The following is a 57,671-nucleotide window of genomic DNA, read 5'->3' as shown; positions in this document are numbered from 1 at the left end:
ATATGAATATGACTATCTCTACTTTTATAATGGAATATTGGATTCTATTTCTACATTTTAAGTGGTCAATATGACCACTTTTTTTTATTTAAAATATGTATTTCATAAAAAGTACGAATTAGAACTCTCGGAAAATAGTGGAACTTATGACCTACAAGTGATACTATAGACTCATCTGTCTATATTAAATTGGAGGTTAAAAGTATGAAGAAACGTACAGTAATAATTTCTACAATTGTACTTTCATCAACAATGTTTGTAACGGGAGCGCTAGCAGCTTCAAATGGCTTTTCAATATTCATTAACGGTTCCAAACTAAGTACTGAAGCAAAAATTATAAACGGAACAACATATGTGCCTTTGAGAGCTATTTCTGAGTCATTAGGAGCACAGGTGGACGTAAATAATTCTCAAAAGAATATTTATATCACAACCAAAACACAAGTTCCCGCCAACACTAACACTGTGAATCAAGGAACAAACAACACCCCAGCACCATCGAATAGTTCACAACTCGCTACTAGAACGAATCCTGCGAATGTTGGAATAGTTGTCCCATTTGAAGGCAAGACATCCTCTAATCTTGTAAAAGGAAACATTTCTATCAGCGAAGTTATCCGTGGTGATGCTGCATGGAAAATTATCTATGACACAAATAGCTTCAATAGACTTCCCAATGATGGGCATGAGTACATATTGACTAAGATTAAATACGAGCTTAAATCTAGTGCAAATAGCGAAGTGGCTGAAGAAGTTAGTGATTATGACTTCACTTTGGTTTCTGGAAGTGGTGTAGATTATCAAAGAGCCTCTGTAGTGCTACCTGATCCACAATTTAGAACGAAAATCTACGCAGGTGGTTCTTATGAAGGATGGGCTGCTTTTGTGGTCAAAACTGATGACCCTAGTCCATTGTTGGCTTATAACAGAAAACGGGATGGTTCAAGTGGGATTTGGTTTAAACTGAATTAATTAAATCAGGTCGTACCTTTTAAGGGGGGCGACCTTTTTTTTATGAAACACGCTTTTTACTTACTCACCAGAATACCTATTCACCGTTATCGGATAATGATATATCTCAATATCTTCACTAATAAATCCTCGACGCTGAGCTGCTAGTAATGTCTCATACATATTCTGTCGTCCTACGGGGTTGTCTGTGTGTATGTATATCTTGTCTGCCCTTAATCCATGTTCACAGAAGTACTTCACCAATTCATATCCATTGGGTAGCTCTTTACCATCTACATCTTCGCCCAGATCGTGGTCTAATGTAAGAATAGCCACCTTTCTAGTCTCAAGTATATGTATGGCTTCATAATATGTACGAGCGACCACGAAGCCTTCTGGACAGTCTCTGAGGTCGTCAACGTATAGGTTAATCTTATCTGTCATGGTCACACATCCTTCCTTCTTTCCTCGTGAAACACATCTTTTACTTTGGGATCTCTATTTCAAAATCGTTAAATAATGAAAGAGTGTCTGTGCACGATACAAGACTATCTTCAAAGGTACTCAGATTGATCACTAGCGGTTCTTCAATTGCAGTATTATAAAGTGCAATTCTAAATTCTCTCTGATGTTCAAAAAATAAATCTTTTGTAAAAATGGATGTAATATTTCGATTTTGGTAATTCAGCATTCTTTCTTCTAGATTGAGATTGAAATCGGAGTACTCTACCAATTGTGCATAAAAGTCAATTTGCTTATCATCAAAATGTTTTTGAACTGACTTTATAAAACAAAAGGGATTAATAATTACGGCTTTACTTCCAAATGTCGACAACATTAATTCTTTTACATCTTCAGATATATCAAGTTTGGCAATATAGGAGTCTGAAGTTTCATCAACAACAGCAAAATCATTGCCTTTAAAAGCAGTCATACAATAAACAGGAATTTTACTAATAGCGTAGTCTCTTTGAATTACTTCAGGAGAAATCCCTTCTAAAACCACTTCTTTTGTTTCACTATCGATTAATTTAAATTTGGTATGCCTAATGACATTCGCCCCATCAAATTTATCTCCTTGGCCTTTTACTTTTGTTTTATTTTCAAGCTCGACAAAATAATCTATGTTATTCATGTACAGCTGCCCATTTGCGATGCTATCCATAAATTCAGGTTGAGTAAACTTCACTAGCATTAATGTGAAGTTTTTCATACCCATCAATTTCTGATACCTTCATTTTATCGACCTTCAAACTTCTTTTTTAGACGAAGATACTCAGACCATTCTGGATCATAATCTCTTCCCCAAAAACTATGAGCTTTATTCAGCTCTGAAATATAAAATGCATCCTTTTGTTCTCTATTAATTAGTGAGCCATCGTATAGCCCTAAGTCTTTAGCTAATTTAAAAAATCCATCACCAGGTATTTTGGTTTCTTTGTTAACCACGACAACTGATAATAGAGGGTTCTCTTGTTTATTTTCTTCAACAGAAATATCTCCGAGAAGACCTGCTAGCGATATTGACATGGGTTCCTCTTCAAGATCGAATTGTAATTTTAGGTAACGAGAAATATCAGAATATGTACATACTTCCCCCTTCGATGCTACATGTAGAGTTAAATGAGATGCTAAACTTAAGCGAACTATCGAGTGTTCCTCTTCATCCAAGAATCCTACCTTCTCATATTTCAATCTCCATACCATTTGCCGTCACCTCAAAATAGTTATCTTAAGTTATTTAAATTGTCTTCTTCCAACATTAAATTAAGATAGTATTGAAAAAATTGGATAATCACCTCAGTTTTCTCTCAAATTGTACGATGGGAAAGTCACCTTACACCTCTTACAGATAACCAGATCAATTACATCTACAATATCTCCGTTCTGTTCTTGCAGCACTTCATAACCTGCATACTCCACTTCATTCGACTCACAATCTGGACATTCTAACAACAAAATATTACCTCCTCAATTCATACCAAAAAACTTCACCTATTCTCATAACGAATTAGCTTTTCAATCACATCAGCGAGCATTATTTTGAACTCCAAAGAGCTGTTTTTAGCCACTGAGAACTGCGCGTCCAGTTTCTTGTTATAAATCAGCTCATTTATTTCCTTGATCAATAAAGCATCCTTTTTCTTATCACCAAATAATGGGTTTTCTTTCAAAAGTGCAGGGACTCTGCATATCTGTTCCAATGAAAGTGCATCAAATAAATCCAATAATTCAATGCTTCCATCTCTCTTCACCTTTATCGATAAGTTTGTGGTCAAACCTACACCCCATTTCTAGAAACTTCATAGTGCCTTATCAAATACATCTATTACTCCAATACTATAAAGTTGAGCTACATCATAATTATCATATCCTTGCTGGGAATCAATTTGCTCATAAAACATATCAGCAACAAGATCTGAGAGTTGATCAATATTTAATAGCGTTTTATGAGGTATTCCTACTTTCTTAACTAAGTAATCTTCATTTCCATTCTTTATGGTGTAAACAACATACTCAACGTTATGTATATATCTCTCTTTATACATTTTAAGTGCTTGAGGAGTCTTACTGAAAGTAACTATTTCTTTCCCTTCTTCATCAACATTCCTTAATAAGTATACCTGAGCTTCCATACCATACCCCTTCAATGATGTAAAATGTTATGATTTATCAACTTCGACGTTTTAAATAATAGGCTTTACTTAGGGCATCTGGATACATTAATCCAATTTGCTCTTCTTCTCTTCTATTTATGTAATCTAATATCTCATTGTGAACAAAACCTAGGGTAAGCGGGCTTATCTCCTCTCCCTCTATCTTCCACTCGTGAGATATTAAATCATTGATTTGTTCTTTAAAAAAGTATCATGATTATATGGATTTATTTTTTTACATTTTTTTCCTTTGCCGTTATCTCCGTGAAAGGCTAATTTCATCGTCTTAATAGTGTACCATCATTCAATTTCCCCCTGAAAATTTCAATAGTTCTATTGCAACTGTTATGTACAGTAGTCAGCCTTTTAGCGCAATCGTTAAACAGCTCGGGTCTATCTCTATGACAGGACTCGCAATCCGCAATTTTAGACGTTCGTCCAGGTCTTTTTTCTGTTGGATTCGGAATTTCTATCATCTTTCCATAGTAACATTCATGATCGTAGTCTATATGATGTTTTGAAACCCGTGTAGAGGATATGTTCTGTTACACCATGCGCATCGATTATCTTCCCTTATTCTTAAAAATTCCTTTAAGAATGGATTTTTAGTTGTTCTGCTCCTAAATGCTCTCCATGCTTCTTTGTTTTCATGTTCTGCAGCCGCTTCCGCACTTCCAAGCATTGGTATGATATTATAGTTCATAACAAAGATTATCTCTTCTGAATGAAAGACTCATTTTATTATCCCAAAATCCAATAGCATCTCCAGTACAAAAATTAAGAAATACACCCCAAAACCCAAGCAGATACAAGTAACCAAAAACGATATAGGAATTGCTATCATAGCCGGGTAACTTTCTCCATAATGATGTCCACATTTAGGACAATGCTTTGCTTCATAAGATATTCGGCTTCCACAAGAGGAACAGTTAAACATCTTATGTTTTTGTCGTTTTAGTCCGCCTAAGATCAAGCGAATAAATCCAACTAGTGCATAGACTCCAGAAATGAGTAGTAAAAACGTAAAACCAATTGCCATGATTAAGGCAAACCAATCTAGAAATGAATCTTTCCACTCGTTAATATTGCTTGTATTCATTATATATCCTCTTTTCATAGAGCTAATTCCATAAAGGAATTGTTTTACCCAATTCTTTTATATTGCCGTTCAATTTCAGTTACTAATTCGTTAAACATTTGAGATAAATCATCGAGCCATTCATCGGGGGTAGCGTATAATTCTTTTTTTTGTGAAACAAAATCGAGTCCTCTGACCTTTTCGATAATAAGATAAGGTAAATAGTGCAAACTTCGAAATAGTATAGGGCGAACTTTGATTTTATATTGTTCAAGATTAAAGAAAAACAATCCAGTATAGTCTTCTTCAACATATTGTATTTCACCAATGGCTTTTAGAAACTCATTATAAATATGAAATTCTTTTTCTTCTTTCTGTTTCCTTTCTACTTTTGTTGCCTCAGTGACACTCCAATCCCTAGCTTCTTGATTTTTTATTTGGTCATCTTTAGATTTAAGTATATTTGTAATTAGAGTACCACTTATAGTTAAGGCAGAAGCCCCTAATGCACTTATAACAGCTATCCAAGCAGAATCCATAGCCCTCTTTCCCCTTCTATGTAAAAGTATTATTTCACTAAGAATAACTTCGCAATTTAAATTGAATTATCAGTAGATAATACGCTGGTCCCTATCAATACAGTTACTTCGCTACCACAATTATACAACAACAAGTGTCCATTCACCTATGTATTATGAAGCAAAATATCACCTTATATATAAATAGAAAGAGACTCATCCACCTGGACAAGTCTATCAACTTACTACTTACTCTCAATCAACCTTATCTCTTTCTCTACCTCTTCCAATAGTGGTTTAGCTGCGGCAATGATGTATTGGACGGATTCATCAATTATAGGCTCTATTTCCTCATTTACAAACTCGTCTGATAGTTTTTTATATTTAGCCATGTTGTGTAATCCAATCATATTTTTACTCAAGTCTAAAATTGCTGTTTGAATTGGTGCGAACTGCATAGGGATCGTGTCAATAGCTGTGTTTAATGATTCATATCCTCTTAAATATTTCCATAATCCATTCAACATAGCTTTATGTTCGTTCACGTTAAACAGTGGACTGTTAACAATCAACTTTCCTGTTAACGATTCTTTGGTGTAATACTTATTCTTTGCATTATAATGTGTAATTACAGTTTTCAATTCGTGTCTTAGCATATGTAACAACTTGATACGCTGATTTCGTTCATCTTCTAGCTCCTTTTCTTTCGCCTTCTTCATCGTTACCCTAACACTCAACAATACGGCAAAAATAGGTACAGCAACGCCTGTAAACAATGTCATTGGTACTCCGCTATCCCATACAGACTTTATCCATTCTGCCATCCTTTCACTCCTTAAGCATGATAGGAATATAATACCACCTAACATGCTCAAAAGGAGTATTTGAGTATTGGATATCGAGATTTACGATACCCAAATTGAGATGTAACAAATCGGGACTTCCGAAAACTCAAAATGGTAAGTCACCTGTGAGATAATAATTGACTCGCATTTCATGAGTGAGTTTTCGGTTTCGGTTAAGAATCTAAATAAACATATAGGATCACATGTCGGAGAAATTGTATATGATCGTTGTCGCCCATATCGACCATCAAGGTTACCGTGTCAATTCAGATTCAACCTGAACCCGACCTTTTTTTAACTTTGAAGTTAGAAAGTGATTATTTCCGTTCTCAGATTAACGATGTGGCTTCAACCCAAACGTCTTATACAATCCTCGTTGGACAAAATTTTCGCGCGAGAAAAATGTTCTTTCTTAGTGAAGGTAAGTTATTCGTTTCAAAAGAAATAGTACCGTAGCCCTTCAGAGGAGATTGTTGACTCTAGGACAGACTGTTCTAGAGCCCATTCCGAGGAATATCTCGTTATGTTTTACGCAATATTAAACAATTGTTATAGGATCTGTGACTCACGCTGTTCCATTGCTGGATACGCTCTTCATGAGCAGGGACAATGCTATGTTTAAAATATTGTCGTAATGCTTGAATTGGATTTAACAAGTACATATCAAGAAACGACTCATCTGACATTGGATTAAGACAAAGTTGCTCTTTTCTCATTTCGTTTAGAAGATCGAAAACTTGGTGCCCATTGGGATCAAATGGAACACGCATCATGAAATCATAGCGCAACTCTTCAGTAACAGATTCTAGCTTCCCAATTCCAATGCACAGATCGTACAAACAGCGACAGAGAAAAAAGCTTAACAAAAAGGTCACTACCATGACCAAACTTGAATTTAGCCTGCTAAAGTTCTCAGTTTCAGTGAAAGTATTTATTATTATTGAGTTACATTGATTATGTATGATGTGAGAGTAAGATGAGGCTGAGGCCGAAGAAAGTAGCTGAGTGACGCCAACCGTCGGTTGCGTCTAGTAACTTATTAAAACGTCGTAACCGAGGGTTTACCTTTTCATATACTAAAGAATAGGTTTAACAACGCTCAATCATAAAGTAACTAGACGTCTTGCTTTGGTACGCAAGTCTATTTCAATGGGTAGAATAGACTGCAATAAGATATCATCGAGTCCCTTCCCCAATTGTGGATCCCAGCACCAAATGACAACTTCAATGCCCTCATCTTCTAAGGCTTGCTTTGCAAACTCTGTCAGATGTTCAAATACGTACTTATTCTTTCCTGCTTCTTTCGTTTCGTCTAAGAGAGCATCCATATCCATAGCAATCACTAACTTCTTGGTTCTCCATTCACGAAGGAGGGGGAACACATCCCTGTAAATACCCACGCCAGGTATACCGATTAATAGTTTCTGAAGTATATTACTAGATATGTAGGATTTATGTTCACCTTCGCTACAAATAACAACATCTGACGCAAGATATTCAGTGATTTCTACTCCTATCTCCCAGGCTTGAAGGATTGAAGAAGGTGCAATGATGTTTATTGGTGCTCCAGAGGATGCACCTGCCTTTCTCATTTCATTTACATCATCAACATATTCAATGTTAGGAGCGGAAGAAAACCACATGTATTTTTTATCCTCTCTTCCGGTTGATACACGCAATCTGATCACTTGCCCTATTGCATTTCGCAAAGGAATAAAGTATTTACCCGATGCAGAGATAGTCCAAAACCAATCTCCCTCATGAATGGGATCTCCTCCTTTCCGAAGTCTCTTTGTAAACCCTGGAACACGATCTAAAAAGAATCCTTCACTTAATAATGTACGAATAATTATGTTCAATTCTTTGTAACTCTTAGGTACTGATCTCAGTCCTATCGCTACAATTTCTTGATCTGAGTATTTTCTTTTAGATCTCCATTCATGGACATGTTCTTCATACATCGGGCACAAGGAAAGGAATCTGCGGTACACTCGATCACATATTTCATCAGATTGCGGTTCAACCTGTTTAATGATAGGTCGTGGCTGATATTTGGGAGTTTTATCTTCATCGGAACGCTTGGATTGACTATCTTCATACACAACATTAATTTCCATGATCTCTGCAATTCCTAAGATACAATCAAAAAAATGTTTTCTGTCCCATTCTCCGAATTGACTCCAACAATAAAAGGTTATTGCATCTGCCCCTTTACAACCACATCCCCCTCCATCAAAGCATTTGAAAATACCTTTATATTTGGAGATATATGTTTTCGGTCTTTTTTCTGAGCCGTGATTCGGGTTGGGACAATACGTGACCCAAGAAGTGCCTGAACTTTTTACGTTGTAACCCATTTGTACAGCTAATTCATACGCTGTAACATTTTTGACTTCATCAATCGTTTCTTCACTTATAAATCTAGTCATCAGAGTTCCTCCTCTTCCATAAGTTCGTAGAACGACAAAAAAACACTAACCCTTTCCAATGACCAATACATTCCTAAAAAAGGCATAGGTATCTCAGCATGAGATAGTTGGTCACTCGAAAGAGAAGTGCATTGAAATAGAATTGTCCTTTTGCGTAAGCTAGGACTTATAGGCATTAAAAGCTGTTGGTATAACTGTATTTTACCATAGCTAATCCTTTTGATAAAGCAAATAACATGAAGTGAAGACTGTAGAAGAAACTACTTCTAAATGATCTACTTAATAAAAGATCGATATAGAAACGAGTACATACTTGTCCCATATACGTGTAAAGACTTATCAACAGATAAATACAGAACTACGGTAATACGAATCCGATAAATACAGGAATAACTAAAAATCAGTCATATGATTACAGAAAATATTGGAGAAGAAAATACTTATGAATATAACTGACTTATGACACTTGGCAATTGTCCACAATACAGAATTCAATCAACTAATTAATTCTGTATTTATATGAAAATAATATTATAGTGAGACATCTAATCAAACTATCTACAGTATCTTTCTGTATTTGTACGAGGCAAATTATTTCTTTCTGATAAAATCCCACTTTTTATTCTGTATTTATATGAATAATATCAAAAAAAAACAACGGTTCGTATTGAACCGTTGTTTAGCCTCTTCTCTACCTTAACAATTACGATATAGTCTGTTTCGCAAGAATTCACAGACATAACTATTTCATCAAAACGAATAACCCTCTTTTTTTACTGCTTAAAGAAGGCTAGGCCGAGTGCTCTTTAGTTAGAATATGATGTTCAAGTTTGAAGTCGAGAGGAACATCGGGAATTGTAGTCCAAGATGGCAAAATCTCTATTTTTTTGATCATCCACTCTCGCACTTCTCGTGGTTCATATTCATTTTCCAAGCGTAAGAGCGCTTGAATTTCAAGCTCTTTATATTTATTCGGACATTTTCTTAATGAGAAAGCATGATTTCTCATGGTTACCGCATCCAGATAATATTTCAGCTCTGTAGATTGAGCATAGTCATGATGGCTAAATGCCGGTGGTCTTGTATAGCTAGCTTCTAAGGACCTGACAGAAGTCAGACAAAGTTTAGTAAACTCACGTTGACTGAAACTACTTGCTACAGCTGCGAACTCATATAACCTATTCTCATCTAGTTTACGAGGACAAATAAACTTGTATACCCCCGTTTGCTTCGCGATTTCTAGATAGGTCACCATACCTTTATGACGCATCTCATCTCGTATGAATTCCATAATATCGATTGGGAACATCCGGTTCTTTTCATATAGTTCCCTGATTTTCTCGATCACATAAGCCATGTACTTATAACTTTTGCCACGCAGCAAACGAACTAATTGATAGAAGTCACTTCCATCATTAAGAAACTCAAACTCTCCAATCAAATTTTCTGAAAGGAGATTCTTGAGATGTCTAATAACCCTTCTATATGTCTTTTTGCCTTGCAAGACCTCTCTATACTGGGTTCCAGGAATATATTTGCTTGTATAAGCTTCGTTGACGATTACCGTCAATTTCGGTGATGTGGTTCCTCTTCTAGCCTCAATGTTCCAAGATTTTATGAGAGGCTCTTGATGGTGTATCGTTGTCATTGAAAGAAGATGGAGTATATTCTTCAACTCGTACACATGCTTCTTATGGAGCTGTTTCAAGATCCCCTTTTCTTTATTGAGCCAGTAAAAAACCTCTTTCTCTTTCTCGTTACCTTGTTTTCGTAGCAAATCAAAGACAAACTTTTGCGCAGAAATAGGAAGATCCGTAAAACCTTTAGAAAATACAAAAGGGTCTACAATCACAAGACGACCAATCTTATTCGTATCAGGATTAATAAAGTTCGTAAGAGAAAACTCACTTGTTACGCCAGACAGTTTTTCTTGAATGAGGCCCAAACGTACAAACTTCTCAAAAGCTATGTAAAATTGATCATCGCAACAAGGATCTTCATAAAGCTCATAAAGCTTTTTATAGATTTGGTGTTTCGATACGTTTTCAAGCTTACCTTCTGAATTAAAACACACATGTAGTGTGACCATGAGCATAATATCTGCTTCTGTCACATGCCACACTAACCGGCCAACTCCATTAGATCGTGTTCTGAACTTTTCACTAGTGTGTATCTTTTCGGAAATTGAAAAAAGCGCATCAATAAAACCATCGGTTAGTGCAATGTCTTTTAATCCATCTTCTTTACCTTTAGGTTGGGTAAATTCAAATACAATATCAGTCACGTTGGGCCTCCTTTCTCTCTTTATATGAACCCCCAATGTTATGTAGGTGATAGACTGTATAAATACATTACTAGAATTCATTGGATACAAATTAAAAACAGCCTTTAAAAACACTTGTCTTGTGTATAATTTGATGGTCTGGTTAACTATGAAGTCTGACTCGCAAGGGTACTAGGACAAAATTGTCCACAAGAAGAATCCCCTAAAATAGAGTCCTAAATTTTATCCACAACTTTGAGGTATGATTTACCTTTTTACCTATTTCGACAGTATCATTAACGGTGTTTGTTGGTCAATCGGAGGAAAATGTATGATAAACTACGGAGTAGAATGTATAGTTCCTTCAAAAATACATTCCACTCCCTTAACTATACATTCTACTCCCTACTAAATACCTTTTACTCCCCATAACATACATTCCACTCCGTTCTTAAACATACATTCTACTCCGTGACTTTTTCGAACTTTATTTTTTTTCGACGGAATTATCCACAGTTTTAAATTTACATTTTGATATTAGTATGTTCCCATTCGTCAGAGTAAAATTAGAAATAAGAAAATAAACCATCACGGAGTAAAATGTATGGTTTTTTAGGGAGTAAAATGTATGTTGTTTTAAGGAGTAGAATGTATGTTAAAAAATCGTACTTAGAGAGCCCGCGCAAATAGCTCTCAAAGCATTTTTTGTGATGAATCAAGTTCGACTGTTCCTGTTTTGCCTCGATGACCCTGAAGCCACTCGCTTGGTGTAAACTCAATGTGGGTAAACTTACGTTTGCTCTTGCACATTTTGAAATCAGAGATGATATCAGCGTCCAATAGATGCGCAAAAGATGTTTCGATGGTCCGTATGGTCCTCGCGCGATTAAAATTCGCATCATTTCCATCTTTCAAAATAATATGATCAATGAGCTGATCTAAGGAGAATGACGTAGTTCCATTCTCAATAGCATCCAAAATATTTAAATAAATCATTCTTGCATAAGAAGTTGGCAACTCATTGTAAATCACCATATTAATAAAAAGATAATTTCCAGCCAGTAATGATTCATGAAGTACTTCATGAAAGGTTATTACTGCAGCACGTTCCTTTCCTTCCTCTTCTTGAGTCCGCGCAATCCAGGCTAAACTCTTAATCGGTCTATGTTGAATCGTAGCAGAGTAATATTCAGAGATAGCAGGGTCAAAGTATTCCTTATACTCAATCCACGTCGCTGCGATATTTTTCAAACTCTTATGGATTAGTTTGTACTCTCCCCCAGAAGGTTTTGTAATCATAGCCTCGGCTAGGTCCTTAAATTCAAACTTGATCTGTTTATTTTTCCCTTGATTTAACCACAATTTAAACAGCCCTATTAATACTCTTGTATCATAAGTATTCAATAAAGCCCCATTATCATTCTTGTATATCATAGGACGGAAACCACGTCGTTCTAACTCCAGGATGTCCCCTCCAGTAAGTTTGTTCATCCCATGAGGTGTTCCACTAAGAAAAAGTCCACCTTTGATTAGATTCTTCTCTAAAATATGAGAATGGGAATTATATTGCTTTCTATATTCCCGTTTCATCTGCATTGCCAGTTCAATCGATTTGATAATTAGATCATGATGGACTTGTTCTAAGAGATCTTCGTCCGTGATTTTTTGACCAGAGCTCTGTATCGTTAAATACCTTTTTAATAGCTCCCTCTCTTTATCTCTATATTTCTCCAATATGGGTTTTAGCTCATGCAGATTACTATTCATAAAACTTTTCGCAATCGTCTGCAAGTCACCCTGAGTAAGACTCTCAATTTTCCCAGCATCCATTCCAACTTTTTGCATGGCGACCGTTTTCTGAGCTAAGGAAGAAATCTCATTGGATATTAGGTCTTTAAACTTAGACATATCTTTACTCACCTTCATTCCGCAGATTTCTCCTTTGTATTGTAATAGCTCGGCAGCCTTAAGTCTATTATCCGCTTTGAATCTTTCGTAGCTTCAATCATAAGATCCTTGCTGGGCTAGTCTGCTAGATTGAGCAGAATTGGAACACGATGTATGGCAAATCTATTTTGTAATTACATTCAGCGTTTTCTGATCGATGTGGTGTTACTATCACTAGTAGGAATCGGCCTAGACCGTTAAGGAAATATCGACGATTCATGGTACAAAATATTAATCTTATGAAAAAACCTGGCTGAATGCCAGGAGAGTGGGGACACTTCTATTAGTTCAATACATCTTTATGATATGTAAGAAGATGGTCATTTGCTCGTTTCCATTCCAAATCATCGACAATATCATGTAGCTCAGACGATGCCCCTTCAGTTTCCACTACTTTAAATAGGTTATATGAAGTATCACTTGTGCTTGCTGCAACGTAACCCTGTTGCTCAATATAAAACATTTTCAAATACTTAAGCTTCGTTCTAGTGTCCAATTTATCGCTAATAATAATTAAATCAACCGGAAAGTTCTCATAATTCCCACTCATCTTCTTCAGTCCCCGTTCTAGTATATTTATATATTTGAGCTTTTATCTACATTAGTAAACGTCATAATAATCAAAACATATCAATTATATTCACACTCTAAATAAATGAATATAAGTTGTCAACTAAAATTCCCATGAAATATCATAATATGACAAAAGCAATAACTTGTTTTTAAAGGTGCCTTATCTCACTCATTTAAATATCGTCATCATCTTCGATGTCTGGTTGCAAATTAGCATAATACTCCGATGCAGTCATCCCCTTGTACCCCGCTTTTAAATAAGGTATGGAGACACCGATTAAAGCTTCTTTTTCCATATGGTAATTGATAAAAGTCTCTGGTCCAATGCCAGATAGCAGACGTTCATCCGTAGTGTATCGAACCTCGACACTTGGCATATACTTCCGTTGCAACTCAGAAAGAAACTTAACCCGGCTATCCCCATCCACAATCATAATAACCCTCGTAGGTCTTTGATGTTCTGGTAAGGAAGTGAACGCGAGTTCCGTACGCTGGAATCTCGTAATGACTTTGTTGATCCAATCTCGAGATGGACGAAATACTTCTATCCAGAACAATTTAAAATCATTGCTATCCTTAATCACTCTAAAGGAGGCATAGGGATAATGATTGGACTGAGCATTAGGAATTTTGATAGGTGGACGTCGGGTCCACTCAACCATGCGATCAATTCGTACCAATTCGCTATACAATTCATTCGCCGCTAAATCCAGAAAGAAAATATCCATCGATGGAGAACGCCCAGGTGGGAAAACAATCGGTTGGAGCCAAAACTTGTCTGGAAGTCTCTTCTGGAAAATAAGTTCGGCTGCTTGTGCGCCTGCTTTGGTTAAAGCATAGACTTGAGGCTTTTTACGCTGCTGAGCACCTATTAACGGTGAAACCCATGAAAAGGCACATATAACCCCATTCTTTCTGCACTTTTTAATAAAATCAACCGTACTCCTATCATCTTCTTGACCCGGATTCAAGGATCTGTGAATCTGACTTCTTGTTGCTATTCTAATAGTAGAAAGTAGATCGAGTAGTTTAACTTCTTTTTCTGTGAAATGACCATCGGATAGCTTTGTATCTAACCAATACTGGCCGTTTCGTATCCCTTCATTTGCTTTAATGAAGACTTGCTGTGCATACGGATCACTAAATAACCCAAACTCAGATCCGTCTGGCAGTAACATTTCTTCAATGTCTCCTGGAGAATCCTGGCCATAAGGATTCAGTTCTGGAGGCACAGTCTGGAATACTGAAGAAGGAGGTTGATTTGTCTGCAGATCGTGTCCAGTTTGTTCAAATTGAAGAACGCTTGAATTTGTAACCATTAGTGTATCACACGAACGCCGCGTCTACTTCCAGCGTTAATTGATCTTTGAGGAAGGATAGTAATGGCCTTAATACGTCTATCCCGGTGATTGATCTCGAGAATTTTAACGGTTACCTTTTTACCTTTTTTCAAGACATCAGGATTCGCGTTTGGTGGGAAGTTTGTTCGCACAATCAAACCAGACGAACCAAGAAGTTCTAAGAATACACCGTGCTCCGGGTGAATTTTAGTAATAACCGCTGTATAGGATCCTCCCTCTTTGTAATCGGCAATTTGTCCCCATGGATCTCTCGACAGAACTTTGGCATTAACTTCAAGAAGTCCATTCAGGTTCTCCTCATTTGGAGCTTCGAGTTTCGTGATCTTTATATCGAGAGTATCCCCTATCTCAAATTCACTTCGCATATCGTCAATGTAAGAGTAACTGACTTCCTCTCTGCTCATAACAGCAGGAACACCCTCAACAAGTAAATACAGGCGAGACATATCCATTCCACGAATAAATCCAACCATGACTTGTCCTACTTTAGCGGACTTCCAAAAACGGCGTGCAGAAACCTCAAGAGCTTGAACCCGATCAGCTAAAAACCAATGACCATCAATGTCCACTGTTTCTACAACAAATTCGAATTCTTTTCCCAGAAAGTGATGAAGTCCTTTGAATTCGTAATTATCGATCCGGGACTTAGGAAGGTAGCCAAAAACTCCTTTGTAATTAAGTTTCAACATTTCTTCCTTTTTGTCACCCAGGGTTAATGTTTCTAATCCAATAGCTTCAGCATAAAGAACTTGTTTCACACGCTGCGATTCTTTTATATCAGCCCATCCTAGTTGTTCATCCCCAACATTATCATAGCGTTGTTCAACTTGGCGCATATTTACCCCTCATCTTTCCTACTCAATTTGGAATATACATGTTTGTCCGGAAAACAAAAAAAGAAGCACCTCGTACAAATGTCAATAACATTTGTGCGAGGTGCTTCCCCGATCCGAACTATTCAATTACTTATTATAGTAATAATAATCTCCAATATTGTCAACTATCAATCGTCATCTATGACTGTGCTGTCCAATTTGGTTATTCGCGAATGTGCTATTTCCTTTTGCCTGGTTCTTGCACCCCTATCCGTAGCTACTAAGTCGCTAAGCTCCGGATCAATGAAGTTGCTAGGCGCTTGATCCGGTTGACCTTGCATAGTGGGTAACTGGTATTCACTGTAATCATTGGTTTGATCAGTTACGTCTAGTTCAGACACTTGTTGTTCTATTTCGATATCCTCAATCCCCCAGCCCTCATCTGAATCTGTTAATTCTGGTTCTCTAGGTGTATCCTCCGGATCCATATTCTTCTGACCTAATCTTACTAGTAATTCATTCAAAGAACTTTCAACACCCGCAGGTAGTGACAAACTCCTGTCTGTGAATGTTTGCTCCTCCTTTGAATTAGCTTCTTCAGAAACAATCTCCTTTACGATTGGAGACATTTTAATTTCGGGTAGAGTCTCTGAATAAAAGCGATACTCTTCCTCCTCTTCAGGTGATAAATTGATCGATGTCGGTGATGTAGCACTGAGGTTCGTTAGGTTGAACGTCTCTTCTTCATCCACGGGAATCAGTGTAGGTTTAGACTCTGTCTCTAGAGGACCATGTGAAGTCTGACCGCGATCTTTTAAGAAATCATCGATGGCTACCAGGTTAGCTACTGATGAATCTAGTATAGCTAAGGGCTGTTCCCCTTCAAGATAATCATGTGTCATCGTGGATGGTGAAGTCGGTAACAATTCCACCATATCTTGTTCTTTCTGTTGAGTAGGCTCTGAGATATCTGTAGACTCACGTTCACCTGTATCTTCTGTTGCTTTATCGCCGAACAATGGCTTTAATAAGTGGATATGAGCCAGTTTGTGAGCGGCAACAGCCAAAGGTTTATGGTCTTTTGTCTCGAATTCAATTTTACCTATATTCACGAACTTCGAAAGGTATTTGGTTTCGTTAATAAATTTACCATAAGCACGGGTAGGGGCTTTAACGCTGCCATCCGCATCCACGAAATCAACAATGAAGTGTTTGAATTCTTGCTCTTTTATATCCGTTGGAGTGAACCGCGCAGCAAGAGTTCTTTGCATGTTATATCGCATTCCCCAGGACTGGTTAGGCATACTGACTGGGGTCGTTGACTCATTCGACGATTCTTCGACCTGCACTTCTTCACCAAAGTTATTGGAGAAGCGCTCATTATCCTCATATTCCCCTCCCCCAAAAACAGTTTTATTCCGTGCGGAATTAAGTACAGTGTTGTCATACCCCTGCACAACAGCTTTCAGTTGACCTAGTGACTGGATTGCAATGAGCGTTCCGACTTTGAATGAACGACCAAGCGTTAGCAAACGAACAAACGCTTCGTTAATGTATAGTGGAAATTCATCGATATTGAGGAAGATAGGACAACGTTTGTAGCCATTCTCTTCTGGTGGACGTCGAAATACAGAGGATTGAAATTGACGAATAAAGAACTGTCCAAAAGAAAGACTTAGTTCTTCTAATTCACCCAATGCAGTATTAACGAGAAGCACGCCTCCGTCTTGAAGAAATTCATCTATATTTAAAGCCTCTTCCCCTTCATTGGCCACCATCAGTTGGGATAACATTTCATTCATTACGATATCATTTAGATATTTTTTACCTCCAGCCACATACTTGTCTTTCTTGTTCTCAATGATTTGCTGGCCTTCGTATTTGTGTCCTGATGGATAAGTCACCAAATGAACGTTTTGTTCTTTGTCCCTGAACGTTTTATAATCGAGGACCTCAGTCTCGAAATAGGATACGATTCTGTCGTAACGCTGGAGAACCGCTTTTTTGTTTGGATCCAGCTCAGGATCATCTTGTTCGCTATCAATGGCTTTACGAACTTCCTCGGTGATGTTAGCAAGATACCGCGGATCCGTGTACATCTGCTGCATTTGTACAATCGAAAACAAATCTCCATATCGGATTTTTCCTAACATCGTATACAAACTTGCAGTTTCACTTTGCTGGCCTTTGAAAAATTCATCTTGGTCCCCTGCCAGAGCATCTAATACGCCCCTAAACGTTTCAGCAGCTGACTCTAGGGGGCCAACAAAAGGGTTAAACTTTATAGATCTTACTAGATCCGTCGGATCGACAATTTTAATTTTATGATCAGGTATCCCTAGTTCTCTGCAAAGTTTTTGTACATCACGGATTAAGTCACCTTTCGGCTCAAGAACAACAACGCCTAATTTTCTACCTCTAGCGATCCGAATTAAGTCTTGAACGATACGTATTAGAATGGACGTGGAGGTTTTACCCGTACCTGTAGCACCAACAATTAATTCGTGTAAATATCGTGATCCTTCAGTCAAAACAATAGGTTTGTTAGTATCCTTTTCCCACCCGACAATGACGTCAGATGATTTACCCCGAAGCGTGAAGGACTGGCTTGCAATTAAAGAAAACTCCCACTTGTAAAACAGTAACTGGAGGTCTTCATTTCGATAGAATTCTTTTGCAACTAAGTACACTGCGAAGAGGGAGATGAAGACCGGAATACACATGAGAACAAACCCGAAACTCTCCATGGATGTAACGACCAAATAGTCTTTGTCCGACTGTACAGTCACAAAGAAGTCAAAGAGGTAATTTCGCACGTACCAAGAAAAAATGGCTGTGAATGAACATAGGAAAGGTATTCCGGACAGCATTGCTGCAGCTACTCTTCCTCGTTTAGAGGTCCAGCTAATCACAGTCTTATATCCTCGCATAATGGGCTGAGTTACCGTGGAATAAAGCCAAGTTACAATAGGGAGATTTAACACAATCAGTATCCACATTGTCTGATAATGATGGAGTGGTACATAAGTGAGATCAACTAACAAGACTAACAGCCTAGGAGGTTCCTCAAAAAAGACGTTTAAAAAACCCATAGTGCCCGAATCTACATTAAACCATTGTGCAAAGAAAATAAGGAACGATGAAAATCCAAGCCACAGATTGATGACTATCATCATTGTAACTACAATCGTATGGAAATAAATACGATACCACTCATCCATTCGCTCTCTATGATCGACCCACCACTTCTTAACGAATGATTTTAATTGAGGAGGCATATTTTCATTTTTATTGTTGTTGACAACCTTTTCCATAGGGCATCCTCCTTCTACCGTATTATTTTGTTGTGAAATTGAAACCTTGAAAACCTCTTATAGACAAAAAAAGAAGCACCAGCTACAGCGAAGGCTCGCTATAACTGGTGCTTCCAGTTTCCACATATTCAATTTCTATTTTCATTATATCCCCTTGTTATTTGATAGACAAGAGTGTGTAACACAATGTTTTGACAATTGAATAGACAATGGGTTAGTTTATACTTTAGGAACGTATTTAGAAAGGCGGTCCAGTGATGTCTGAAAGTAATATGGATAACAACAACACTAGGAAAATTGTAATATTGAACGAATTAACCGAAATTTTAAAAGTACGTGAGCCTATGGATTATAGTGAAATCAATCCTGCTCTAAATCCAAATGTAGGGGTTGAATACATAGCTAGCTTGGATGAGAAGAAAGAAGTTGAAGTCAAAGCACTCCAACAAGCTTGGGAACAACTTGAAGAACTACTATTTAATGATTTACAAATTACATTGCAGGAAAAGAATCAATTAGTTACGTATCTTGGACAAAAACTAAAAGAGGAAAAACAGAAACAAAAAAGTCGTGCTAGATCACGTACACAAGTTTGGCGACCTAATGAATGATAGTAGAAGCACCTTAGAGGTTATCCTTCAAGGTGCTTCTACTTATTTTGTGTATGGGTTTGGGTTCTTAAACACACCTATAAAACGAGATCATTGGTCATCAGTTCTACAAAACCAATGGATTTTCTCAATATCGCAGATTAGGAAGAATAGAAAAATCAGTCTGACTGAAATAAGCTTGTTCAAGAAGATTATCGTTAAAAATGCTTAGAGCCTCTTCATATATATCCCTACTGTCAGGACCGTTTAACTTCCCGAGTTGAAATAAAATATTGGCTTTTTGAGGTGAGCGATCCGACTCTTCAAAAAAGCTGAGTGCCTTTTCAAGAGCAACACGTTCTTCCATTGAATTATTGCTAACCTCTCTGATTAACAATGCTTCAAGTACAAATGCTCGGTATCCTTCAGCAAACGAATAATCCTTGATATAATCCTTACACACAGCTAGTATACTCTGTGCAATAAGATATTCTTTTTTTTCGATTTCGAACTCTATTAACATGAAAAGACATCGTACTTTTTGAGATACAATGTTTTCGGGAACTTTAACTGTAGTGAATTCTCTTAAATATTCAAACATGTCTTCAATAATAAGATGAGGTTTAACACGATACATTACAAAAATGAATTCAAGTGAATTAAACAGACTTGCTAAATCGCGTTGTCTCTGAAACCAATTCATTGAACGGAACAGTAAATTTCTTGCATTTTCATATTCTTCTTTCATCCAATACGTTATAGCTAATAAGTAGAGTGCATGATAATAAGCCTGTTCACTTTTTCCTTCAATAGTTTCGATACAGGTTTGTATGTGGTATTCAGCAAGATCCATATAACCGATGTGTATATAAATAAGAGTTAAGTTATAGTGCACGTTCGAAATATCTAAACTAAGAACCCTGTCTTCTTTTTCAATGAAGTTTAAAGCCTTTTTAAGTGTGGTAATCGCATCCTTTATATGTCGTTCCTGTAACTGAAGCGACGCAAGAGCATTATAGGTTCGTATCTTTGCTTCGACGGTTTCATTATCATAGACTTCAGCCTTAATAACCTCATTATAATATTCCAAGGCCATGTCATAATCGAACAATTCTCTATAATATTCTCCCCAAAGGAAGTTAATGTGTATGATCATATTTTTTAAAGATAGCTTTTCTATATTATCTTGAAGTTCATCTAGAGAATCTTTTAATCCGCTTAATAAGCCTGTGCTGAGACGGTGTTTCACTAAGCTTATTTTTTGTCTTATATTCTCTTGTTCCGTTATAAATTGATCAGATTCATCAATAATAAATAACTCAACCGGTTCATTTAATGCACTAGCAATATCAACTAATTCCTCAAAGGGAAATTTAGCTCTTTTACCTTTTTCGATGTTGCTCAGCTTACCTGTAGCATAACCTAGTTTATTGGCAAGATCGATAAGTGTATATTCCTTTTTTTTTCTAATTTCACGGATTTTTCTCCCTACCGATTCGGGATCAAGAGTTTTCTCTCGTTCCAGCATTATAATTCATCCTCCAACAACCAGATCACTATTTTTATCATTATAGCGCTTAGCTCTTTTTCTGTAACTGTCCTGTTCTAATGCTCGTATCTTTAGAAATTCTAAACTGGCTTCAAGGGGTCCTTTTAAATGAGTTAATGAAATTCTGCCGGAATCATCATTATTTTAGAGGAACGAGAATTTATGCCATTAGTAATTACTTTACCTCAAAATGATGGAATGTCCTAAGGTAGTAAAGCTATATGGTTAATTTCTTTCATAGTCTTTCATAACCCCTTATATCATCAGACGATATTATTCTTGAAATAGTCAGATATACAACTTGGAAGCATGTTGAGGGATCATAGGTTCATCATTTATTAACGTTTGAATTCTATTTTGGATATTTTGGATTTCTAAATACAGTTGGTCCTCATCTTCTCTTTGATTGCATGAGGTACGATCATCTGAATAGTATGAAGCAAAATAGTTCAATTCTGATTCTAGAAGACTAAGTACTAAACGGAGAAACTCAATTTCGCTAAGTTCTTCCGTATGGTTTACTGGGATCTTATGTAAGGTCAAAGAATTACCTCCTAACTCAATAGGTGGACCACCTTGTAATTGAAAAACAATTTTTTCAAGGTGATCCTTGTTCTTAACCTAATGAATTTTCATTTTACCACCTTCATACTTTTGGTGCATCAGGAAATGTTACCCTTCCTATTATCACTACTTGTTACTCTCCAAATCCTTATGGACCACTTCCATCAGTCTGAAAATTAACGCTGCTGCTTCTGAACGGGTGAGATCTTTCAACGGTCGAAATGAACCATCTTGATATCCGTTAACTAACCCTAACTCAGATAGGTAGCTTACCTTTTCAGCCGCCCAACCAGAAATTTTTGTCTCATCCACAAATTTCTGCTGTTCACTTGTTCCTGAAGCGTTCATTCCTTGTAACACATTTGCTAAAATCACTGATGCCTGCTCTCTTGTTATAAGCTCATGAGGAGCGAACACTTGCTTACCCATACCGGTTATAACCTTATTTTCAAACCCGGCTGCAATGTATTCTGCAAACCAATCTTCTGGGCTTACGTCTTTAAATGTTCCTTTGTATTCTACCGATTTAAGTCCCATTAAACGGACGATTAATGCAGTGAACTCTGCTCTTGTGATCGCACGTTGCGGTTCGAATTTGGTTTCGCTAATTCCTGAGATTACTCCTTGTTGAGCCAAGAACATGATCTGTTCCTTATTAAAAGTATTATCTATGTCTTCAAAAAGTACTTGTTTTACAGGCGGAGTTGGTACCACCTCAAGTTCAGCAGGTACATCTTTACTTGGATCTGTAGGTTTTGGAGCTGGTTCTGAGCTGAAGTTCCCTCCGGAAGGTGCAAGGAAGCCAAGCGTACGGGCTGTAACCTCTTTGACTTTACTGCGGTCAGAACTTTCGTTCTCCGTCCAAGCCTGCATCAGATACACAGTTCCCCCGTTAAGGTTTTTCAAGGTGAAATGTTGATCCTTTCCTCTATATACTTCTGTCCCATGAGATGCAAGTACGAAAATTTCATTGGAGGATGGGAGCGTCCAGTTAAACTCAACTTCAGAAGTGCTTTTACCTACTGTTTTCACCTCGAATTCGCCACTTGGTAGCGTCTCAAAGATCGGCACATCGATCCCCTTACCCTCACCTACTTCATTAAAGGGTACAATTCGGTATGTTCCATATTTCGTTGAGCTCGAAAGTCCTGTTAGTGCTAATGACGTTTTCTCCAAGGAAGTAAGGAATACATCACGATTAAATAGCTTGTATCCTGTTGCACCTAAGATAGGTTCCCAAGAAATATTTACTCCATCGACACCTCTACTATCAATAGCAGGAGAAATGGTCATATCAGCGGGGAGTGTAGTTGCGTCTAATGCAAAACCTTCCTCGCTTACACCCGTGTCATTCAGTGTTCTAATGAAGTAGTGATATGTCTTTCCTGGCTCAAGATTTTCATCTTCATAAACAGACTCCGTCACTGAAACTTGACCGATTTCCTCTCCGTCTCGTTGAACAATGTAAGCTGTAGCACCTTTTACCTTACTTGAAGCAAAATCCAGAGATACTCCATTCGAAGTAGATGTGTAACTCACAGTTGGAGGTGCTGAAGGTAGTGTAAGCAGAGAATGAATAAATTCTTCAGATCGATCTCCCTGGCTGTTCTCCGTTATAAATGTAATCGCTTCTTCCGTTCCAGGTCTTAATTCTGTTAAAGTGAAGTTACTTTCCTGTCCTCGGTAAACTTCCTCCCCTTGATACTCAATGACCATAATTTCATTTTTCAATGGAAGAGACCATGTAAGCTCAGCTTCCCTTGTTTTAGGTTTAGAAGTCACCAACAACCCTTTAATCACAGGGAGCGTTGTGAATTCTGTAACAGCGAATCCTATAGCGTCACCTGCATTGTTAAATGGAACTACACGAATATTGTTGTACGTTTGTGCACTAATTAAATTATCTACTGATGCACTAAGTTCGGTCGTTACTGTAATTAACTCAGAGTCAAAGTATACTTTGTAACCCTCTGCTCCCTTAATTTTATCCCACGAGATCAATACACTATTATCTGATACAGACTTTACCTCGGCCAGTTTTGAAGATGTAGCTGGGACAGTCCTCCCTTTTAGTGTAAACCCTGTTGCACTTTCACCCGATGTATTTGAAGTTTTAATAACGTAGGTGTACTCTTCTCCTGCTTCTAATCCATCTTCTTTAAATGAAGTTTCATTTGAGGAGGTTCGTCCAACTTCTTTACCTTCTCGTTCAATGATATACTCTTCAGCCCCTTGAACAGCACTCATGGATAAATCAATAGTTATTGACGTGTCTGTTATTCCACCAATTGTGGCTGTTGATGGTGCTGTCGGTTTAGTTAAGCTTGTAAATGTGATAGGTTCTGATTCAATTCCTTCTATATTAAAGGAGGTGATGGTAAACGAATAAATTGAACCAGCAATTAAGTTGGGAATGATGCTCTCCACATCCGAAGTTGAATACTTTTCTCCCGTTTCAATATTCAAAATTTGATAAGAAACAGCTCCCTTGACTGGAGACCAAGACACATTAACTTGGTTCGTTTCAGGATGTACTCCAATGGTGTTCTCATTTACGGCCTCTGTCTTTGTCGTAACTTGAACAGTCTTTGCTTCCCCGTCTCCGCTAATGTTTTCCCCGTGGATCGAATAAATGTATTTTGTACCGGGGCGCAGTCCTTCATCTGTGTACTTTTTTGCTGATGATGGAATGGTCGCAATAATTACTCCATTACGTTTAATCACATAATTGTCTGCTCCGATTACGTGTGTATCACTGAGATCTAGCGTTAGAGACTCCTTCTCAATATTGCCCGTACTTACGTTAACGGGTTTTCGTGGGAGCGTTTTGAATCCAAATTTAGAATTCTGGGAACTGACTCCAAACTCATTGACAGCATGAATAACATATTCATAATCCGTTCCATCCGAAAGTCCGGTTAATTCGAGAGCAGTATCTGTCCCTTGATACAATACGTTGCCATCATGTTCAACAATATATTCGATAGCACCAGCTACTGTTTCCCACTTTACCTCTGCTCTATATGTTGCCGGGGATGACTGAACATTTGTTACTAATGCAGGTTTAGTCATCCACACATAAGCTGTCTTCTGACTTTCACCTGTTTGATTTACAGCTTGAATAGTAAACGTATGCTTCGATCCTGGAATAAGATCGTTCACTTGGAACTCTGCTGAGGTCGGAGTTCCGACAATTTGCCCATCCATAGAGACAATGTAAGAATTTGCGGTTGCCACTGTCTCCCAACGAAGGCTTATATTCGTTTCTGTCGTCTCTGTCACCTCAACATGATTGGGCGAGTATGGGTTTGTTAAGAAATCACCTTCAACAGAATCACTGTAACCAGAGCTGTTACCCGCTTCCACAGTGTAACTATACACATTACTGCCTGAAAGCCCAGTGAGCTCTAGATGAGTCCCCGCAACTTCAAAAGAACGATCCCCAATTTTAAGTCGATATCTATCTGCTCCAGGTACTGGAAGCCATGAAACGGTAGCACTAGTTTCACTTATGGAGTCTGACTTTAATTCTTGTACTTGATCAGGTACAGTGATGGAGCTTGCCGAGATAGATGAACCTTTTCCACTTTCATTCACTGCGAAAACTTCAAAGGAATACGGCGTTCCTGAAGCGAGATCTTGGACAACAGCTGTGGTTTGTCCACCAGGTACGGTTAAGTATTCTCTGCCCTCATGAAGAATGACATAGTGATCCGCTCCTCGAACTGCTTGCCATGTTAAGTTCAACGTATGTTGGGTCGGGTTCACAATCTGCAATCCTTCTATTTTACCAGGCAGCGTAATCAGCCCGTTAAGTGTAGCTGTCTCTCCCGTTCCTGTTTCATTCGAAGCACTTAACTCATATTGATAAACCGTCCCTGATTCAAGATCAGAATCTGTAAAGGTAAGTTCAGTTCCTTCAAACAGTGATTCACCGTCTCTATTCAATGAATAGTAAGTAGCCGAAGTCACCGTGTCCCAGCCAAGAGTAATCTTAGTTTCCTCTATCTGCACACTCGCAAAATGACCAGGTGCCGATGGTAAAGATAAGAAACCAGCATTTCGACTAGAACCTTCTCCGGATTCATTTAGTGCACTTACACTTACGGAATAGACCGTTCCCGCTGAAAGTCCATTTATCAATTGTGCATTTGCATCATGTACAATCTGGTCAAAAATAATTTTATTGTTTCCATCTTTGGCCATAACTCTATAGGATGACGCGCTCCTGACGGGATCAAAGGTAACCCTTGCCTGACTATAATCTGTTCCAACCTTTTGAATGACAACATTTTCTGGAGCGGAAGGTAGTGTGAGCGCTGTAACCGTGCTTGAGAAATCACTATGTCCAACATGATTCAATGCACGAACTCTGTATTCATATCTGTCTCCACCTGATAGAGCTTCATCTAAAATCTCATTTGCTGGATAATCCAGATTCCAGGTTTGACCTGTTGTTGTATTTTCAATCTCAAATTTGTATCCATCTGAGAGTATATCTTTAGGTAGATCAAAGGTAACCTTTACTGTATCTTCAGAGACACCTGCTAATTTTAAATGTTCAGGTACGTTTGGAAGCCTTTGTAACCTGAGCGGTGAGGTCACCGTCTTGAATGAATTTCCTGCAATATCTTGCACTTTGGCATGTACGTACCAAGTTCCTTCAGACTGTATGGTAACCAGATGTTCATTTTCATTAGCTGAATCCCAATTTGCAGGTTCTTCAGAAGTGTTGGTAATTTTAAAGAAGCGTTTATTTGGATCAACACCGGAGTGCAAATCGGAATATTTGATTGAAACCTCAATGTCTTTATTTGTCCAATCTGTTGCATTAGGAGTAATTGAAATCAGCGGAGCAAGGTTATCAATATATACTTTTTTAACTACCTCTTCTCCTACATTACCAACTTCATCACGTGCTCTTACCGTTAAAGTAGTTATACCATTATCATGAATGGTTCCAGTAGAACCTTTCACAAACTCAGTGTCATTGACTCTATATTCGTAATGGATTGGATTGGCATCTGTACTTCCACTAATGGAGAACGTAACGGGATCCCGTGTCCAGGATGATTCACTCAACAAGACTTGAGGTGTAGTAGGAGCTGTTTTATCGATCTTTGCCGTGGCCGATGACACTGCTCCTACATTACCTACGTTGTCCACTGTTCTTGCAAATATTTCGGTTTCGCCTTCTGCAGTTAGAGTTTCTTCACCTAAATAATCAACCCAGGCTCCTGTGGTTCCAAACCGGTATTGCGTCTTAGCAACTCCGCTACCCTCATCTACCCCATCGGCAATATAGAAGGTCACGTTTTTATTGGTCCATTCCAAATCACTCAAAGCTAATTTCGGTGCCGTTGGGCCAGTTTTGTCGATTTTAGCTTCAACTACGGCTTCAACACTTACGTTTGAAGCATTATCAATAGTTCGCCCGTAAATTTCACTTATTCCTTCTGAAGTGATGGAGAATCCTTTTGTATAGTCTTTCCATTCACCACCGGGACCAATTTTATACTGAATCTTTTGAACACCACTAAGATTATCCGTACCAGGCGATAACGTTACATTTACATTCTTATTAGTCCAGCTTGACGGATCCAATGAAAAAATCGGTGCTTCTGGAGCCGTTTTATCTATCCGAGCAGTTGATGAGGAAACGGCGCTTATATTCCCAAAGTTGTCTACTGTTCTAGCATAGATATCCTGAAGACCTTCTTTAGAGACCTCGAATGGCTCTGTATAATCTACCCATTCACCGGTCGATCCCATTTTGTATTGACTTTTTTGAACACCACTTAAGTGATCTGCCCCATTTTTCACAGTCACTATAGCTGATGAGTTGGTCCAACTTGAAGGATCAACTGTTATTTCAGGTGTAGTCGGAGCTGTGGTATCCTTAATGACTTGACCAGCCGCAGTATATGTTGTTGCAATGCCTCCTCCATTTACGGCACTAACAAAGACGTTATATTTCCCATCTACAACTCCGTCTAAAGACAAATTCAGATTTGTAGCTGTCGTTGTCCCTGTTTTTACAATTTTGCTATCTGTATCGCGTAATTCATATTTATATGTAGTCCCTGTTGAGTTTCCATTCGCTGACCATTTTAAGTTTGGTGAGTTTCCTGTCTGCGTAACAGTTGCTTCACTTGGAGCATTGGCAAAGGTATAGTTACTAGTTTGAGCAGAATAATCCGTGTAAGAACCACTAGAATTTTTTGCTCTAACTTTAAAGGTATAATTGGTATTAGGTGATAATCCAGTAATCGTTGCCGAATTAGCAGAACCTGCATTAATTGTTTGGTTTGTCGTTACATTTAGTAACTCATAGGTTACAGCGGATTCATTTTCTTTTTTGTCCCAAGAAACTGTGAAACCATTGTTAGAAGTTGAACTGATTACAGGCTGACCCGGAACTACAAAACTTTTAATAGTAAAGTTCACCGTATTTGCAGTAGAAACGCCACCTTTATCATCCATAACCCACACCTGCAAGGAATGAGCACCATCCGATAAGGTTGAAGGCAAGGTATAGTTACTACTGAATTGTTGATTAGATCCGTTGGCCGTCAATGTAGAAAGTACATTTTCGGCTCCTCCATCAATAGACCATTTTACAGTCAGTAGATCACCGATGTCCGTATCTTTCGTGGTACCCGCAATCTGTAGTGTCTGACCTTTGTAGTAGGATTGATTAGCAGCTGGTGAACTTAAAGCAAATGAAGGTGGGGTATTCTGGGGGCCAATCCCCACAATGGTAGAAACTTTCCTTGATCCACCGCTCGAAACGGGCTGTTTATCCCACCAAAACTGTGCAGCTGTATCCCCTGCAGTAATCTGTTGTCCAACGTAGTACGATGAAGGTGGACTGCCGCCGGTCAAGCTAGCGTTTGCTGGGCTCTGATAGGCTCCCATGAAAATTCGATCTGCGTTTACAACATTGTATGTGTTTGCGTAAAAAGCAGTGATCTGCACCCCACCACTATAATTTCTCCATCCATTTTGAATAACTTCAAATGGTGAAGCATCATTACCGTTTACCATGGTATCCCAATAAAAGGTGCCACCTAGATTTTGATTACCACTGCCTCGGTTGACTGCCTCTAACTCAACCTTCATGTATCCCCCTTGTGAGGTTGCATTAACAATCGACACACGAAGGATAAATTCAACATTATCTTTCTGACGTGACATTTCAATGATATTGTCATTGATTCTGAAGTAATTTAAAGATAACGAGTTGAAATTGATTCTTTCCCCGTTATAATCCAGAAACGTTGATACGTTTCCAGCATTGCCACCAAAAAAAACGTTGGTATTCGGTAGTAAGATGATACGGTAATTACCCTGATCATTCATTTCTACTTTTACCACAGAAGATTGAATAGCTTTTAATGATGTCGTGTTGGAAACGACAGAAATAGTATCTACAGCTGCATAGGCTGCAGGCGTCAATACACCTGTTGCCACTAATGGGGGTGCAAGTAAAGCTAACGCTAAGACAACTTTTGTTGCTTTTTGTGCTGCTTCCCTAACTTTCTTTCTCTTCTTCAATAGATCTCCCTACCCTTCTAACTATAAAAACAAAAAAAGCACCTCAATATTGGTGGTTAACCAATATCGAGGTGCTTCCCCGTTTCTACTATTAAGTTATTTGTATTATAAGCCATGGTCATACTGCTGTAAATATATTGCCATCAATGCATGCTAATTTTTATGATAATGTGCAAACAAAAAAGACTTTAGCCCTGATTTAGATTTTGGAAGATATCGCATTAATAGCCCATCTCTAAGATAACTTCAATTAAAACGAATTATCCTTCTCATGCTAAATGATTTCTAAATGCAAACCACCCGATATTTTAGTCTCAAGGAATGAGATTGCTTCGTCCCAATTGGACAGAGTTTGTTCACTTAGAGAAGTCGATATAATGTTCAAGAACTGGTTCGGTACTAACTTTTAATGACAAACCAATCTCTCCCAAAATGGTATGATGCACAACTCTGCATGACTGATCAATTTCAACAGAAGTTAGCTTTTAACCAGAGATAATCTTTAACTAGGCCAATTCAAATAATCCCCTATTTATCTTGGAACCATGGTCCTTATATGGCATTTACGATACTAAAGACCAAAAATAACACCACTGCGAAGACGAACCCATATCCAAGCACATACACGGTAACTTTCGATAAAAGCTTAACTAGCTGAAAAGAGGTATAAAGCAAATTTATTAACAGATATCTCATAGGATCCTGCCTTTCTTTAGAAATAAGAAAACGCACCTACCCTATTTGGATAGATGCGTACTTCGCATATACATTATTAAGTTATTTTTTACTGTACCATCCTTCATATTGCCTAGCAACTGGAATCACATAAAATAATGAACAATTTGCGTGGTAAAGACTGTTACAAAAAAATTTAAATCTCGAGCGGCTTTGGATTTTCATTATCATTTAAGTTATAAATCATTTCTCCAATTGTTTTCGCTCCATGACTTGTTTATAGATGGAGGCAGATCTACTAAGTAGATCAGAAGGTATGCTTTCTTTACTCATCGTTGCAGAAGAGTGAACGGGTAATACTTGCTCTTTCGTTTCGATTCTTTTATATTTGTCCAAAATAACTATATCGTGAAGCAACCATAAGCTCCCTGATTGTCTTAACAATCCTAGTTTCTTATATTTCTCTAGGGATCCTCTTGAGTTGTCACGACGTATCGTTCCTTTAGGTAAACCGTGTTTTTTTTCAGCTTCAGATGTTGTCATCACTTCTGAAATGATTTTTTTACATTGTTCACATATTGTGTAGTTTCCAAAAAACGTTGGAATACCGTTTTCTTTTAACCATAGATTACATTGAGAGCAACGATAAGGTATCCTTCCACCTTTTATTCGATCAACTTTACTTTGCAAATCTTGAATTTGAGCTTGTAAGCTAAAGATTTGAGTGTGTAAATCCGGAATTAAGGTTCGCATCCCTTCCATAAACTTTTTTTGCTCTTGAAGGTGATTCAGGCGATTTATTATTTCATCGATCCAAGAATTCAGTAGGTTAGTTTTTCGCCGGCCAGCTCGATAGTAGATTTCACCTACTACCTCGTGTATAAGCCAAAACTTCTCTGATTTGCGTATTAGAAACTCCGATTGAAGAGTTTTAAGAGGACCTTCACAATCTTGTTTAACAGTCCCTGGACTGTTAATCTCAAGATCTCGTTCTATCTCAGTGGTGCCTTTCACCTGTTTAATTGTACATAGACACCGCGGGCATATTAGGATGCTACCTTTGTCGCCAAGTTTAGCCGGTTCGTCCTCATTCCAAATGGGCTGCTTACATAAATGACAGTCTATCCGAGAAAATCTCAGGTTAAGTCTTTCTTTTCTCTGCTCAAAGCTTCTAATCTCTCCTTCGATACTAAATATCTGATAAGAAGCATCAGGGAGTAACTCATAATTATCTATTAGGGTTTCAAGTGTAGCTTGAAGATCCTTTAAGCGCTGATCATAGTCATCCATTATGTGCATGTAATATCCCCCATCTCAAAGGTTCACTATTGCATATATTATATTCGAAAACGCACCAACTACAAAATGAAGTAGTTACATGAATGACTTCTTCTATTATTCCTTAACGGAGTTAAAAACTCATCTAATAAAGCATGTAGTTGAGAATCTATAGTATTATGTAGTTAATCATTCATGACATAAAATATCGTTATATTGCATTTTCTCTAAATCTAAAGGCTTTTTTATTTTTCTAAGTCCTTTGGAGTATTTAATTCTGAGGTGAGTCTCCTGAGCATAAGAAAATTTAAGGTAAAGAAGATGTTTATTATTTACATATTTTTCTTGTTTGTTTTAATCATACTTTGGGGTCTGTTCAAGCCTTTAAAGGTGTCCGAGATATGGACTGCACCTGGAAGTATTCTTTCGGTTGACCCTATTATCAATGCAAAAGAAATTCGCGAAAGCGCTCAAACACATCCTACCAATCTGTACATGACTTATGTCAAAAGAACACAAATTAATTCTTGGTGGGAAAGAATAGTCCTAGGCTATTATGGTTATACAAGAACTTCTATTACACGGCTCTATGCTTCTGAAAGCGAAAGTGACTTTACTGAAAGAGATTTAACTATCTTAGGTAAAGAACTTATACCCTATATGAAACATAATATTGTAAAGGCAGCATTGGTACATGAGAATATTGATTTACCAGAAGAAATATCTAAGCCAGTTGTCGTTTTTCATCCAGAAAAATTTAAAACAGGTCAAGATCTTAAGGTTGGAGATGAAGTTCTATTCATAGATGATATAGAAGTCGACTCACCAGAAGATATTAATTTCTATCTGGAGAGCTTTAACATCGGAGATACCGTAGACGTCATCGTTCATCGTCAACGTATCACCTTAGAGATTCCAGTGACTATAAAGGAACTAGATCGCCATGGAAAAGCAACGCTAGGAGTTTATTTGAAGAACCAATTTGTTTTCGAAGGATTGTCTGTAGATAATATTATTCATTTGGATAATAACTATTCAGGCGAGTCAGGAGGTTTCATGCTGGCATTGGGTTTAATACAACAACTTGATCCAAACGTCGATTTGGCGAGAGGTAGGAAGGTTGCTGGTACAGGTGGCATAACAAGAGGTGGAGATATTCAGCCAATAAGTAACCTGGATCTAAAATTGCTTACCGCTAAGAATGAAAAAGTAGATGTTTTTATCTATCCTAAATATCAAGATCAAGAGGTTGCCAAAGCAAAAGCTACCTATAATTTAGGGGATCTAGAACTGGTAGGTGTAAGAAACCTACGTGAGGCTATAGCATATCTCAGTCAATAACTAAATTGTTTTAAGCGGTTTTGTCGAAGCGCTAGTTATTGTTGACTTTGGTCCTGGAATTTGTAACATGTCCCTATCATTATAGTTATAGTAATTAGAGTGAAATAATCCAAAAAAATTGAGAAACCTGAGGGGTTTCTCAATTTTACTAGATAGGTATTCTGAGGAAATTCCAGTGACTCTTGAGTTAACAAAAACAATCCTCATATTCCCTTCGTTTGCGGTTGACCAATTCTCATGTACTTTTAATAAGAATATCTGATCCACATGATCATGGCGATAGCTTCTATAAACTCCACTCTACGGTTGTATCTCCCTTCCATTCTTTGGTTAGGTTCACTCAACTCTTTCCACTTCTATGTTTGTTTTCTTATTAACGGTCTCGAATTTTCCCATACAAAACTTGATCAATTTTATTTAGCACTGACTGATACGGTTGTGTAGCTTCAGTGATTAATTCAGAATATTTTCGAGCGGTTTGATATCCCTTTTTGTTTCCATCATACATCATGACATGTGATTCTATTTCTAACGCAGCGATAATTGAATGGATTATATAGAGTGACTTGTTGAGATAGAGGTCATTAGATGGGCCATTAATATCCTGAATAGTTAATTCCCCATAGATAGTTGAGAATATGCTTAAATCGGACTCTTGACTATCATAATTATCACTTGACCTCAACCATTCCTTAGCACAAGTTACTCGATCTAGAATCATGCGTTTCCAAAATCCTAAATCAAAAGCATCAATTTTTATCCTAATGGGTATATGAATACCTGGAATGAGCTTTTCTGCACGCAAATAATACATAGTATCTTGTATTGCTATTACTGACTGACTAGAGGTGGATTGAATGTCTCGCTCTACTTGATCTTGAACCTCTTGTGGGCGTCGTGATATCGGGTCCATAAAATCAGCTCCTTAAGCCCTTTATACCGAATTTAGAATTTAGTAAATGGTTTTCACAAAAAAAAAACGCATCTTGCCCAAGATTGGGTAGATGCGTACTTCGCATATGTGTTATTTGATTATCATAAAGATAACATTATTTAATGTGTTTCTCAAGAGTGTATCGTGGAGAAGCTAGGGACTTAGGAAGGTCTAACAATCAGTTGGTAGGCTTTCCTAAAATAAAGTATTCATAAATATATTTATATTCATGAATACTTTAAGTAATACTGAATACTTTAGTTAAGTGTTACTTAAAGTATTCAGTTTATGACATTTTATAAATACATTCATATATTTCATTATGCTTATATATAGTACCAAATCGAATACTAATTGCTCAAATCATGTACTATCTATTTTTTCTGTACGTAGCTGTCTTACTAATAGAAGGATATCTTATTTGGGGTATACTTAATGAATCATAATATATTACTGAATATAAAATGTAATACTTTTGGATGTCATTATCCTAAAGCATTGCTAGGCAGTATTTTCGAACAGGCTGATTAGAGACCACAATAATAATGGAGTTGATAATTGTAAGTTAATTGTGTGCCCAATACAAATAGAAGAGATTGTACTTTCTATCTGTAAATTCTGTAGTTTAAATAATACATGAGTATTATTATTCTGTAATATTAATATATTATTTAAACTTAATACTTTGAGACTGTACCAACTAAGAGAACGCTAGTTATCGTTAATTTCAAGTGATGTACGTGTCCAAATCCAAGTTAATATATCTAATAAAGTAGTATATTACATAATGAAGGTTTTCTGTACTTAAAACAATTTGAACTTATAACGAAAGGTTTTCAAAAGAGCAACATTGTTATTGCGTATAGACTTTATACCAGAAGGAATGCGCTCTTACTCTCCAGTAATTATCAAAAATGTCTTATGATATTCAACGAATTACATAAACCCATCCCAGAACACAAATACGAGATGAATAAGAATATGGAGAGTCACTGAATTTCATAGAGATAGCTAAAAATTATATATAAGTTAGACATACAATCAGAACGGTATAGGAAACACCTGTTTTAAGTTAGGCAATGGGTACCAAGCTAGATATATTTAATCTGCGGACAAATGCACTGAGAAAAGATCTGCACATTGAGCTAGATTTACATCATTTTCATTTCCTATGGAAATAGGATTTCAAATGAGCCTAAACAACTTAACTCAAGGAAATGGAGTTCGTTCAGAATGGATTTAGAAAATTTAAAATGATACAGCACCGTTGAAACTTCAGGTAAAGACTTAGTCGATTGGTAAGACCATTGCATAATGTGATGCCATGCTTTGCAAGTATGCTATCTTCCAACGCGCTCCTTTTTCTGACAATATGCACGTCAGAATATTCCATGCAGATCAAATTTTACTTGGTGATTTTAATTGCGTATAAGTTTCTTTTAAATTCTTTTAGTTCTTAGAGTGGAAATAAATTTGTATTTCAAATAACTGTGGTGTCTAATGTTAGATATTTCATTCAGTTAAACATACAGTGAAAATGTTACAGGTTCCATGTTACACAGAGACACGATGTAAAGAGTATCCCTTATCACAAGAAATGATACGTTATCGTGAATTCGAATATTCTATTTGTTAACATTTTATCAATTCTACTTGTTTTATTCTTCCCTTTTTGATGGGAAGTAGACGTCAAACCCTTGATATTACTGGATTTACTATTGTTCGAACCCTAGAAGAAAGAAGTTTTTAATCAACTCATTTCTCGTAAGTGAAGAAATGATATGTTATCGTAATTCAATATATTCAATAATGTTTAAATCTATTCTTTTTTAGTATATTATTCTTCCTTTTTTCTAAAAAGGTACATGCTAAACCCTTGATATTACTGGTTTTTTAATAGATATTTGAATATTATTCATCTGATTATTTAAATTCGTGCTAACTAGCATTATGTGCATCAAGTTTACATTAACGATTCTATTCCTTATATGGACTCATTAACATTATCTCCAAGATCAATAGATAATATACTTCTAATAATAAAATATTTAATGCGTGATATATATTAGCCATGGAAGAAATACTGATTCGTTAAAATAACTAAGAGTAATGCACGAAAAAGGATAATTGAGCCTTTTCTTCTTTGATACTGTCCTACTCTCTAATGTAATTAATAGGTGATAATATTGAAATTAGGGGGGTTAATCTCTAAGTTACGTTTTGAGTGTACTCTATAATAATAAAAAAACATAAATGTAAACTAATTAAAAATGAATCTCCCTGTATAGTATTGTCTTACTAGGGCAACACTACATAGTAGGAAGACTCAGTAGTGGATCGGCAACAATATCACTTTTACTCATATTGGATGAAGTTTGTCCATTTCATAATATATAAGTATTAAGTTTACTGTTACATTATTATTTCTATTCATTAAAGTTGAGTACAACAAGTCCATATTTTAGAATTCAATATCATAGCTATGAAGTACACTAGAGAGATTAAGTTTCATTTACATATTATAAATATTTTCAATATATATGTTCAGTAAACTGTTTATCTTATAATGCTCCCAAATCAAACACAGAGTCATTTATCGGCTAAAACTTTCTACAGTTATCTAAGCATCATGATTAGAAAGAAAATAATACATAATATGAATATGTTCAGTGGTATATTCAGTTTCCATATCGTGCACAGAGGCGCTCTTAAGGAGTAGACACTAATTCGCCTTGTAAAGATCAGACAACAGTATGTATTTGTTTCAAATGAGCTTTGTTTACATCGTATATTACGTAATATATAAATATTCAGATTACTGTTACTTGGTTCTAGTGATGCTATAAGCGACAAGTCAGTTTAGTTTGGATTGAGCTGTTATGGGTTCAATCTTTAAGTTGAATCCGTACACATTAACTATATTTTTATTCACTTAAATATTCAGTTAAGTGTTACACAATTAAATGTAGTTTAGAAACAAACAATTTATTATTCATCACAGTGATCAACGATAATCCAAGCTAAGTGTTAAAGTTCTCGTACATAGTACATCGTATAAATATAATCATTTATATGTTTCGACTACTGTTACGTTATATTATAACAGGTAGCTAACCATGCACAGACTCATTTATCATTTAAGGTGTCTCACAGCGATTATAGTTATCAATTTGTAGACAATTTAGTGTGTTGAAAAATTATTACTTAATATGAATATATTCAGTTGTATATTCAGTTTAGCAACATATCCTCAGAGAGGCTTTTAAGGAGTAGATAACTCGTCTAAAGGATCAGATAATACATTTGGACGAGCTAAGATATAGTTAATTCATATATTACGTAATATATATCTATTCAGTTTACTGTTACTTGAATCTAGAGATGATATGCCAAGAAAAGCAGCTTATTTGAGATTGAGCTGATTTAGTAATCTCTAAGAAGAATCCAAACAAATTAATTATGTCTACTATTCACTTGATGTATTTAGCATGATATTCAGTTAAGTCTTACATAATTAAAAGTAGTTTAGAAATAAACAATTACTATGCATCACAGTGATTAACGTTTATCTATAATTCACAGTTTAATTTCTTGTACAGAACATACAATATAAATATTTTCATTGATATGTTTCCAAAACTTTTACATTATATTAAAACAAGTCTCCAACCTCACCCAGACTCATTTACCGTTTAAATGGATTTACAGTGATTCTAGATACATTTTTAGACTGTTTAGCGAGTTGTATTGAAAATTACGTAATATGAATATGTTCAGTTGTATATTCAGTTTGATTACACGTGCACTAAACGGCCTTAAGAAGTAGACAATAATTTGTCTAAATGATCAGACAACACGTTTTGGAAGAGCTAAAATATAGCTATTTAGATATTAAGTAATATATAAATATTCAGTTTACTGTTACTTGGTTTTAGTGAAGACTTGCCCCTAACTGATCTGATTTAGATACCCAAAACTATTTACGCTTACTTAGTGTGGATTCTAACTTTACGGAACAATTTCAACTGCCAACGAGAGTCGAAATCTTAATTTAAGTTTTTACATTGATATTATGAGACATTATTGAGTGTTCATCTTAAGGATTACATAATATATTAAGTTATCTATTACGTTTATTGAATATCAAAAACAATACAAAGAGAGTATTACTAGACCTGAAAGGTTACATCATATATTAAATAATTTATAAGTGTTCAGCTATATATGCTTCTTTATTCAACCAGTCTTATGATCAGTAAAATCTATTAATCTTGTGTTAATGTAGTTTCAACCTTTAACCAGGTTCCTAACAAAGTATCTATGATCTTTATTCTCTTTTATGATCAGTTTAGTATTCAGTTAAGTGTTCATAATTGAATGTTGCACCAAAAGAATATTGAGGATCCCAGTGTTCAACATTTTTTATGATTCACATTTCAAATTACATATTCAGATTACGTAATTTAAATATATTCAGTTTACTGTTACTTAGTTCAGGTGATTTTATTACCAATAAATCAAATTAGTTTGGATTGAGCTGATATGGTTTTACACCCACTCTGTATTTATGCTTATCCAATTTCCATTTGAGCTTTACTAAACAATTTTGTAGTCAAATTCTATCTTTAGTTGACTTCTTACTTCGATCCAGAGAGATATATCAGAGTCAGATAAGATTACATAATATATTCAGTTTTATATTACATTTACTGTTAACATATTATAAAACTAAAGAGTATAACTAAATTTAAAAAATCACATCATATATTACGTAATAGATAAGTGTTCAATTAACTGCGATATTTTATCCGCATATTTCAGCTAAATAAAATAAATTTGAGTTGATGTGTCTCAATCTTTAACCAGAATCCAAACAGGGATACCTGAGTTTTCTATTCACTTAAGAATTCAGTATAATATTAAGCCAAGTATTACACCGTCTAAATGTATTATCAGAATGCAATAATTATTGGAGATCACAGTGATCCTAGGTATCATTCTTCAACTTTTCAATGAGTTCTATTCAGAATTACATAATATGAATATATTCAGTCGTATATTCAGCTTAAATAAACGTGTATGAAACGGTCTTAAGGATTAGACAACAATTTTTTGTAAGGATCAGACAATAATATGTGTTTGTTTAGACGGGTTAGAATATAGTTACATCATATATTACGTAATAGATAAGTATTAAGTTAATGTGTTATGTAATTCAAACATTCTCACACCCAGTTAAACTGCATTTGGGGCTGATGTGGTTTCAATCTTTAACCAGAAACTAAACGTAATATCCATGTTTTATTTATTAATCTATTCAGAATGATATTCAGTTAAGTGTTACATAATTAAATGTTGTTAAAAAACCAAACAAATTATTGTGCATCATCCAAATTCCAGGTGCCATTTTTAGACTACTAAATGAGTTTAAATCGATATTACATAATATGAATATATTCAGTTGTATATTCAGTTTAGCTGCTTTTGAATTGAGGGGCTCTTTAGAGGCAGCTGGGGATCATACATACAACGTATTTGTAGTGGATCCAATAACAGTATCTATGTTACTTATTCACTTATAAGATCAGTATAGTATTATGTTAAGTCTTTAATATTGAAGCTAGTCTCAAAAGAATATTGGGAATTCCAGTATTCAACATTTTTATGACTCGCATTTTTAAGTTTTCTAATCAGATTACGTAAACTAAATATATTCAATTATATGTTCAGTTTACTGTTACGTTATATTATAAAACTCTCAAATCCAACACAGACGGGTTTATCAGGTAGAAACCCCCTGCATTTATCTAAGCATCATGTTTACAATACAAAAAAAACATAATATGAATATGTTCAGTTATATGCTTAGTTTTCTATTACTTGGTTATAGAGATATTGTGATCAACATATTGATTTAGTTTAAATTGAGCTGGTGTGTTTTCAAATACCCAACTGTATATATGCGTTCTCAGTTAAGATTTGTTCTTTTTGAAACAGTTTTTAATTCCAGCGAGAGTCAAATGCTTCTTTAATTACATCGATCCTATGAGACAAATCAAAATCTGCTAAGGATACATAATATATTGAGTTATATATTACGTTTACTGAATATAAAATAAATATAAAAAGGATGTACTTTTAGACTTTAAAAGTTACATAATATATTACGTAATAAATAAGTATTATTTTAATTTGTTATTTTATTGAAGCCTTCTCACACCCAGCTAAACTACCTTTGGGCTGATATGGTTTCAATTTTTAAACAGAATCTAAACAGAATATCCATGTGTTTATTTACTTATCTATTTAGTAAAATATTCAGTTAAGTGTTACATAATTGAATTGCAGTTAAAAATCATACAGAATATTGTGCATCATACGAAAACTCCAGGTTTCCTTTTCAGACTATAAGTTCAATTATAAATTACATAATATGAATATGTTCAGTTGTATATTTAAGTTTCTATTAACTGGTTATAGTGTTGTTGTGACCAACAAATAACTTAGTTAAATTGAGTTGGTGTGTTTTTTTAGATACCCAACTGTATATATGCGTTCAGTGAAAATTTGTACTTTATTTAACAATTTTAATTCCAACGAGAGTAAAAATGCATCTTTAGATTCTTACATCAATCTTATAAGACCAAATTAAAATCTGCTAAGTTTACATAATATATTGAATTGTATATTACGTTTACTGAATATCAAATAACTAAAACTGGGCAGTACTATTTGACATTGAAAGTTACATCATATATTACGTAATAGTTAAGTATTAAGTTGATGTGTTATTTTATTCAAGCATTCTTACACCCAGCTAAAATTGAGTTCATGTGCTTTCAATCTTTAACCAGAATCCAAACTCAATATCCATGTGTTTGATTTACATATCAATTTTGTCTGATATTCAGTTAAGTGTTACATAATTGAAGTGTTCAATATTTATTATGATCCGCATTTAAGTTATCTATTCAAATTTAAGAACCTGAATATATTTAGTTATATATTCAGTTTACTGTTACGTGTTTATATTGATTAAGACCAACAAATCAGCTTAGTTTGAACTAAGCTGATTTGTATTTAGATACACGACTGTATATATGTGTTCAATGTAGATTTGAGCTTTACGTTCAAGTTTTAATTCCAACGAGAGTTAAATTCTATCTTCTCAAATCGATCCTATGAGACAAATTAGAATGTGCCAAGATTACATAATATATTGAGTTATATATTACGTTTACTGAATATTAAGCAACTATACAAAAGCAGTACTAAAATACCTTTAAAGTTACATCATATATTACGTAATAGATAAGTATTAAGTTAATGTGTTATTTTATTCAAGCAGTCTCACACCCAGCTGAAATTTGGACTGATGTAGTTTCAATCTTTAACCAGAATCCAAAACATTATCCATACGTTTTATTCACTTATCTATTCAGTATGATATTCAGTTAAGTATTACACAATTGGATGTAGTTAAAAAATGAAACAATATATTTTGCATCACACGGATATGTTCAGTTATATCTTCATGTTAAATGCTTATGAATTGAGGGACTCTCTAGACAGTTGGGGATCATACACCGTATTTGTATTGGACTCAGTCTTGATCATTATAATTAACTAATTTTGTGTTGATGTAATTTTAATCAATACTTAATCAGGATCCAATCACAGTATCTATAATACTTATTAACTTATATGATCAGTACAGTATTCAGTTAAGTGTTCATTATTGAAATGTAGTACAAAAAAATATTGGGGGGGGGGGCACAGTGATCAACATTTTTCAAGATTCGCATTTTAAGTTATATATTCAGATTACTGAACCTAAATATATTTAATTATATGTTCAGTTTACTATTGAGTTATCTCATAATACTTAAAAATCCAACACAGACTGTTTTATCAGTTAAAACATCCTTAAGTTATCTAAGCTCTATGATCAGAATGCAAAAAAACATAATATAAATATATTCAATTATATATTTAGTTTAATGTTACTTGGCTATAGTGATATTAAGACCAAAAAATCAGCTTATTTTGAAGAGCTGATTTGGTTTCAGTATTTAACTAGAATCCAAACACGTTATCCATGTTTTCTATTCACTTATGTATTCAGTATGATAATCAGATAAGTGTTACATATTTAAATGTAGTGTTAGAAGGAAAAAAAATAATAGGACTCACTGTGTTCTATTATCATTTTTAGACTGATTTAAAAGTTACCTACAAGATTACATAATATTAATATGTTCAGTTGTATATTCAGTATACTTAAATGTTATATGAGTGGGTAATTGAGCGGAGATAGTAAAGTTTCTATGTTAAATCTGGATCCAGATAACTTACTTGATTTTTATGAGTAAAGAATTCAGTAATATATTCAGATTGCTAAATATATTACTGAATAGATGATGAATAAGTCATATAACTAATGAAATAGATGATATCGATCCTATTTGTCATATCGTTATTCATGCGGAAGGAGAGTTTAGTACATAAGCTACATAATTTACTCACAATACAATCTGAAGTCATTTTTTTAAAAAACTAAATATTTCATTCATTAAGAAATAGATTTAATGGATTTGATTCAATATGTATCCCATTTTTATCAAACCACTTATTCTCATAAACATCATGCCAAAGATACTTTTCAAAAATAGAATCAAATTCATCTTTTTGATTACAACCAATGAAATCAATGGAATGTGGTTTTTTATCCGAAAAAATTAACACAGGAATAACTTCAATTGCATTAATCCTTTTCATAGACTCAATCGTGTTAAATCTTAAAGCGAAATCTATAGCCTTGGAAATGCCACCCGTTTCATATTCATCGAACTTAACATAAAGAAAGACCTGATGTTCATTGGTATTAGTACGCGTTACAGTAAAATAAGGGTCCCAACCCAATACTTTTGCTTCGTTACCATATAAATAACAAAAACTTGAAAGGGAGGAGGTGTTCACGAGATCTTTGGCCGGTTTAGGTTGTCCAAGAAATGCTTGATCATTTAAGAATGGTCTTAAATTCAAATTCAGTCTTTTTTTAAATAGTTCTTCTTCATTTATAAAGGAAAGTACTAAATTTTCGAGTGATTCAATATTTCCTACATACAAATTTAAATATGTGCTCCAGCTGTCGATAGAATTCATATAGTTTCGGAGAATATTTTGCCACCTAGACCAGATACTTTGACGCGCGGTTGTTACAAAAAAAATGGTGTTAGGTATAGAAGTGACTAAAGAATCTCGCTCAATCCCTTGAGTTATATATGATAAAAACTGATTGTACTTAGAAAACTTCTCATATAATAGTTTACCTTTTTCGGTGCCCATATCAAACTCAACCCAGCAGTGGAATTTCTTTTCTGTACCATTTGGTCGAATAATAAATTCTCCATCCGGTCTGAAAATTTTTTTGGTTTCTATTTTAGTATTGTCATCCTTAGAGGTGAATTCTACTGAAGCATATCTATTATCTATAAAATCAAAAGTGAAATTATGTTTTATAGCTAACAACTCCATTAGAACATTGAAATCTACACCCAAGTTATGATGCTTTTGCATTCTTTCTTTTGGAGGACGGTAAAGTTCATATGGAAAATAGCCATGGTTCTTATCCCACCCTGTACTATAATAACCTTCGATTTCAGGAATATTTAAAAGACTGTAAGCCACAGACAATCCTTCTTCAGACAGGGTTAAAACCTTCGTGTTATTACCAAGTTTAGCTGCTACCTGAATAACTCCGGTCTTCTGCATTTGTGCCAACTGATTCCATATGCTTCTCATCTTAGGTAAGTTAAGAAGTTCCCATGAAAAATGAGGGTAGGTTAAAGGAATATTTTCTGGATTCAAAAGAAAAAACAATTGGTATGGGGTAAGGCTTCTATAAACAAAGAGACGCTCAATTATTTTACATTTTGTTGGAGATAACTTATGTATTGTTCGAACATCCAATTTGATGACAACTCCTTTGAACATTTGCTTGACTTGGATACATATTTAATCACTTTTCTGAAGTCTAATTTCTTGTCACTAAAAGTGTTATGTCGAGATTAACAGAAAAAAACCTTAAGTGACAATGGATCTGTCGACCTTTTATGATTTAAATATGCAGTGACATACATGGTGACAAGTTAGGTGATGGCACTGGTGATCCTGTCACTAGAGTTGTCACTCATATAATCATTGAGGTGGTCATTTAAGAAAGTCAAAATCCTGCTGATGTCACTTTAATTTAGTTTTTAGCAGCAACACCGATTAAAATGAGCGTTAACTGCAATACACAGCATTATTTATGCTAACTTTCTAACCAACCGACACAAGAGTTTATACCTTCATACTACCTTCAGATGTAAATTAAGAAATCAAGTATGAACTCAAGCTAACAAAAGGTCACCCTAGGGTCACCCTAAATTCACCACTTAGATGACTTTGAATTACAAACAGGAATCTTTATATGAGATAGAGTACATACGTGTTCATCTGTACTAGGAAGTCATTTTAATAAAAATTCTTGATTAATTTGCTAATTAAAGATTAACTCTCTATACTTAAGGATACCCATAGGTGACCTTAAGGTGACCCCATAGTAGTAGGAGGTGAAGAGTGGCCGTGTCCGAAAAACTATATACAGAGGTGCATTATCGAGCATTTCTTGATAAGTTAAGTGAGGCTCACATATCAGTATTAAGCATTATTACAGATAACAATCTCATCCCTAAAAAAGACATCATTTCTTTGATGAGCGAGAATTATTCTAAGAATCCGGTTGTCGCTGCAATAGACGCTCTTTTGTTTGCTGGTTTAATTTCATTTGAATATAGCAAAAGGCAACATAAGTTCTTTCTCTCTGATGACGGCAAAGCATTTACAGAATATGTAGCAAAACAATTTGAGGAGGAAAATTCAAATGGGTCTCTCTAATAGTAAAGTACTTACATTCATGAACGAAAATGCGTTAATCAATGATGTCTCTCTACGATTTGGTGTGATTGGAGCAGGACAGAAAGGTAATAAAGATGCCGATATTTTTGCAGGTTATACATATGCAAATGGAAAGCAAATCTACCCTAGCCTTGCCGTAAACTTCTCTAAAAATGATATGCTTCATCTTAAGAACATTCCGGTTGAAGATCGTATACATTTTGAAGATTTTAGAGGAGCCGCTCGAACACCATCCCTTGTAGTTGAGAACTTCGATCCACACTTGAACCCCAATGCAGACAAGTTGCGTAGTCAGTTAATTGAGGCAATGGAAAGAAAATTTATGGATGTTGACCACTTGTTTATTTGTGCTGGAGCTGGTGGGGGCTTCGGTACGGGCTTTGTATCACTAGTGTTAAGCTTAATTAAAGAACAATTCTTTCCTGTACCTATTACTCTTTTGCTGTCTAGTCCATTTGATGATTTTACTGAAATGTCTAATGCAATTCTTCTCCTTGCAGAAATCAAAGAATTTATTGACCTTCAAAATGAACTCTTTAGCCCAGGTCAAGAAAAACCACTTGGTAGTGTAATTCTTACGGATAACAAGAAGCTATTTAACGACTTTACAACCAAGAAGGAGAACAGACTGAACAGTGGTACTTTAATTTCTTGGAAAGATGAAGGTAACGATGCGATTATAAGTACTATACATGAGGCTAACTTAATTCCTGCTAACTTTGGATCAGACAATAGCACTTACGACCCTTCAGACTTTATTAAAATCGTACAACTGTCAGGTGGTTTCTTGAGTATTCACAAGGCTAGCATTGAAGCGCCCTATGAAAGTAATACCTTGAAAAGTAAGATGAGTAATAGTATTCAATTAGGGTACTTCTCCTGTGGCCATGATTATGAAACTGCAACAATGTATGGCGGCTTTGTACTTAGACCATCGAGTGCATCTATATTTAAAGATGTCAAAACTGAACAGACTATTAAACATGTAATCTCAGAGTTTAATAGTACAGCCCAAGGTAAATATGGAGATCCTATTTGGTTCGACGAATATGCTGTAATCTATACTATTTTTAGTGGAATGTCTTTACCAAACAGGGTAGTTGAAATGACTAAAGAATATGATGAAATGTTAGAAAAACAAAAACAGGTGAAAAACAAAGATATTGAACTGAATATCTCAAGTGTAATGGAATCTGTAAAACAATCCACTTTCAATCCATATCAAAAACGTGGAGCAAATAAATTTGGTGGAGGCATTGCTGGTGGTTTTGGCGGATCTGTTTTCAATCGGAAACAAGAAAATCAAATTGAAGATGAAGTAGCTTCAACCACTGAAGAAATTACAGAGCCTAAAAACAGATTCGGAAACAACGTGGATGATGTTAAGCCTACAAATGTTTGGAATAAAATTCAAAACCGTAAATAGATCTTACACAAAACACTATTCATCTAAATTGGTTGTGTCATAAAATACTCTTACTAAAAAGAGGTACAAAGAGCATTTGCTCCTTGTACCTCTTTCTAATAATGAGATTCAATATGTTTATAATTTGAATTCCTTATTCTGATTCACTAATTCAAGTACAATTCTTAGTCCTGAGTTAATCATCTTCGTTTTATATCCCTTTTTCTTTCCAACACATAACTTATCTAATTCCTTCAACAGTTCATTTTCGATTAGATATGTTTTACGAGTATGTGTTTCTTCCACTTTTAAGTCAACAGTGTTTGACAAAGATGAAATAATGCTCGATATCCCGTTAACAGTTGAAACTTCAGGAGGAGTAACTGTTACTTGTTCATTGTCAATTTTCGCCTCTTGAGTTTCCTGGTAAATTTCCTCCTTAACGGGATCTTGTTCTAATGGTTGTTGGTATTGTTGTACTGGTGGTTGGTGCTGTTGTTGTACTGGTTGTTCTTGTTTTGGTTGTTCTTGTGTTGGATTAATTGTAGAAAAAACCGAATCAGTACTTGAATGTGTAGATCCATCTGATACAGGTGGTAAAGAATTATTCCCACTAATAAGAGTATCGTTCAGAATACGATTTTTTTGATCTGACCCGGTAGTACCACTGTCACCCAACAATTTTTTAAACTGATCCTTTTTGGACACGGTTTAGCAACTCCTCTAAAAATTGTTGATATTGCTCAAGAGCATCTCGGTCTTCTTTAGTCGTGTTTTGAATACCAAGAATTGAATACTCTTTAATTCGATTACGTCTTTTAATTACAGTATCGAATACCCAGTCCTCATAATCTTCCCTAGCTTGATCAATAATCGATGAGTCGATTCGAGTTCTGGAATCCGACATACTTGGTAGAATACCAGCTAACTTCAATGTAGGCGTAATTCTTTCTTTAATAAGTTCCACCAATTGAAGGTACCTTGGGATAGCTTTAAAACACAAAGGTTCCGATTGAAGCATTACAACCACATAGTCACTAGCAGATAGTGCAGATACAGAAAGATCTCCTAAGTTAGGTGGCTGATCAATAAGTATAAAATCATATTGATCTTTTATGATATCCAATGTTTCTTTTAGAGAGGTAGGAACGACTCTATTTACATTTCCTAAAGCTCTGCCTAATGTCGAAAGGATGTCATCCGCCGGCAACAAGTCAAGGTTCTCATTCACTTTGACAATGTACTTAGATGGATCTAAATCAATAATTGCGTTTAGTACTGTATTATCTTCAAAAGAGTAAATGTCTTTCCCGGATAATATTTGTGTAGTATTGCCCTGCGAATCAAAATCAACAGTTAAAACCTTATATCCTCTTTCAGCTAAAAGATAACTAGTAATGCATGTAGTAGAGCTTTTACCCACTCCGCCTTTTTGTACTCCTATAGATACTGTGATACCCATGATATCCTCCAGTTCGGTATAAATATACTTATACTCTATATTGGTGGATAGTGGAGCAAGAGTCAAGTGTATTGCACACAAAACTGAATACTTAAGTGTTAAATGAACACTATAGTATTCAGTTTTATATTACATAATATGTTTTTAGACATGAAAAATAATACAACATTAAGTCTATAGAATTTGAATAGACTAAGATTCACTGGACGGGGTGGGCGTAGTAAAAAAACTTAAAATCAAAATTGTTGACATAGATCAGTTAATAATCTATATTGTGTATAAATAAACCAAATATGATCCGGACGGGTCCTCAAAAAAGCGAAGCACGCTCAATGCCTAAGGCATTAAGCGTGCTTTTTTTGTTTTCTTACCCTGAAGGAAAGGGGTGACAGTGATTGGATTATACACCTGGGGAACTGATGCGTATCCATAGAACAAGACAAGATATCACTCAAAAAGATCTTGCAGACCGCATTGACTCATTCCAAGTGAGAGTCAGTAGATTGGAAAATGGAGTCAAGCCACCCACACCTGACGAGATAAAGAAGATAGAGCAAGTTCTTGGAACAACTATTTGGAGTCAACAAAGGGGAGATGCAATGAATGGTACCTGATTTTGAGCAAATGAAAAAAAAGAACATCATAATTGCCATTCCAAACCCTGCTTTTGCAGAGGCTTTAAAAAAGCATTTCGAAAATGAAAATATTAATGTATTAGAAGTTTGCGTTGTTGTCGATCACCTAGTGGAAAGGCTTCACTTAATTAAAGAAGATCCTTCAATCACTCTAGATGGCATCATTATTTCAAGCTCTCTCGCTGTAAAGCAGTCTGATAAAAGGCACGAGTTTCTTGCAGATGTAATTGATAGAATACGTGAAGATTTTAGTGACAGTTCTATCATTTTTTTATCAGATGAAAAGCAAGGTCATCCATTGTTGGCTGAATTAGTATCCATGGGAATTTACAATATATTTTTGAAATCACAAAAATCAGAACCCCTAAATATTAAACAGTTAATTAAATGTATAGACTCCCCCTTACCTTACAGTGAGGTGAAAAAGTATCGGAATTATGACCAAGGAATCTCATGGAGACGATTTGTTAATGGTGCTCAATCTATAACTATCAATATTGAAGGGCAGAACAAAGATAAGGCCCACAGACGACAGGAAAAACAGAGCCTGAAAGAAAATGAAGTTGCTTCTAATGCTTCGGATGAAATAGAAATCTCAGAGAAAATTCATAATGTAGAGCAATTACCTAAGAATAACAAACCCATAACCAAAACAGTTTTACCGGACATTATGGAAGAAGAATTAGAGGAATCAGATTTTTGGGTTCTACCTGATCTGAAGCAGAAAATTGTTGTAAGGGATCGGATTGTCGGTAAATCAGTCATATCCGTAGTAGGTGTTGAAAAAGGCGTAGGCACAACCCATTCGTCCATACTAATAGCAAATTATCTGGCAAGTCACGGGTATACAGTTAAGTTATTGGAACTAAGCGGAAATAACGAATTTGTTTTTATCGAGAAAGCCTATGAAGGTAAAAACGTAAACACTCGTCTTAGTGATGAATTCGAAATTGAAGGCGTAACTTACGTGAAATCAACAGATGATTTTGAAATGGCTGACCATCTGAATTCAGAGCATACACATATTGTTCTCGATATGGGAACGTATGATACCTCTGAACATATACCTGAATTTCATCGGGCAAGTACACAAATTGTTGTTGCTTCAGGTAGTGAATGGAAACAACACTATATTAAAAGGTTTTTGTCATCCAATCTTGTTGATCTGGAAAGATGCATCTTCATGATTCCCCTTGTCAGTAAACAAAGCATTGTCGACATCAAAAAAGATCATGATGGAATACGAGCATTAGATATTCCATTTCACTCTGATCCTTTTGATTCCCAGGATGATACGGATGAACAATTTGATCTGGTGTTTGATCGAGGATTTACGAAGAAGAAAAGGATGATAAAGAGATCCATTCTTATACTAGCAATAATCATACTTATGTTTTTGTTAATTTTCTTTATTTCAAAATGAGGGGTGTATGTAATTGTCCAAAGTAAGGCAGCGTACAAAAAATTTGATTATAGCTGGTATCGTAGGGGCTCTATCTATGGGGGTTTTATCAACCGGTGGGGCTATCTACCTCATTAAGCAGCAAGCTAAAGATCAAAAAGCTTTGAGAACACATTATGAATCTCAACTCGTTGAGGCAGAAGCACTACTTCAACACCAACAATCAACTATGAAAACAGTCGTGGTAGCCTCAAAAGCACTTAAAGAGGGTGACAAGCTAAAGAAGGAAAATTTGAAAGTCATTCAAATTCCTGAAACAGATGCTCCAACAAACATGGTTCAATCTCCAGATGATCTTTATGGAAAGATTGTCAAAATTGATGTAGGTGAGAATACACCCATGATCAATTCAATGGTATTTGACAACGGCCCAACCCCTCGTGATCTTCGGATACAGGAGTACAATGTGATGTTACTTCCAACCAAACTGAAAAAAGGTCAATTTGTAGACGTGCGCTTAACCTTCCCAACAGGTGAAGATTTTATCGTTCTATCAAAGAAAAAAGTCGAAGATCTTTCCGGCACAACTGTTTGGTACAAAATGAATGAAGCTGAATTACTGGTAATGACAAGCGCGATCGTGGATGCGTACCTCAACGGTGCAAAACTTTATGCCGTTACTTACGCTGATCCATATATGCAAGAAAAAGCAATTCCTAACTATCCAGCAAACTTGAAAGTGATTGACCTCATTCAATCAGACCCGAACGTACTGACATATGCTAAAGAGCAATTAAAAAGAGCAGCACGACAAGTACTTGAAAACAATCTCTCTCAAATGGACGAAGCAGACAAAATGAAAATCCAAAATGGGAGCTTGATCCTACAACAAGAAGTTGCTAACAACCAACTTACAAGTCAACAAAACAACGAGGCAGTTACCGGAACACAGACAACTCCTGCACCAGATACAAATACAGCGCCTAGCACATTGACTGATAATTCAGTAGATCAAAATCCAACATCACAAACAACAGAGGCAAGTAAAGAAAGCATTGTTCAGCCGATAGCACCCGAAACCGATAATTCTACAAGCGAAGAAAAACAAAAAGACGTGTTTGGGCAGCCATTAGTGAAATAGAACGGAGGGGCAGCATGAAAAGATCGTTATTTCTTGGATCGGCAGATATTAGTGACTTACTTCAATATGTAGGTAAGGTCATTTCGACTTCCGGAAAGAAAGTACTTTTAGTTGATGGCACAACGGAAAAGTACATTCAATACAATACACCAATACCAATGTCTACAGCACAAATGAAAGTAGTAGAGTTTGATGGGTTTGACGTAGCATTTGGCTACGAAACCTTTAAGGAAATTGAAAGCTTGGTGGCTAAAAATGGTTATGAGCAACTAATTGTACACTGCAGTAATGTGGCATTTATGAGCAAAGAGGAGTTCAACTCATTTCATACTAAGTATATCGCCGTAACCCCAGAAAAAATGAGCATCGATAAAACGGTTGATCTCGTGAAGATTCTATTTGGAAAGGGACCTTCTGACGGTAAAAGTCCAACAACTGACGTTACTAAAATATCTGTAAACCATGTAGAAGGTAATATTGCGGAGGATTACCTCGAAACGATTTTGACAGATCTCCCTATCAGTTGGTCTGAAGAGCCTTACGAATTACTACACGATGAGATTGATTACGTAACGAAAATAAATAACCAGCACCAAGGAAAGATAAATATTCGACGTCTCTCTAAGAATTACAAAGGAATCATTAAGAAGATAACAGCGGAGATTTCAGAATTGGAGACGAGTTTATTAAAAACTTCTATGAAAGAACTTATGAGGAGGTCCTTTGCATGGGGCAAGTAGCATTTTGGAGTAACCGTCATGGTCAGTCAGGCAATTCATCCAATTTGATTGCTGTGGCGACCCTCATTGGGATGGAGTATCTAACTAAAACTCTTGTGAGCCACACACATTGGAATATGTCATCCCTAGAATCAACTTTCCTGAATGAAAAGGATATTAACAGTTCAGAGTATTCCAGCTTAGGCATTGATGCATTGGAAAGACTAGCCCGCAGCAATCGCTTGGTTCCAAAGATCGTGAAAGACTACACCGATACAGTTTTGCGTGATCGTTTGGAACTACTGCGTGGGACAGTAAAACCTAATGAAGATATGTTCTCTACGATTCATGAAGTAATCGGAACTATCTTTGATGCGGCAAAGAATTATTACAATCTCACCCTAATTGATGTTAATAGCGGAATGCGAAACAAACTAACGAATTCAGTTCTGAGTACATCTGATGTAGTCGTAGTCAATCTGAACCAAAATAAAGCGGTTCTAGATGAGTTCTTTACGAAAGAACCTGAGTTTCTAACAGAGAAAAAGCATGTCATTGTTCTTGGTCAGTATGATCGTCACTCCAAGTACTCCGTTTCTAACATTAAACGAATGTACAAACCTAAAGCACCTATATACACGGTTCCTCACTGCACTGGATACATGGATGCTCTCAACGACAAGTCAGTAATTCAATTTTTCTTTCGGAATAAGAATATCGGAATTAATCACGAAAATCATTACTTTCTGAATGAAGTTCGGAAGCTTGCAAAAGGGATATTTGAAGCTGCTGGAGTTGATACAAAGATTTATAGTGAGCAGGGGGCTTAATGTATGAGTATTAGTCATCTTGTGAATCTTGGATTAATTCTAGTAATGCTGTTTCTCGTTGGTGTTTACGTCTATTTCAAAATGACTGAAAAGCGCCAACCCAGACGCGATCCTCGTGAAATTGATCAGAAGTACACGTTGGCTGGAATTACGGATTATGTGAAAACAGCCATTAATGATCTGACAACAAGTAACATGGAGCATTTGGGACTTACAGAAGAAGAATTCGATCGTCGAATGAATCAGCGACTGATGTTGCAAAAGTCATTAAAAGGATGCACAGACGGAGATATACGTGATAAGAACTATGTCAAAAATACGATTTTTGATCTTCTTTTGAAAACGTACGATCTAAATGACGAAAATATCAATCGCATTATTCCCTTCGATAATAAGAAAACACTCTCACTACAAGATAAGTTTGAAATTATGCTATTCCAAAACAAGCAAAAACATGGTGCAAATGCTTTAGGTCAAATTATTGACAGATACAAGTTAGATGAGTTGAAAAATCCTGAAGATGAAGTCGAAGATGAATATTATGTTATTACACCTCAAGAAATTGAGGAGGTATATCGGAAGGAATCAAAGGGTCTTTCTTTTGAAGATAAGCTCATGATTATTGTTCAAAGAATCTATCAACAGTATAAAGGATTCTCAGTCATTGATGAAATACGAGACATGAAAATTGATGGAGTCTCTGGTGGAGTTTCAGGTGTACCCATTGATCAAATTGAACCTTTCGACGACATGGCTTTCTTTGCGGACCGTGTCAATAAAAAGCCCACACCCTATAGTCACGACAGTGTTTGGATTTTGTATAAAGGTAAACCGATACACATGTCATTTTTGAGCTTTGGATCTGAAGCAGAACTTAAACGTGTCTGTCAAAACATCTATAGATACAACAATCCAGGACAACTTTCCGAATCGAATGGCTACAAAGTAAATGAAATGAAAGACGGTTCAAGAATCGTTGTTGTCCGTCCTGGTTTCTCTGAGTCATGGGCATTTTTCAATCGTAAGTTTGATACACAGAAAGCATCTCTTGAGCAACTCATCAGCCAAGAAGAAAAGAATCGGATGTTGGTTATTCTTCTCATCAGGTATCTAGTTAGGGGAGGACGTGTAACGGCTGTTACCGGGTCACAAGGTTCTGGTAAAACAACGTTGCTTATGGCTATGGTTCTTGAAATGTACAAAACTCATGCAATTCGTGTCCACGAAATGGCTTTTGAGTTGCATTTGAGAAAAATATTCGGGAATCGAAATATCCTCACTTTCAGAGAAACCGACTCTGTTACTGGACAACAAGGTTTGGATATCCAAAAGAAAACAGACGGAACAGCTTTTATTTTGGGTGAGGTAGCTACGGATGCAGCGGTACCTTATATGATTCAAATGGCACAGCAAGCAGATATGTTTTTCACTCACCATGCGAGGACATTCAAGAAACTCGTACATTACCTCAGAAATTCGTTGTTGAAAATGAATGTTTTCAGTGATGAGAAAATAGCTGAAGAGCAAGTGGTTAATGTCCTGAACTTTGATATTCATCTAGTTCGTAAACGTAACGGACATCGCTTTATTGAAAGAATCACAGAATGTACACCCATTCATGATGACGAAGACATTCCATTCGATATCCGAACGATGAGCGATTCGGAAGAAAGAAAAATCACATTCATGGAAACCTTCATTAGGTATATGAAGAGATCTACGAATCGAAAAGTGTTTGATGAACGGAATATCATCGAATATCGTGATGGTGGTTATGTTGCTGTCCATCCAATCTCTGAGCACAATGTCAAAGAAATGATGGAAAATCTCACAGATGTTGACCAAGAAGGATTTAAACAATTTATGAAGGAAAACTGGGGGGAATAAAGGATGGATCTGAAGACTATTGCAGTCATTATTCTTTTAACCTCAGTGCTCCTAAGCATCGTGCTCTATATCGTAATGAAGATCATTTCAAGACGATCAGAGCGCGATGGTTCTCAGGAACATTACAAAAGTTATGAAATGCTTACAGGAAACAAAAAATCAAATCGCAAACAAATGATACATCGATTTATGCAGGATTCCTATATTGCCTATAACAAGGTGCCACTCCTGCGCAATTACATTCAAAAGATTCGAAGAAGGTTACAAGCAATTCATTCATACGATGAATTCACCATGCGAAGAGAAACAATGAAAATTGTTTTTTATACGCTTGGAACAATTGCCTCTGTCATTCTAGTTCTATTGCTACTGAATCATGATTTCACGTTTATCTTCATGCTATTCCTAGCAGCTATCGTTGTGAATGGTATGTTGATTGATACTTTCGTACATAAAGTAGATGATCGATTACTCATTCAATTAAGAGATCAACTTTTCAAAGACGTACGACATCACTATCACCAGCATGGCAGTGTAGAAGAATCTCTTCGTCAAGCCTCAGAATCTTCTTCTTATGAAGCTGCGTTACATGCCAAAAAAATACATGAAGTATTAGTCTCTGCAAATCCCGAAGAAAGTCTAACCGTATACTATGAACAAGCTCCCAACCGTTTCTTAAAAGCATTTGCTGGTATGTCATTTCTGATTAAAGAATTCGGAGACAAAACCATTAAGGATGGCTCTTTATATCTAAGTAACCTCAATAAGTTGGCAAGCGAGGTTAACCTTGAGATTCTCAAGAGAACCCGACTAAATTATTTATTCAAAGGTCTTACCGTCATTGCAGTTACACCTATAGTTTTCACGAAACCTATTGAACTTTGGGCAAGTCAGCAATTCCCTGCGATGGAGGCTTTTTATTCTAGCAAGTTAGGATTCATAACTAAAATAGTTGTTTTCGCATCTGTTTTGTTGTCATATATCCTCTTAAAAAAAATGCAGGATCAACAAGAAGGAACCTATGTAGCGAAAACAAAAAAACGTTCCTGGGAAAAATTCCTTTTGAAATCTAAGTTTATTTCATGGATGGTTGACCGCCTTGAACCTGCCAAAAGAACAGCCCAGCATTTCAAAATCAGTAAACTGATTAAGGATGCCAATGCTGGATTTCCCATAGAATGGCATTACCTTCATCGTCTTGTTATGACTATTGTCCTTTCTATTGGCCTGGTGTTCTCTTTTGTATTAATGCATCATATCGCAATCAAAGATGTGTTGGAGTCTCCCACGCAAAACGATTCCATGTTTGGTCGGATGTCGGAAGAAGAGTTGCGCGAGGCTAGATCTATCACTGATTTTGATAGTAGTATCATTAACCAATTGAAGGAGGTGAAAGACAATAATCTGCAGGACCGTGTAGTTCAGATGATTAAGCAAGACCCAGAAGTTGCAACAAACGATACTCTGCTTAATGCCTCAACAGAAAGGATTCTAGCAAAAATGGATCGGATTAATTCCGAATACATGAAGTGGTGGGAAATCCTTATATGCTTATTGATGGGTTGGGTGGGTTATCAATTACCTTATTGGGTACTTCTCTTCCAGAAGAGAATGAGAGCAATGGACATGCAAAATGAGGTTGATCAATTCCACACCATTATAGCGATGCTCAGTGAAATCGATCGGGTATCGGTTGAAGTCATTTTAGAATGGATGGAGAGATTTGCTTCAATATTCAAGGCTCCACTACATAAGTGCCTTATGAACTATGAGAGTGGTGCTGAACTTGCTCTAGAGCAACTGATGATCGATGCACCTTTTGCTCCACTGGTAAGAACCATTGAAAAACTCCAGTTGGCTGTAGAGAAGATCCCAGTCAAACAAGCTTTTGATGATCTTGAAACTGAACGTAACTACTACTTCGAACAACGAAAACAGGATTACGAGGAAATGATTAATGCAAAAGCAGGCTGGGGTCGTATGATCGGTTTCACTCCAATGTACATGATTATCTTTTTGTACCTCGTGTTTCCATTTGTCTTTATGGCTTTTACACAGATGTCTACGTATTACGAACTTATGCAAAAATTATAATTTAAAGGGGATTATTAAAAATGGGTAATGCACAAAGCGCTTTAAAAATGGCTGCGGGACTATTCTTGGCAATTGCACTGATCACTACGGCTGTAATCTTGTTTATCTCAGCTCAAGACGCTACCAAAACAGCACAAACAAGTTTCGCGGATATTCAAACGGAACTTTCTCAAACAGCATACACCGTTTATGATGGCACTACTGTTTCTGGTAGCCAAGCAATCAATGCTCTTAGAAAGTTCCAAGATAAAGGTGAATTCGGTATCCAAGTTATTACTGGTAAAAATCCAACTGGTTCTTGGTACTTCAAAACAGTTAACACTACTGTACCTGTAGGTAGCCCTGGTTACGGCTCTATTAGTTCCAATCAAACAACGGGTACTCTCGCTAATGCTATGAATGAAGCTAACAATGATTACATCAATCCATCCGGTAAATTTAAAGCTCAACTGATCAAAGACAACAGTAACGTTATCCGAGGCATCACTTTTACACAAAACTAATTAAATCACTGACTGGGGATTGACTAACTCAAGTCGTCCCCTTTCATGTAATTAAGGGTGATTATTATGGGATTAGGTGAGAATACAAGATCTGCTTTATATATGAGCGTTACAACGCTTATGTTCATTACTGCAATAACAATGTTTCTATTCTTCTTTAAAACTGTATCTGATACCAATGAGATGACTTACAAAATGACTTCTCAGTATGACAAAAACATTACTTCAACTTTGAAAATACCTACCTCTTATACGGTGTCTGGTGCCGAAGTCAGACAATCCATATATAAAATTGCAGACATCGGCGTTGATATCGTAGTAGATGGTGTTACTTACTACAAAACATTAGACCCAACTGAGGTTAATGTTTCAGGAATAAATGTAAATAAAAACTATACTCCTACATACGTTCGGGATTCAAAAGGCGATCTGACGTTGTTGCGATTTAATTAAAGGAAGGATGTAGAGGATGGGGAATCCCGTTTTAAAAGTTTTTATGGTAGTAGTAGCTCTAGTACTTATTTTTTTATGGCCTATTTCATCCGGATTAAACAAGCAGGATGATATATCAGAAATTGTTGTCATGAACTCCGTTACACAGTTTGTGGATTCAGTGAGAGACAAGGGTTATATTACTCCTACGATGTATAACGAGTTTGTCGATCAAATGGCTTTAACCGCTAACACGTACGATGTTCAGATGGAACATCGGCATAAGCGTTATGATCCAATATACAATGATAACGGTGTATATTTAGGCGGATTCAATGTCAACTATGAGTCCTTTTTCAATGCTCAAATTAATGATAAGCTTTTTCCTAGGAACTCAACTGAAAATACTGAAAGTCCCACTCGTGTTTACAAGTTAGCAACTGGAGACTTTTTCTCCGTTGTAGTCAAAAATACAAATCGTACATCTGGTACGCTCATCAACGACATTATCACTGGGACTATCAATACTCCAAATGAAAAGATTGTCATCCCTTATGGAGGGATGGTTCTTAATGAAGATTACAACTAATCTCACACTAGTATTCGTTCTCATTTTACTTCCTTATTTTATTATTAATAATATCAATGTAACGCATAACCGGCAGAACGTAATTCTTGAGACGCGTTATAACCATGCTATGGATACTGCAACCCAGGATGCAGCCAAAGCTCTTATTATCAATGGTTCACAAGGCGCTGAATCTCAGTACGAGTTTCAAAAACGACTTAGAATCAATAAAGAAGAGGCTGTGCAGACGTTCTTCAATACACTCTACTTGAATTTTGATGTTTTTGATAATTCGGCTGGTCAAGGTGTAATCAATAGCTATGTGCCTGTTATCCTTATTGTTGGTTATGATGGCTACTACGTCTATTATATGGACGAATTTACGAATACCT

40 protein-coding genes (2 of these 40 cut by a window edge) are annotated in these 57,671 nt (G+C 36.0%); 17 read left to right on the top strand and 23 right to left on the bottom strand.

The window, feature by feature from the left end; genetic code table 11:
- Together BLS14_RS28180 and BLS14_RS28175 are read left to right on the top strand one after the other, a co-directional pair.
- Positions 1–61, top strand: the 3' portion of a protein-coding gene (locus BLS14_RS28180; protein WP_090955031.1) for a hypothetical protein. 1,046 nt of this gene lie to the left of the window's left edge; the window shows 61 of its 1,107 coding nt (coding positions 1,047–1,107); its start codon lies off the left edge, out of view; the stop codon is at positions 59–61.
- Between the two features lie 143 nt (positions 62–204).
- Positions 205–972 (top strand): copper amine oxidase N-terminal domain-containing protein, encoded by a 768-nt coding sequence (locus tag BLS14_RS28175; RefSeq protein ID WP_090955029.1) that lies wholly within the window; start codon positions 205–207, stop codon positions 970–972.
- A gap of 60 nt (positions 973–1,032) precedes the next feature.
- On the opposite strand, the gene BLS14_RS28170 is transcribed toward BLS14_RS28175, so the two are convergent.
- From BLS14_RS28170 to BLS14_RS28100, 16 genes are all read right to left on the bottom strand, one after another.
- The gene (locus tag BLS14_RS28170; RefSeq protein WP_090955027.1) at positions 1,033–1,395 is read right to left on the bottom strand and encodes a cyclic-phosphate processing receiver domain-containing protein; all 363 of its coding nucleotides are present in this window, start codon (positions 1,393–1,395) and stop codon (positions 1,033–1,035) included.
- 40 nt (positions 1,396–1,435) lie between these two features.
- Entirely contained in the window at positions 1,436–2,164 is a 729-nt protein-coding gene (locus tag BLS14_RS28165; RefSeq protein ID WP_176854811.1) for a hypothetical protein, read from the bottom strand.
- Positions 2,165–2,190: 26 nt separating this feature from the next.
- A complete protein-coding gene (locus tag BLS14_RS28160) occupies positions 2,191–2,622 on the bottom strand; it encodes a hypothetical protein (protein WP_143021593.1) in 432 nt (143 codons plus the stop codon).
- 129 nt (positions 2,623–2,751) lie between these two features.
- Complete coding sequence (locus BLS14_RS32810) at positions 2,752–2,910, bottom strand: hypothetical protein (RefSeq protein WP_176854809.1); 159 nt, start codon at positions 2,908–2,910, stop codon at positions 2,752–2,754.
- Between the two features lie 32 nt (positions 2,911–2,942).
- Entirely contained in the window at positions 2,943–3,206 is a 264-nt protein-coding gene (locus BLS14_RS28155) for a hypothetical protein (protein ID WP_256336720.1), read from the bottom strand.
- A 48-nt stretch (positions 3,207–3,254) separates the two neighbouring features.
- Complete coding sequence (locus BLS14_RS28150) at positions 3,255–3,587, bottom strand: hypothetical protein (RefSeq protein ID WP_090955021.1); 333 nt, start codon at positions 3,585–3,587, stop codon at positions 3,255–3,257.
- 754 nt (positions 3,588–4,341) lie between these two features.
- Positions 4,342–4,707, bottom strand: a complete 366-nt coding sequence (locus BLS14_RS28145; RefSeq protein ID WP_090955019.1) for a hypothetical protein — start codon at positions 4,705–4,707, stop codon at positions 4,342–4,344.
- A 44-nt stretch (positions 4,708–4,751) separates the two neighbouring features.
- Positions 4,752–5,225 (bottom strand): hypothetical protein, encoded by a 474-nt coding sequence (locus tag BLS14_RS28140; RefSeq protein WP_090955017.1) that lies wholly within the window; start codon positions 5,223–5,225, stop codon positions 4,752–4,754.
- Between the two features lie 224 nt (positions 5,226–5,449).
- Positions 5,450–6,028: a hypothetical protein gene (locus BLS14_RS28135; RefSeq protein WP_090955015.1), complete on the bottom strand. Its 579-nt coding sequence runs from the start codon at positions 6,026–6,028 to the stop codon at positions 5,450–5,452.
- A 1,124-nt stretch (positions 6,029–7,152) separates the two neighbouring features.
- On the bottom strand, positions 7,153–8,478 hold the full coding sequence (locus BLS14_RS28130) for a CHC2 zinc finger domain-containing protein (protein ID WP_090955014.1): 1,326 nt from the start codon (positions 8,476–8,478) through the stop codon (positions 7,153–7,155).
- Positions 8,479–9,268: 790 nt separating this feature from the next.
- On the bottom strand, positions 9,269–10,762 hold the full coding sequence (locus BLS14_RS28125; RefSeq protein ID WP_090955012.1) for a hypothetical protein: 1,494 nt from the start codon (positions 10,760–10,762) through the stop codon (positions 9,269–9,271).
- 672 nt (positions 10,763–11,434) lie between these two features.
- Positions 11,435–12,667, bottom strand: coding sequence for a hypothetical protein (locus BLS14_RS28120; RefSeq protein ID WP_090955010.1), 1,233 nt, complete (start codon positions 12,665–12,667; stop codon positions 11,435–11,437).
- Between the two features lie 304 nt (positions 12,668–12,971).
- Positions 12,972–13,238, bottom strand: coding sequence for a hypothetical protein (locus BLS14_RS28115; protein ID WP_090955008.1), 267 nt, complete (start codon positions 13,236–13,238; stop codon positions 12,972–12,974).
- A gap of 196 nt (positions 13,239–13,434) precedes the next feature.
- A complete protein-coding gene (locus tag BLS14_RS28110) occupies positions 13,435–14,580 on the bottom strand; it encodes a replication-relaxation family protein (protein ID WP_090955007.1) in 1,146 nt (381 codons plus the stop codon).
- On the bottom strand, positions 14,580–15,458 hold the full coding sequence (locus BLS14_RS28105; protein WP_090955005.1) for a S1 RNA-binding domain-containing protein: 879 nt from the start codon (positions 15,456–15,458) through the stop codon (positions 14,580–14,582). The genes BLS14_RS28110 and BLS14_RS28105 overlap by 1 nt, the downstream gene beginning before the upstream one ends.
- A gap of 167 nt (positions 15,459–15,625) precedes the next feature.
- Entirely contained in the window at positions 15,626–18,751 is a 3,126-nt protein-coding gene (locus BLS14_RS28100; RefSeq protein ID WP_090955003.1) for a type IV secretory system conjugative DNA transfer family protein, read from the bottom strand.
- 257 nt (positions 18,752–19,008) lie between these two features.
- On the opposite strand from BLS14_RS28100, the gene BLS14_RS28095 reads away from it, so the two are divergent.
- Positions 19,009–19,362, top strand: a complete 354-nt coding sequence (locus BLS14_RS28095; protein WP_090955001.1) for a hypothetical protein — start codon at positions 19,009–19,011, stop codon at positions 19,360–19,362.
- A gap of 127 nt (positions 19,363–19,489) precedes the next feature.
- Here the strand turns inward: BLS14_RS28095 and BLS14_RS28090 are convergent, their stop codons facing one another.
- The 3 genes from BLS14_RS28090 to BLS14_RS28075 form a co-directional block, all read right to left on the bottom strand.
- On the bottom strand, positions 19,490–20,869 hold the full coding sequence (locus BLS14_RS28090; RefSeq protein ID WP_090954999.1) for a helix-turn-helix transcriptional regulator: 1,380 nt from the start codon (positions 20,867–20,869) through the stop codon (positions 19,490–19,492).
- Positions 20,870–21,580: 711 nt separating this feature from the next.
- Positions 21,581–29,011, bottom strand: a complete 7,431-nt coding sequence (locus BLS14_RS28080; protein ID WP_090954995.1) for a fibronectin type III domain-containing protein — start codon at positions 29,009–29,011, stop codon at positions 21,581–21,583.
- A gap of 918 nt (positions 29,012–29,929) precedes the next feature.
- Positions 29,930–30,985 (bottom strand): hypothetical protein, encoded by a 1,056-nt coding sequence (locus tag BLS14_RS28075; protein ID WP_090954993.1) that lies wholly within the window; start codon positions 30,983–30,985, stop codon positions 29,930–29,932.
- 300 nt (positions 30,986–31,285) lie between these two features.
- Here BLS14_RS28075 and BLS14_RS28070 point away from each other — a divergent pair, with 300 nt between their 5' ends.
- Positions 31,286–32,305: a S16 family serine protease gene (locus BLS14_RS28070; protein WP_143021592.1), complete on the top strand. Its 1,020-nt coding sequence runs from the start codon at positions 31,286–31,288 to the stop codon at positions 32,303–32,305.
- Positions 32,306–32,678: 373 nt separating this feature from the next.
- Here the strand turns inward: BLS14_RS28070 and BLS14_RS28065 are convergent, their stop codons facing one another.
- Together BLS14_RS28065 and BLS14_RS28060 are read right to left on the bottom strand one after the other, a co-directional pair.
- Entirely contained in the window at positions 32,679–33,218 is a 540-nt protein-coding gene (locus BLS14_RS28065) for a hypothetical protein (RefSeq protein ID WP_090954989.1), read from the bottom strand.
- Positions 33,219–41,804: 8,586 nt separating this feature from the next.
- Positions 41,805–43,211: a replication-relaxation family protein gene (locus BLS14_RS28060; RefSeq protein WP_090954987.1), complete on the bottom strand. Its 1,407-nt coding sequence runs from the start codon at positions 43,209–43,211 to the stop codon at positions 41,805–41,807.
- A 651-nt stretch (positions 43,212–43,862) separates the two neighbouring features.
- Between BLS14_RS28060 and BLS14_RS28055 the strand changes: the two genes are divergently transcribed.
- The gene (locus tag BLS14_RS28055) at positions 43,863–44,180 is read left to right on the top strand and encodes a hypothetical protein (protein WP_090954985.1); all 318 of its coding nucleotides are present in this window, start codon (positions 43,863–43,865) and stop codon (positions 44,178–44,180) included.
- The gene (locus tag BLS14_RS28050; protein WP_090954983.1) at positions 44,167–45,627 is read left to right on the top strand and encodes an FtsZ/tubulin family protein; all 1,461 of its coding nucleotides are present in this window, start codon (positions 44,167–44,169) and stop codon (positions 45,625–45,627) included. Before BLS14_RS28055 ends, BLS14_RS28050 begins: the two co-directional genes overlap by 14 nt.
- 117 nt (positions 45,628–45,744) lie before the next feature.
- Here the strand turns inward: BLS14_RS28050 and BLS14_RS28045 are convergent, their stop codons facing one another.
- Together BLS14_RS28045 and BLS14_RS28040 are read right to left on the bottom strand one after the other, a co-directional pair.
- Positions 45,745–46,314 carry a hypothetical protein gene (locus tag BLS14_RS28045; RefSeq protein ID WP_090954981.1) on the bottom strand — a complete coding sequence of 190 codons (570 nt, stop codon included), beginning with the start codon at positions 46,312–46,314 and terminating at the stop codon, positions 45,745–45,747.
- On the bottom strand, positions 46,292–47,068 hold the full coding sequence (locus BLS14_RS28040) for a ParA family protein (protein WP_090954979.1): 777 nt from the start codon (positions 47,066–47,068) through the stop codon (positions 46,292–46,294). Before BLS14_RS28040 ends, BLS14_RS28045 begins: the two co-directional genes overlap by 23 nt.
- A 395-nt stretch (positions 47,069–47,463) precedes the next feature.
- On the opposite strand from BLS14_RS28040, the gene BLS14_RS28035 reads away from it, so the two are divergent.
- The 11 genes from BLS14_RS28035 to BLS14_RS27985 form a co-directional block, all read left to right on the top strand.
- On the top strand, positions 47,464–47,682 hold the full coding sequence (locus tag BLS14_RS28035; protein WP_090954977.1) for a helix-turn-helix domain-containing protein: 219 nt from the start codon (positions 47,464–47,466) through the stop codon (positions 47,680–47,682).
- Entirely contained in the window at positions 47,672–49,126 is a 1,455-nt protein-coding gene (locus BLS14_RS28030; RefSeq protein WP_090954976.1) for a hypothetical protein, read from the top strand. The genes BLS14_RS28035 and BLS14_RS28030 overlap by 11 nt, the downstream gene beginning before the upstream one ends.
- 13 nt (positions 49,127–49,139) lie before the next feature.
- Positions 49,140–50,246 carry an SAF domain-containing protein gene (locus BLS14_RS28025; protein ID WP_090954974.1) on the top strand — a complete coding sequence of 369 codons (1,107 nt, stop codon included), beginning with the start codon at positions 49,140–49,142 and terminating at the stop codon, positions 50,244–50,246.
- Between the two features lie 14 nt (positions 50,247–50,260).
- The gene (locus tag BLS14_RS28020) at positions 50,261–50,986 is read left to right on the top strand and encodes a hypothetical protein (protein WP_090954973.1); all 726 of its coding nucleotides are present in this window, start codon (positions 50,261–50,263) and stop codon (positions 50,984–50,986) included.
- Positions 50,974–51,795 (top strand): CpaE/TadZ family protein, encoded by an 822-nt coding sequence (locus BLS14_RS28015; protein WP_090954971.1) that lies wholly within the window; start codon positions 50,974–50,976, stop codon positions 51,793–51,795. The genes BLS14_RS28020 and BLS14_RS28015 overlap by 13 nt, the downstream gene beginning before the upstream one ends.
- Positions 51,796–51,798: 3 nt before the next feature.
- On the top strand, positions 51,799–53,682 hold the full coding sequence (locus BLS14_RS28010) for a Flp pilus assembly complex ATPase component TadA (protein WP_090954969.1): 1,884 nt from the start codon (positions 51,799–51,801) through the stop codon (positions 53,680–53,682).
- 3 nt (positions 53,683–53,685) lie between these two features.
- Positions 53,686–55,776: a hypothetical protein gene (locus BLS14_RS28005; protein ID WP_090954967.1), complete on the top strand. Its 2,091-nt coding sequence runs from the start codon at positions 53,686–53,688 to the stop codon at positions 55,774–55,776.
- Between the two features lie 20 nt (positions 55,777–55,796).
- Positions 55,797–56,279 carry an ABC transporter permease gene (locus BLS14_RS28000; RefSeq protein WP_090954965.1) on the top strand — a complete coding sequence of 161 codons (483 nt, stop codon included), beginning with the start codon at positions 55,797–55,799 and terminating at the stop codon, positions 56,277–56,279.
- A 66-nt stretch (positions 56,280–56,345) separates the two neighbouring features.
- On the top strand, positions 56,346–56,732 hold the full coding sequence (locus BLS14_RS27995) for a hypothetical protein (RefSeq protein ID WP_090954961.1): 387 nt from the start codon (positions 56,346–56,348) through the stop codon (positions 56,730–56,732).
- Positions 56,733–56,775: 43 nt separating this feature from the next.
- On the top strand, positions 56,776–57,300 hold the full coding sequence (locus tag BLS14_RS27990; protein ID WP_256336717.1) for a hypothetical protein: 525 nt from the start codon (positions 56,776–56,778) through the stop codon (positions 57,298–57,300).
- Positions 57,284–57,671 carry the 5' end (the start) of a hypothetical protein gene (locus BLS14_RS27985; RefSeq protein WP_090954957.1) on the top strand. The gene runs 605 nt beyond the window's last position, so 388 of the gene's 993 nt are visible here — the first part of the coding sequence; its start codon is at positions 57,284–57,286; its stop codon lies beyond the right edge, outside the window. Before BLS14_RS27990 ends, BLS14_RS27985 begins: the two co-directional genes overlap by 17 nt.

Source organism: Paenibacillus sp. OK060, assembly GCF_900101205.1.
GTDB lineage: Bacteria > Bacillota > Bacilli > Paenibacillales > Paenibacillaceae > Paenibacillus > Paenibacillus marchantiae.
Note: the sequence above shows the minus strand (reverse complement) of the source record. Positions and strands in the feature narration are given on the sequence as shown.

Coding starts and splice junctions, on each gene's coding strand:
- BLS14_RS28175 (WP_090955029.1), top strand. CDS start 205: ATGAAGAAACGTACAGTAATAATTTCTACAATTGTACTTTCATCAACA.
- BLS14_RS28170 (WP_090955027.1), bottom strand. CDS start 1,395: ATGACAGATAAGATTAACCTATACGTTGACGACCTCAGAGACTGTCCA.
- BLS14_RS28165 (WP_176854811.1), bottom strand. CDS start 2,164: ATGAAAAACTTCACATTAATGCTAGTGAAGTTTACTCAACCTGAATTT.
- BLS14_RS28150 (WP_090955021.1), bottom strand. CDS start 3,587: ATGGAAGCTCAGGTATACTTATTAAGGAATGTTGATGAAGAAGGGAAA.
- BLS14_RS28145 (WP_090955019.1), bottom strand. CDS start 4,707: ATGAATACAAGCAATATTAACGAGTGGAAAGATTCATTTCTAGATTGG.
- BLS14_RS28140 (WP_090955017.1), bottom strand. CDS start 5,225: ATGGATTCTGCTTGGATAGCTGTTATAAGTGCATTAGGGGCTTCTGCC.
- BLS14_RS28135 (WP_090955015.1), bottom strand. CDS start 6,028: ATGGCAGAATGGATAAAGTCTGTATGGGATAGCGGAGTACCAATGACA.
- BLS14_RS28130 (WP_090955014.1), bottom strand. CDS start 8,478: ATGACTAGATTTATAAGTGAAGAAACGATTGATGAAGTCAAAAATGTT.
- BLS14_RS28120 (WP_090955010.1), bottom strand. CDS start 12,667: ATGAAGGTGAGTAAAGATATGTCTAAGTTTAAAGACCTAATATCCAAT.
- BLS14_RS28115 (WP_090955008.1), bottom strand. CDS start 13,238: ATGAGTGGGAATTATGAGAACTTTCCGGTTGATTTAATTATTATTAGC.
- BLS14_RS28110 (WP_090955007.1), bottom strand. CDS start 14,580: ATGGTTACAAATTCAAGCGTTCTTCAATTTGAACAAACTGGACACGAT.
- BLS14_RS28105 (WP_090955005.1), bottom strand. CDS start 15,458: ATGCGCCAAGTTGAACAACGCTATGATAATGTTGGGGATGAACAACTA.
- BLS14_RS28100 (WP_090955003.1), bottom strand. CDS start 18,751: ATGGAAAAGGTTGTCAACAACAATAAAAATGAAAATATGCCTCCTCAA.
- BLS14_RS28095 (WP_090955001.1), top strand. CDS start 19,009: ATGTCTGAAAGTAATATGGATAACAACAACACTAGGAAAATTGTAATA.
- BLS14_RS28090 (WP_090954999.1), bottom strand. CDS start 20,869: ATGCTGGAACGAGAGAAAACTCTTGATCCCGAATCGGTAGGGAGAAAA.
- BLS14_RS28075 (WP_090954993.1), bottom strand. CDS start 30,985: ATGCACATAATGGATGACTATGATCAGCGCTTAAAGGATCTTCAAGCT.
- BLS14_RS28070 (WP_143021592.1), top strand. CDS start 31,286: ATGTTTATTATTTACATATTTTTCTTGTTTGTTTTAATCATACTTTGG.
- BLS14_RS28065 (WP_090954989.1), bottom strand. CDS start 33,218: ATGGACCCGATATCACGACGCCCACAAGAGGTTCAAGATCAAGTAGAG.
- BLS14_RS28050 (WP_090954983.1), top strand. CDS start 44,167: ATGGGTCTCTCTAATAGTAAAGTACTTACATTCATGAACGAAAATGCG.
- BLS14_RS28040 (WP_090954979.1), bottom strand. CDS start 47,068: ATGGGTATCACAGTATCTATAGGAGTACAAAAAGGCGGAGTGGGTAAA.
- BLS14_RS28030 (WP_090954976.1), top strand. CDS start 47,672: ATGGTACCTGATTTTGAGCAAATGAAAAAAAAGAACATCATAATTGCC.
- BLS14_RS28020 (WP_090954973.1), top strand. CDS start 50,261: ATGAAAAGATCGTTATTTCTTGGATCGGCAGATATTAGTGACTTACTT.
- BLS14_RS28015 (WP_090954971.1), top strand. CDS start 50,974: ATGGGGCAAGTAGCATTTTGGAGTAACCGTCATGGTCAGTCAGGCAAT.
- BLS14_RS28010 (WP_090954969.1), top strand. CDS start 51,799: ATGAGTATTAGTCATCTTGTGAATCTTGGATTAATTCTAGTAATGCTG.
- BLS14_RS28005 (WP_090954967.1), top strand. CDS start 53,686: ATGGATCTGAAGACTATTGCAGTCATTATTCTTTTAACCTCAGTGCTC.
- BLS14_RS28000 (WP_090954965.1), top strand. CDS start 55,797: ATGGGTAATGCACAAAGCGCTTTAAAAATGGCTGCGGGACTATTCTTG.
- BLS14_RS27995 (WP_090954961.1), top strand. CDS start 56,346: ATGGGATTAGGTGAGAATACAAGATCTGCTTTATATATGAGCGTTACA.
- BLS14_RS27990 (WP_256336717.1), top strand. CDS start 56,776: ATGGTAGTAGTAGCTCTAGTACTTATTTTTTTATGGCCTATTTCATCC.